We start from the raw sequence: 55,397 nt of genomic DNA, 5'->3' as shown, positions 1-55,397 counted from the left end.
CTTCTGATACTGGTACGTCTAATTCAAGGAATATTTGCTGGAGGTGAGTGGGGCAGTGGTGCTGTACTAACAATTGAAAGTATGCCAAAACAAAAGCGAGGTGTCATATCTGGATTTTTGCAAAGTGGATTCTCTTTTGGTTTTTTATTGGCTGCAATATCTTTTCAAATAATTACTATTTTATTTCCAGGGCAGTTGTTTGAGGAGATTGGATGGAGGATACTCTTTTTTACAGGAATAATTCCTGGATTTGTTGCACTTTTTGTGCGATTAAGTATGGACGAATCTCCGTTATGGATTAAAAAGAACAAAGAATCTGGTCTTGTTAAAACTCCATTGAAGAGTATTGTTTTTGGAAAAATTCACAGAAAGGAATTTTTGCTTTGTGCTGCAATAATGACTGGGCTTGTTTACATGTATCATGGTTCAATTAGTATTCTGCCTACCTATTTGGGAGAGTTTGGCGATTTTCAAAAAGAACAGATTGCACTAATTATGATTTATGCCACTGCATCCTCTTGGGGTGGGATGATCCTAACTGGTTGGCTATCCCAAAAAATTGGTAGAAAAAAATCAATGCTTATTTTTGTATCTGCATCAATTCTCGTTTCAATTCCACTTGCAAGTGCAATATTGAATAATTTGTATGGGTTGATATTGTATGTTATAGTTTATGCTGTTGTTATATCTACTGCATCCGGTCCAATACCTGCATATTTTTCAGAAAGATTTCCTACTCAAATACGAAACAGTGCAGCTGGTTTTTCATATAATGCCGGATTGATCTTTGGTTCATGGTCTCCATTGATTGCATTATACTTTATGTCAAGTGTTTCAAAAGAACTTGTTCCAGTTGCTCTGGGAATTAATATTATGATTGGTTCGATAATTTTGATAATTCCCACATTGCTTAGTAGAGAAACTAAAGATATTGAACTCTAAATATTTCTAAAACTGTTTGTTTTATTGAACACACATTTTGTTAAGTAAAAATTTTTCAATAAACTTTAATGAAATTAATTGGAAAAACAAAATTGTCTCATGGGATATTAATGCATTATTCTACAAATAATGGAAATGTGGAATCGCACTTTTATCCTGATGAGTAATTTTTAGTAATGTCTTTTTTTGTATGCTATATTACTTGAAATCAAAATTATTACAAAACCTACAATTCCTATTAAAATAGAACTAACAAGTATTCCAAATGCTAGAAAAAATAGCATTCTTCCAACCTTTTTTGGGTTTTTTATTAAAAATGTAATTATGATTGCAATGAAACTCAATATGCTAGAGATTATCCCAAGAGATATGAACGCAGATGCAAGTCCTGACAACTCTATTCCCGTTTCATAGTTGATTGCCTCAAGTAATGGCTCCATTCTTGCAACGATAAATAATACTGGAATCATTGCCATTAATCCTCCAATTATGGCAAGACTTTGATACGAATTTGGTCTTGATATAATTTTTAATGGATTGTATCTTTTTACAATCTTCTTTACGTCATAATTTTGAAATGTTCTTTCTTGTCTAGTTCCACATAGGGTGCAAAATTTTGCATCTTCAGCAATACTGGTACTGCAATTACGACAATTGATTAATTTTGGTGATTTAATTTCTTCTATTTGATGATCTTTAATGTATGTCTCTGCTAGATTTTTAACATATTTTTCATCACTTGTGTAAAGTGGTTTATTTTCTAATATCATTCTTTTCACGTGCTCTAATCTTGATAAATCGCCTACCTGTAAATTTAATAAAATGTCTATTGTATCTAAAAATGATTCTGTAATATTTATCACAACCTTGGGTTTTTCTGTAATTCTAATCAATATTAAAAAATTTCTTAGCTTTGTTGATTAACTAGTATAATTTGGAAGCTGACTAATGCGGATCAACCTTTGCGTAGCCATGCAAGTAAGCAAAGACCAGCAAACTGATGCCAAGCATTTGACCTTAGGATACTGCGTCAGCTTTCCACATCTATTACGCATTTATTGAATAAAAACCATCTGTGTTAATTTGGATGTTATTTTAAAAAAGATTCTAGTCTTTGTATGCTAGGACGAAAACATACAAACTGTGACCTGAATCTCATTACTCATTACGTGAATCTGACATTTAAGATTCTCTGTATTTCTTTTGTATTGCCACTGGTTAAAGAGTAGAAAAGGCGTAACCCTCAATTACAGAACATAGAGAGATTTCCTCTCGTGGTCAGTTCGTTAAACGACTGATTGCCTTTTTTTGTTCTGCAGGGTCACGCAGTTTATTCAGCCGAAAGTGATTTCGACATCATACATTATAAGAATTTTTAATATTTAAGGTTTAAATTGGAAATTTCTAAAATGATCTATTATTTATTGTAATTTTTTATTGTTATTTTTTTAAAACATGTAATTTTTAATATGGTATAAATTCATTTACATTCATTAAGTTTAATTAATATTATTCAAATGAATTTAATGATTTTTAGTAGAATCTCTTTAATATCATTTAGTTGTATAATGTATGGCGAGGAACTGTCGTAATTAATGACAGTAAAGGAATAAACGAAAAAGGGTGGAAGCACTCAAAATTCGTTTTAGTATTCCAATTCCTCGTTAGTGTTTTTTGAAATATTTAATTTGAATAGCTAATTTAGAAAATTAATGAATGACGACATTGGTCAATGTCCCAAATGTTTTGGAATGATATTTCTTGAACAAGGCGAATCCGTATCTTGGTATTGTCCAACATGTAATCTGAAATATAAAACTGAATAAAGTTATTTAGTATAATTTTATTTTGTAATTTCTATCAATCGAAATGAACATACACTAGTAAATTTGAGCATATTGTGAAATGATATCTTTTGAACATCGAGTTTTAAGTGAATACAAACTAAAAACTTCAAAAATTGACACATTATCAAATTCAATTATATCTCATCGAGATCCTCATGGTCAAGAAGCAAAAGAAGCATCTGATTTTCTTGATGTTTTGATTAATGAAACTGATAGTTTCTATGATAAACACAGTGATATTTTATCAAATAATGGAAAAAGACCTCATCCTAGATCTCATCTTTTAGAATCCAAACAATGGAATGAAAATATTGAAAAATTTTATGAAAAAAATCCTTACAGAAGACGTAAAAACTAGTTTTTCATTATACCCAATCACTTTAATCTAAGATCTCTCTAATTTTATTTCTATGATCTATCGTTGTCTTATTTGTAATGTGATTGTGAATTCTCCTAATAAGTTAGAGACACATCTGCAAATTGAACACAAATGGGGAACAAAGAGAGATCCTAGAGTTTGATACTTTGTCATAAACTATCCATAATCTATTTTCTTGATTCGAACGTTACTCCCTTTGGTTTCGAGATAATGTCCTATAAAATTAGTCATCTGCTCTCCAATTTTAAACCCTAAAGCCCCTTTCATCATGCCTGATTTTTCAATTTTTTCTGCCATTTTTTCACTAATTTGAATATTGAAAAATGTCCATCCAAACTTCTCAAATGGAACATCAATTGTATATCCGTTAGTTTCATCGCATTCTTTTTCCAAGTCATCCAATGCTTGTTTAACAAGAATGATCTCTTTTTGATATCTTCTTGTACTAAGTTGAAATAATGGATTCATGGTGATTCTAAGTACTTTAGTTGTATATTGTTTGGGGGTCTCGGCTGTGTTTTCTATCGCACAAACATTATCTTAAGTTTGTATAATACTATGTATGATCATTGAATTTCATAATTTTAGGAATTATTCTTATGATTCTACTTGGAGTTTTGGCAGTTTTTTTATATTATGAATCTGCTCAAAACACCGAAAAAGTCAAAGTACAAATTCCAATATCTGAGGTAACTGAGATTATTTCCGAAAAATTGCAAATAGATTCTAAAACAATTACGCCTCCATCCGTTGAATCATCTACTTCGAAATGTATTGGTAATTCTGATTGTTTTTCAGGTAAAATAACAAAAATTACTGATGGTGATACCATCAAGGTTGATGAAAGATCTGTAAGATTTGCATTGGTCAGTGCTCCTGAGATAAATACTTTGGAAGGTAAGGTTGCAAAAGATTTTGTTGCCAATATATGCCCTGTTGGTTCTTCTGTTTTAGTTGATGAAGATGATGGACAACCCGAAGGCAGTTATGGTAGAATGCTTGCAGTAGTATATTGCAACGATGTTAATATTAATGAGAAAATTTTAGAATCAGGCAATGCAAAAATATCCACTTTGTTTTGTTCTGAAAGTGAGTTCTCAGATGAACCTTGGGCAAAAAAATTTGGATGTACTGACTAATCTCTGATTATTGCTCTGTATGTTAAAATAGTAATTTGAGAAATATTGTTATGAAAATAACTGAAATCAATATTGATGATAGTCAGACTGGATATTACTGGCTGCAAATTTTTGTAAAGAATCAAAAAGATGCGTTTTCATTAAGAAAACAAATCTTTGAAGATCAAGAAATCAAAGAAAGAGTTCAAAAGGCAATAAAAGACAATCAAAACCTAGTGGCAAATTCATCAATTCCTATGGAGATAATAATACACAATATTGTCATAGAGAAACTTCAATCAATTCTTGATGGGCCTTGAAATTTGATTATGCTTCAAATTAATCTGGACCGTCATATCCTGTACTTTGTTTACAACTAGGACAAATTTTCTGGTTTTGCCATAATTCTTTTCCACAATTCCTACAAGAATGAGGCTTCATGAATTAACAACACAAAGATTAGATTTAACATTTTTAGACTCTCAATTATAGGTCTATTGGTGCCACTGTTTTAATATGCATTTAATGTATTGTTATGTATGGTACTTATTTGGATTGGAATTGCAGTTGGAATAATTTTAGTGGTGGCTTTGATCATCAAAACTTCAAAAATCAACCCCAAAGTAGTATTGGGTGTTTCCTTGCGTTGTAAACAATGCGGTAGTGAAACAAAAGGACTAAAATGTGTAAAGTGTGATAAAAAATTCAAGTCGTTTGGCGTTTAAATTCGGTTATTTACTCTAACTATTTTAAAAGGAAACTCACACTAATTTTATGGCAACTAGAACTCAGACTCTGATCCCAGTGACAATAGCTGCAGTGATAATTGGGGTTGTTGGATTGATGTCTATTCCAAGTGACAGTAAACTAGAATCTGTACAATTTCCAAGAGGTACAATCAAAATAGATGACATTGCATTGCAAGTCCAAGTTGCAGATACTGAACCGCGACGAGTAAGGGGATTAATGTTCCAAGATCAGCTCCCATATGATCAAGGAATGATCTTTGTATTTGATGAGGTTGGCGTTTATTCTCTTTGGATGTTAAACATGCAATTCTCACTTGATATGATTTGGTTTGATCAAAACGGAAACATTATTCATATTGAAAAAAATGTTCCCCCATGTAAAACTGCTCTTGAGACGATGACCTGTCAAAGTTTTGCCCCTGATGGCAAAGCCCTGTATATATTAGAGGTCACTTCTGGTTTTGTAGATAAATTTAACATTACTAAAGATTCCAAGTTAAGTATTATTTCAATTTAGAATTGCAAAACCTTATTTTATTAATGAAAAATTAAACGATAAAATGAAAAATACCGTTCTACTACCAATTGTTGTCGGCATTGGAATCATCCTTGTTTTTCTGGGTATTACTTCTAGTCAACTAACTGTTGAACCAATCTTACGTGAGCCTACGGTGTATCAAAAACTGAATTTCTCTTATGTGGATTCTAATTCTATTTTAAAATCATCACTTGCATCAGATGGAATTTTGATGTCCAGTCCATTAACATTCACAGGTAGTTCTATTGCCAAATATTGTACTTTTTATCAGGATGAAATAAAACAAAATTCAATCAATTACTGTACCTCGACTGAGCTTAAAGATCATGAGGGTAACTTTCTTGGAAACATTCACATGGTTGGAACTTTAGATTATCCTGATGCTGTACTTGGTGTAATCCAAACAGACCCATATCTTTCTAATCTTGATTCACTAAAGACAACTTATCAAATTATGATCAATTCTCTTGTGTGTGATTGTTGGCAAGATAAAAAACCTGGAAATTTTGAATCTATATCTCAATGGATTGATGCTGCAAAATCTCATCACTTGGAGGCAAAGCGAACTACTAGTTCCTCTGAGATAAGTGGATTGGCAGATAAACAACTCTTCTTAGAAATTACTACAAATTCTGATGGATATCTTTGGAAGCTTATCATATCAAACTAAATTTAAGTAATGTTTACAATTTGCATGGTTGAATATCTTGATTGATCAATTATGGTTCATTCCATTAGGATTTGTGGCTGGAATCCTTGGTTCGATGATAGGTCTTGGCGGTGGAATAATTGTAGTTCCTGTGTTGACTTTTTTTGGGTTTCCTCCCACTTTAGCTGCAAGCAATAGTTTGTTTGCGGCATTTAGTAATGCCGTAGCTTCTACATTTTCATATTCTAGACAAAAGCGAATTGAATATTCTCTTGGATTAAAGCTAGGACTTCTGTGTATTCCTGGTACAATACTTGGTGCTTATATTTCAAGTGATGTAACTCCTTCGATCTTTAAGGTTCTATTCGGATTAGTGTTAGTATCCTCTGCTGTCTATATATTTTTGAGAAAAAAGATAGAGACTAGAGAAAAGACTCTAACAAAACAAATGATCGTATTTGCAATAGGTGCAAGTTTTTTTGCAGGGATAATATCGTCCTTTTTTGGAATCGGTGGAGGTATCATCTTTGTTCCATTAATGGTAGTTGGAATGGGAATGACTATGAAAAAAGCAGCTCCTACATCACAATTTATTTTGCTTTTTGCATCTCTATCTGGAGTTATTGTTCACAGTATTTTGGGTCACCCTGACTTTATACACGCAGGATTATTGGCTGCCGGCGCATTTGCTGGTGGATTAGTCGGTGCAAGACTTTCATTAGATATCAAAGAAAGATATTTGCAAATTCTAGTTTCATCAATTATTATTTTGGCTGCGATCAAATTATTTTTTGATTCTGCGTCTGAAAATTTATTTTTGTTTGTTAAATTATTGTATATTTGATCAAAACATGTTCTGTGTGTGCAGCAGACTTTTACTCGGGATATTATTTTAAAAATTTCTTTAAAATCTATATTATTTTTATTTTTAACGTGAATTTAATACATTTTTTACATTTTCATAAAAATATGTTGTAAGAGTTTACTAAAAAGTGTCTTTTTTTAACTAATGTTTATTATTACTGTGTTTTGTATTTGCCATTTCATTGAGTCAGGGACATCTCGCGGTGTTAGCTGGAAGCCAAAAAGCTCACATAAACTAGTTAACGCATTTCATTTGCCTCCATTTTTGAGGGGGCATCAAAATTTTTAAAAAATTTATTTCATGAAGTTGGCTTCTTTATGTCCTTCGCATTCTTGGAGGAGTTCTCCGTAATCATTGACTGTGCAATTGCAATCTAAAGTCATGCTGTATATTTTTAATATTTACTTTAAACCATTACTATGCAATTGTATGATGTTGTTATTTGATACAATGGTGTTTAATCCTCTATGGTGTTCTACCTCTAGTTGATACTTGTATGGAATTCCATAAAATATCAAACAAATTTTAAGATTGATAATTTTAGGTTTATTTTTCTTTAATCTATAATTATATCAAATGAGAGAAGATTTTGCTGAATATACTAAGTGTAATGTATGTGATACTTCATTACTGACGTGCCTTTGTAATTGCCCTAAATGTGGAAAAAGAGAAGACTGTACGTGTGAGTTAAAACCAATTAGATATCATGATCTAGGTTATTGATTTTTTTATTCTATACCAGTTTTTCCTTGAAAGTACAACTATCTCTCCGTCTTGTTTTGTTCCTTCATAGTTAATTGCAATCTTTCCAAATTCATCATCGATGTCTTCTTTTGCAGATATTGTAAATTTTATCTTCAATACATCGTCAGTATATAGCGGTTTTAGAAATCTGCTACTTCTATTCTCCCATTCAGAATCCCCATCCGTTCCAACAAAAACTATGTGGTTGCCATAAATTTGACTCAGCCTAGTAAACTCTCCTTCCATTCTAGATAAAATTGCTCTTCCAGAAACAATTTTCTGTTTTGCATTTTGCATGTCTTCTAAAAATGCATTTTTCACCCTTGAGAATTTGAAATATTCTGTCAATTCTTTTTCGGAAATACTACACGTGGAAAAAAACTCATCTCCAACTTTAAGTTCAGAAAATTTTTTCATTCTAATCTTGATTCATCAACACAAAATGTGACTTCCGATGAATCAAGCGCACTATCAGTTACTAGGAAATTCAACGCTTGAACTATTTTCTCATTTTTTGGTTCTATTCCTGTTACAGAACCTGGGAAAATAGTAAATAATCTAATTTTTGAATTTAGAACATCACTAAGTTCTTGATTTACTGTAGTAGTAAATGGTCTTAGGGCCCCACGAAATACCTCTACTTGTGCTCTTTGCATTCCTGTAACTTTTGGACCAACAGGCAAATCTGGACCAATTATCATCAGTGCACCTTTTGCATCTTTGAATAGTCTTGGGTCATTGCCTCCTCCTGGAACAAATTGTTCTAGTGCACCTTGTCCTACTATTGCAGGCGTGGTGATGAATTTTTCAACTAGTTCTTCCCATTTTGCTCTTGATAGTTCGACTAATTTTGAAATGTTTGGTAGTTTACCTGTGATATGTATAACCGCTAAAATACTTCCAAGATTAGTATTTGCAGTGTTTAGCCATTTTTTAACTTCATCTGGATTCTTGATATTTACTATGTGTGAATGAAACTTTGAGCTGATGTATTCTTGTAATTCTTTGGGAGTTGATTCAGAGATAAAACATGCAACTTTGCCACCATTTTTTATAACGTGTTGAGCAAGATACTCTACTCTTTGTGCGTCTGATTTTTCAGTTGCATCAACTGTAAAAACAACTGATCTTCCTGTAAAGTCAGGTTGGTGAACTCCTGGTGTTGTTGTACCAATGAATGGTTTTACTGGATAAAATACTCTATCCCCCGGAATTACTTTGCCGTTTAATATTTTTGCAATATTGTCATCACACAGATTCAAAACTGATTCAGCAACTTGAACTTGTGATAAGAATTGCTGGTCTGCAATCATATGTGATGTATTTTTTTGAACTTTTTCAGCTATCGTTTGAATTTTGTTTAATAGGTTTGTAATTGTAACAGTTAATTTTGAAACATCTTTGTTCATCTCTTTTGCTAATTTTTGTGCAGCTTTTGTAATTCCTTCTTTTACCACATTTTCATCTTCTCCTAGTAATGGGAATAGTTCTTTATTTGTTGCATCAACTTGAACAGGTGTCAAGTCTTCAAATCCAGTGACACGTAAAAATTCCGCTGCTGCTTTTGGATATACTGTCTTGTATATTCTATCTGAGTGAACTGGACCTGGATTTGTTCCAATAGATATGATTTTTTTATCAGTTAATTCCCAAGACATAGCCTCAACTAACCTGTTCTTTGCACCTTGTGCTGCAGTGTACGGACTTCTAAATCTGTATGGTCTTTGTTCGTGTGGTCTTTCTTCAGTGAAAAATGTAGATATTGTTACAATCTTGCCATTTTCTTTCATTACTTTGAGAGCTTGTACTGAACCCCAAAATGTACCTGTCAAATGAATCTCTACAGCACTTTTGAATTCATCCAGTGATGCATGAGAAAAACATGTTACCGGGCCTGAAACACCCGCATTATTAATTACATAATCTACTGTAACATTTTCTTTTTTTAATGTATCAAACATTTCATTCATTCCAGATTCATCGCTTACATCCACTCCTGAGAAAATTCTTACTGATGCTCCGCTGTTTACTTTGGAAATAATTTCTTTAAGCATAATTGATGTTTCTTCTAAGGGTTCTTTTCGTCTGCCCAAAATTATCACACTGGCACCATTTTCAATAAATTTTTTAGCAATGGCTTGACCTATTCCTGTTCCACTGCCAGTTACTAGTGCAACTTTGCCTTGAAATTTCAGCATAGATATACTTACGAAACTTTTGTATTATTTAATTCGATTGATCTCTTAGAATAATTTCTTGATATCTTTATTTGTGGGTATGGTTTTTTGTATTTTATGCATGATTCTGAGTCAGATACATTTGTTTTAAAATCCTGGCCTGAGAAATTCTCTGATATGTTAAAGGCGATCGGAGTAGATTCTAAATCTAAAGAGATTGGAAGTGATGATGTTGAAAAAGGCGAGTATTATAGTAGATATTTTTCTCAAACACCTAGAATGGTATCAAACAAGGGTTGCCTTGATGTTGCTAATTCTAATATTGATGTAATTCAAATTATTCAAAAGGGATAGCGATGCAAGATACAAATCCAATGCCATGGGGCGCACTAGATAGATATCAGGCACACTTTATTGTTAGAAAGGAATCCGGACAAAATGATCAAGATTATGTTACTAAAACTAAACTAATCACAAAGGGGCATTTTTCATCAAAGACTATTCTTAAAGTAGAATGGAATGGTAGTGGCAGTCTTGCAAGAAGACTAAATGAAGATGCCGAGCTTAATGAGATGATTGCAAAACAATCAATTGATGATGCAACAATATTTGTCGAACCAACTGACGGTGCTATTCGAATTCGACCTAAATGGAAAAATCATCTTTCATTTGGAATTACAAAAGAGCTTTTTGAGATTTATGATAGAATAGCTGGACACATAAAAAAACTCTAAGCCTTCCACCAATCAAGAGCTAGAAAATCTACTTTATCTTTTCCTCTTGGAATTGCCAAAATGAATTGCTTTCTTACTGTAGTTGCTAATCTTCCTGCTAAAACAATTCCTGTGGATGTGATTGGGTCACTTCTATTGTATACTTGAATTAAAAACGGTGCATGATCAATACCTGGACCTTTCTCATAAACTGCAAAATCACATCCAAACTTTATTCCTGGATTAATTACATATCCTTTATCGCGAAAGTTTTTGTATACTAGATATTTTTTGTCAAAATCATGATACTCCTTTTTACACATCTCTATCATGTAATCTATTGTGATCTTTTGATTTGATTTGTAAATTGTAATTTTTTTATTTTCTAGTAGGTAAAGCCCTTCAATTAGGTCTAAAATTAATGGAACGTTAATCTCTTCCGGTTTTGGTTTTGATATCCCAATCGGTTTGCCATAATATCCATGACTAAATAATTTACGAGAATCTTCAATGTTCCATACAATTATTCTATTTTCGACAAGCTCTGTTTTCATTTAGTTTTTTTAATTTACTTGCGTATATGAATTCTCTATTTTACGCATGTATGTTGTAATGGTTTTTTTTAAAATTGGGTAATTTATCATTTGTTTTGTGAATCAAGATAAAAATTAAGTAAAAAGTTAGGTGTGGTGAATGTGTTATAGACTCAATGCTAATAATATGAAAGAATCAGAGACACGCTGACATTTGTCTGACATTTCTTCAATTCCTTCAATTACATCTTTTATCAGCAATAGCTCTTTGGTGTTAGTAACTTCTGATAAAAGCTTGATTGTAGCATGTCTATATTTGATGTCTATCTCACGTTCTATTTTTTGTGTTTCTTGTGCAAGTTCAATGGCATTAGCAGTATTGGTATTTAGACTACGTATGATTTCATTTAGTTTGTAAACCTCGTCTACAACCAGCTCAATCAACTTTGTAATATCTTCGTCTAACTTTGCGCTCTTTAATGTAGTAATCTTGATGTTTGAAAGTTTGAATGCAATTCCAGTAATGTAACCTGCAATCTCATCCATTGTATATGCTGTGTTTAGGAGATTTTCTCTATTCATGATTAAACCACCAACGTCAGCAACTTCTCTAGTTATTTTTCTTCTAAGATTTTCTACTTCTTCTTCGATAGTTGATATCTGCTCCAATGAATTTTTAATACCTGTTTTGTCTTTTTTCATCATCAAATCTGGTAGTGTTGCAAGTTCTCTGGCAGCATTTAAGATTCGGTTGATTTCGTCTTGTAAAACTGCTATAGCCTTTCTTTTTGCTTGAACTTCAAGCTCTCCGCTATACATTTCTGAATTCCAAAATATCGTGAGGTAATTTAAATCCTCTATGATTTTTTGGAATTATTGAGCACAAATCACATCAAATTTTTATCATGAGCTACTTTTTTCTGTCCTTTGAATAAGGTCAATACCTCTTCATTAGTCGATGCGTCCTCGGCATCTTTCTCTAATCTTATTTTTCCAGTAAATTTTGGAAATCTTAACGCCAATCCTGTATCTTTTCTGATCTCATTTCTTGCTGCTTTGTGGATTGGACTTAAAGTAATTTCTGATGCTACGACTTCAATTACTAATTCTGGCTCAAACCAAACATCAGCTTCCATATCACTATCTATTCTTGGATTTTTCTTTATTGTTACTTTATTTGATAATATTTGATAGAGCTGATCCAAGTCTTCATCTGTGAATCCTGTCCCCACTTTGCATATGCTTGTAAAAACATCCGTATCATAATCATATGAAGCTAAAAGTAACGTCCCATACTTTCCTGTTCTTCTACCTTTTCCAAAAAATGCTCCTATTACTACTAGATCAAGACTATCTCCGAGCTCATTTCTGTATTCTCTTTTTAGTTTTAACCAGTAACTACCTCTGGACCCAGCTTGGTATGGTTTATCTAACATCTTTAACATCACTCCTTCACATCCTGCGTTGATACTGTTTTCCAAAAATTCTTCTATGTCTTCTTGACTTTTTACCGTACTCATTGGTATGTGTTTTGCATAATCGTCTTCTTTTACAATTTTTTCTAACAGATTTCGTCTTTCTTTGTATGATAATCCAAGACAACTTTTTCCATCGTAATACAATACATCAAAAAAGTTTACAGTAATTGGATACTGTGATACTGCTTTTTCTACTTGATATTTTCTTCTTCTATGCATCAGTTCTTGGAACGGTAAAAATTCTCCAGTGTTTTCATTTATTGCTACTGCTTCTGCCTCTAAAATTACTTTTTGTGCTTGAATTGTTTTAGGAATTTTTTCTACAATGTCTGGATAATAACTCGTGATATTTTCTAAACTTCTTGAAAATAATATCACTTTCTCTCCTTCAATGTGTAACTGAACTCTTTCTCCATCAAGCTTGTATTCTACTGCAAAAATATTGCCTAGTTTTTCAATTGCCTCTTCTTCACTTTTCACTCTATCTGCAAGCATTGGTCGTATAGGATTAAACAAATTGATTTCAAATTCTTCTATGCCTTCGAGTCCTTTACTTGCAATTGTTTCTGCAACTTTACCCAAATCACTTGATACATTGTATGCATGCTCCAATGCTTTTCTGTTTTCTTTATTTCCTGTAAATGCAATTGCAAGAGCATCCATTACTGTGTTTTCTGCTACGCCTAGTCTTAATGTTCCAAGTAAAATCTTTAAGATGAATTTGGCTTCATTTGGATTTGCATCGTTTAGCAACCCTGAGATGTATTTCATTTTCCTATCTTGAGTCTTTGAACCTTCTAACTTTGCAATTGTAAACAAGTTCTCATAAACTCGCTCAACTGTAATGTCTTGCATCATGAATGTTGTCTGTTCTTTTTGTTCCAAAATTTTAGATGCAGCATGTCCTAAATCTCCACTCTTTCTATATTCTTCCTCTATTTTTTTCTCGGCACTATCAGAGCCTGCCGATTTTGCAATTGCTCTTATTGCTAATCTTTCTGCTACCCCCAATTCAACTCCTTCAAAATCTGGTCTGAGTTTTCCTTGTAAAAGATAAACGATTTTTGAAATTACGTTTTGTGGCGTTTTTTCAAATAACTCTACTAGATGTTGAGTCAGTTCTAGTCTTTTTGTAGTTGACTCCATTTTACTAAATGCATCAGCTAGAATGGCAAACTCCACTCTAGTTTTATTACATCATCCTGAATAAAAGTCTGAATCTTGTATGGTTTTTAGATATATCTGAAAATAGTTGGTTTGTCTGTTTTTGAAAGCTTTGATACCATTGCAAAATTGTATAACGGGTATTCTTTTTTGTACTGTTTCATAAAACTCCATGCTACATCATGCGTTTTGAATTCTGTACGAATATCTTGTATCTTGCTTATCTGCCCATACACGTCAAACACCACTATTGAATAGTTTTTTGGACGATTATGTGGTCTTGCTTTTAAAAACCATGTAAGTGCAAACAAAAAGACAGTTGCTAAAATTATTGTCTCTCCGGCATATTTGAAAAATGTCATAAATGTTGCAGGTATAGTTTGTCCAAATAATACTGCCATAAAGTTTGAAAATGAGATAACTGCAATTGCCGTGAAAATATATGTCTTCCAATCAAACACTTTCAAGATTTGCATGGGTGATTTTGATACGCTCTGATTTGTATTAACCCTTTCTGATTATTTAATCTGGGTCTTCGTAATTTTCTTTCTTTTCGGACTTTGATATTGTGTCATCAATTGGAACCATCTTGGTTTCTAGTATATCCATTCTTGCTCTATATCCTTCGGCATATTCTAATTCTGATGGAACAAGTGTTGCTGGATGAATGAATCCTTGACTTCTCATTGCAAGTGCTTTTTTTGTTGCGATCTCTCTGACATAATCCCAATCAGGAGTTGAAAATCCATCAAATGGGCCCGTAAACTTTCCATCATGCATGCTAAAGACTAGTGCCTCTACAATTGGAATGCAAAAATTGATCGATGCTGCAGAATTTAGTTTTACTGGCATCAATGGCATGTTGTGACTTCCTCTTGTATTGCCTGCAACATAATGTGGATTGTTAAATACACTTCCTACTTCTTCAGTCGCTGGAAAATTCTTTTGTGTTCTAATCAGTAATATTGGATCATCTTTTCCTACATAAGTTCCTGCAATGTTGTGTAGTCTGTCAGTTGATGCTGCAAGTATCGGTTCTCCTTGCTTTGTAGTTACTGTTGAAACAACATATCTTCCTGGATACATCAACGCTGCTTCGATAGTTGGTTTGTCTTCCCACAAAGATAATTTTGCAATCTTACCTTCTTCAACATCCATTACATTAATTATCACTCCACTTGCAAGTGACTTGTTTACGATCAAACCTGTGTTACTTAAACTATCTACAAACATTCTGTAAATTGGATAATTAAATGCGCCTGGTTCTGTTTTATCTGCAGCAAAAACTGTAAATGCTTCATTTGGTCTTTCTTCAAATTCCATTTCTGCAACACCTGGACCCATTCCTTTTACATTTCCTGAAAATGAATCCTTTAGAAGATCTTGTCCTGCTCCGTAAAGTCCTTCTTGCTTTGCAACTTGAGTACCTGCCATAAATGCATCCCATGCAAGTTTGTGAATTTTATCATTATCAATTCCATGTTTATGTGACATGACAATGTGGACATCGTCTCCACAATATCCAATATAGTGGTCAATTAGTAAATCTCCAGAATTTTTGACAGTTTTTCTAACTGCTTCTATTAGTGCATCACTTGGTCTAGTATGTCCGCCGATTCCTCCTACATCAGCTTTGATAACTGAAACTGTAATTTTCATAACTTCTCTGTTTTTCCCTTTGATTTATGTGTAATTTTTTATTTTTTTTTGATCTGAAAAATCTAGAAAAATTTCTATATTTTTTTCAAAAATTCATAACAGTAATAAATCCCCTCCAACACGGATGTCATATGGCAGTTAAACCACACTTGAACCTGATTGTTACAGGTCATATTGATAATGGAAAATCAACAACTATGGGTCATTTCTTAATGGATCTCGGTGTTGTAGATGATAGAACTATTGCAGCACACGCAGCCGAATCCGAGAAGACCGGAAAAGGTGATACTTTCAAGTACGCTTGGGTTATGGATAATATTAAAGATGAAAGAGAAAGAGGAATTACAATTGATCTTGCTTTCCAAAAATTTGAGACACCAAAATACTTCTTTACATTAATTGATGCACCTGGTCACAGGGACTTTATCAAAAACATGATTACTGGTGCTTCTGAAGCAGATGCTGCTATTCTAGTACTTTCTGCAAAAGAAGGTGAAACTGATACTGCAATTGCTGCAGGCGGTCAAGCAAGAGAACATGCATTTTTGCTTAAAACACTAGGTGTGGGCCAAATCATTGTTGCAATTAACAAAATGGATGCAGTCGAATACAAAGAGGTAGCATACAAAGCAGCAAAAGAAAAAGGCGAAAAACTAGTCAGATCTGTCGGTTATAAATTAGAAAATGTACCATTCATTCCAGTTTCTGGATGGAAGGGCGATAACTTGGTTAAAAAATCTGAAAACATGCCATGGTATACTGGAAAGACACTCATTCAAGCATTTGATGACTTTACAGTAGCTGAAAAACCAATTGGTAAACCACTACGTGTTCCAATTCAAGACGTCTACACAATTACTGGTGTAGGTACTGTACCTGTAGGTAGAGTTGAAACTGGTATCATGAAAGCAGGACAAAAAATTATTGTAATGCCTTCTGGTGCACTTGGTGAAATCAAATCAATTGAAACTCACCATACTGAAATGCCAACTGCAGAAGCAGGTGACAACATTGGATTCAACCTCAGAGGTATTGAAAAGAAAGATATCAAAAGAGGGGATGTACTTGGAACTCCTGATGCACCACCAAAGGTTGCAAAAGAATTCAAAGCACAAATTATTGTTATTCATCACCCAACTGCAATTGCACCTGGTTACACTCCAGTAATGCACTGTCACACTTCACAAGTAGCAGCAACTGTAACTGAATTCTTACAAAGAATTAATCCAGCTACAGGAGCAGTTGAAGAAGAAAATCCAAAGTTCCTTAAAGTTGGTGATGCAGCAATTGTAAAAATTAGACCTGTAAGACCAACTTGCATAGAAACTTTCCAAGAATTTCCTGAAATGGGTAGATTTGCACTACGAGACATGGGTGCAACTATTGCAGCAGGAATTGTTAAGGAAATTACTGAAGAGTACAAACCATAGGTTGAGTTGCTATGACTCAAACTGCTCGTGTCAAATTAACAAGCATAAGTCTTCCTAAACTTGATGGTGTTTGTAATGAGATCATGGGTATTGGTAAAAAGACCGGTGTTAAAGTTAAAGGTCCAACTCCGCTTCCTGTTAAAAAATTACATGTTGCAACAAGAAAATCCCCATGTGGCAGCGGAACTGAGACATATGAAAAATGGGAGATGAAAATGCATCGAAGAATAATTAACATTAATGCCGATGATAAAGCAATACGACAATTAATGAGACTGAAAATCCCTGATGATGTTTACATTGAATTATCTCTGACTTAATCTGGTATCCTTAAATTATAGAAATTTTGATGATAAATATGGCCGAAGAAAATTTTGAAACAGTTGAAGAAACTCCTATTGAAACATTTGATGTAATCTATTCATGTCTACGATGTGGAACTAACGTCTCAAATACAGAGCTATCTAGATTACCTGAAATAAAATGCATTTGTGGATTTAGAGTATTTACTAAGGTAAGACCGCCTGTAGTAAAAACAGTAAAGGCAATTTAATTATCTGTCTTTTTTGTAACTATGTTCTCTTTGTAAATGAGTTCTCATATCTTCCATATTTGAAAAATATTTTTTACATTCTTTACAATCGTATTGTAGATCTTTTCCATGTACAATCTGCTTATGATTCATCAATTCTTCTTGATGAGAAAATTTTCTATTACAAATATCGCATGCAAATTTCTTAAAAAACCCCATTTTATCCCAGTTCTGCTTTTTTATCGTCCCAACATTTTCTACAAAGTTGACCTTCAATCTTCCATTTACTTTTTGGATTATGTCTGATAAACCCCATAGTTGTCCCACATATTGCACAAAATTTCTTTTTTATATCAAATGATTTTTCTTTATTGTCAAAACATTCTTTGCACAACAATCCTTCCATATCCCACTGCCATCTTGGTTCCCATAACTCTGAGATTATCTTTGTAGTTCCGCACAAAACACATGCTTGTCTGACTTTTCCTTCATAGAATTCCTTTGATTTCTCAAAATGACAGTCTCCGCAAAGTCTTCCTTTGATGTTCCATTCTCTTTTTGGTTTATGTTTGTGTGTAAGCTCCTTATTGCAAATACTACAATATGTTGGCTTTCTACTTAGTAATCCCACACCACATGTTATAATTGAAATAATTTAAGTTAATACAGAATTCATCTGTCTAATTAAAGCCTAAAACCATGTCATTTTGGATTAAATAAAAACAAAAAATGACGAAAATAATTAACTGCTTAAGATCTTTTCAAGAGCTTGACTTGTATTTAGCATACCGTTTCTCTTGGCAAATTCTTCGATCATTTTGTATTGTTTTGCTGTAAAACAAACTGGCATTGAACGTTTTTCCATGACTGATTTGTATTTTATTATTTAATATCTTTTGCGTTAGGAAAGTATTAGATGGTGAATAATTGAATCATTTTATTGATAAAGAAAACCCAGATTTTGGTAATTGGTCATAATGATAATGGCTGTACTCCCGCACATGAAAAAATTGCATATGAAATTGGGTGTGAAGTAGCAAAATCTAATTGTGTTTTAATGACTGGTGGATTGGGCGGTGTGATGAAAGCAGCAGCTAAGGGTTCTCATGACTCCAATGGTCTAACTGTTGGAATAATTCCTCAAGATGATCCGTCCTATGCAAATGAATTTTGTGACATTGTGATTCCAAGTGGTATGGGGCTTACAAGAGATTTTCTAACTGCGTTATCTGCTGATGGAATAATAATAGTCGGTGGAGGCTCTGGAACATTATCTGAGATTTGCGCCGCATATATGCACAAAAAACCTATGGTTGCAATCAGAAATACAGGTGGGGCTGCAGATAAATTCATTGACGGATATGTTGATCATAGAAAAAACGTCAAAATTATTGGTGTTGACACTGCAAAAGATGCTGTAAAGAAAGTTCTTGAATTATTGCATAGCAATTAGCAACGGATCTGGCTCGTAAAATTTACCGTGTTTTGTTGCTAACTGTTTTAATTCATTTACAATGTTTTTAATTCCTATTTCTTTTGCTGTCTCAAAGAGTGGTTTTTTTAATCCTAATCCAAGAAATGCAGCTTTTTCAATTTCTTCAATATCACTTGCTTTGTTAGAAACAAGCCAAGCTGCATTGTTTAAAATATTTGCAACAAGTTGAATTGGATTGCATTTTTGTGCCATCTCTTCAGATAATGCAACACGTTCATATTTATCGTCCGAGTATTTGTAAAATCCTTCCCCTGATTTTTGACCAAGTTTTTTTGCATCAAACATTTTTTCAATTGTCGGATGTGGTAAAATCACTTTTTTATCTCTAAGATACATCTCTGTAGTTGCCTTGTGTATTACATCCATTCCAGTAAAGTCAGCTAGCTCAAAAATCCCCATTGGAAAACCAAGCTTAAATTTTACCGCCGAATCAATTTCAGTCATTGTTGCTCCGGTTCTGTCCATCATGTAACATGCTTCATGAACCATTGGAATGAATAATCTATTGATAATAAAACCTGGAACATCTCGTCTGCAAATTACCGATTCTTTTTTTACAGATTTTACATATTCTAAAGTTAAATCAACTATGTCATGTGATGTTTTTTCACCTGGAATCACTTCTACTAATTTCATTAATTGAGGTGGATTAAAAAAATGAATTCCGATGAATTTGTCTGGACGCGATGTCGTGTTTGCGATTTCTGTAATTGGTAAAGTGCTTGTATTTGATGCAAATATTACATCTTTGTCTGCAACTGAATCTAGTTCTGCATAGACTTTTTTCTTTAAATCCATAATTTCTGGAACTACCTCGATAACTAATTGTGCATTTTTTACAGCATCTGCAAGATTTACAACCGGTGTTATTCTTGAATAAATAGCATCTGCCTCTTGTTGTGTTATTTTTCCTTTAGTTGCTAATTTGTCTAAACTCCATTTGATCTTCTCCATTGCTTTATCTAAAAATCCCTGTTCGATATCTCTTAGAACTACGTTGTATCCTGCAGTAGCTGAAACTTGTGCAATACCATGACCCATAATTCCAGAACCTAATACTGTGATGTTTTTGAGATTCATCAGACTTTTTTAAAATCAATTATCCTTTATAATGTATTACTCTGGATTTCTACCGAATCATTCAATTAAAAAATAAGAAAAAACTACTGTACGTTTACAGCTTTTTTCTTTGGTGTGGGTGTTGGTTTACTTTTTGGCAATACTATGTCTAACACTCCATCTGTTAGTTTTGTTTTTACTTTGTTTGGAACTATCTTCTCCGAGAGAGGAATTGTTTGATAGTATGACATGCTGTGTCTTTCTTTTCTTAGATAGTTCTTTTTCTTTTCTTCTTCTTCTTTATGTTCTCCGGTAACCTCAATTGAGTTTTCAGTTACATTGAGCTTTATCTCATTTTTTTGAATTCCAGGAGTGTCCATTTTTACTCTGAATTGATTTCCTTCATCAATGATATCGCAAGAGGTATGGTTCATTTTTGGCATGGATATTGAGGGGAATGACAAAAACGCTTTTTCCATTTCCTGTCTTAGGTTATCAATTGACTTGTTAATGTCAAACCAATTTGATGTTAGAGTTGTTCTGGAACTTGTTTTGGCAGGTTTTTTTGATTTCGCCATGGTTGTATTTTGTATGCCTAATTTAACAAATTATTGCAAATTTTCAAGTTTGATAATGACTTTGATCTTTTTTAATTTACTCTTAATGCATATACGTCACATGGATCTATGTCTTATGATTGTCAATTTATTTTCCGAAAAATCTCGTGTCAAAATTTTTTACAAATACGGCTGGTTCATATGATAAAATTGTTAGATATGCAACATTTGGTAAAGATCTACTCTGGAAAAGACATATTCTTAATAAAATTCATGGGAACTCTATCTTAGATTTGGCATGTGGTACTGGAATATTGACTAGAATGATAGCACAAAAATTTCAAGATGCCACTATAGTAGGGGTTGACATTACTCCTAGTTATCTTGATGTTGCAAAATCCAATTCTAAATCATTTAAAAATATTCTATTTCTTCATCAAGATGCAGAAGTCCTCAAAATTGAACAAAAATTTGATTCAATTGTGTCGTCTTACATTCCAAAATATTGTGATGCACAAACATTAATCAAAAAATGCATTTTACACTTAAATCCAAACGGAGTAATAATCTTACATGATTTCACATATCCTAAAAATATTTTCATTCGTTATTTATGGAATAGTTATTTTGTTTTATTACATTTTATTGGATATTTCATCCCAACTTGGCATGATGCATTTGTTGAACTTCCAAAACTAATTCGTTCAAGTAATTGGCTTGGCGATTATGTTTCTGTTATGAAAAAGTATGGTTTAGATGTAGATATTGAATACATGACGCTCAATTCATGTGCAGTGATAATAGGACAAAAATTAAACTCGTAAAATAAAAAACAAAATAGTTCCTGATAACACAACTAATGTGATGATTTTTAAAACATTTTCTTTATTTTTGATTTTACTAATTTCAATTTCATCTTTTTTGAGTTCTTTGTATTTTCTAGATGTTGTTATTAGAACATAAGTTACCCCTGCAGAAATACAGCTTAAAATTATTGTCTCAATTGAAATTGAGTTTGATTGTATTGCAGACCCTGCAAACACTGGTAAAATTCCCCAAGATATTATGGTTGATATATTGTTGTGAAATTTTCCACCAAAAAGTTCTAGATTATATGCAAACAGAAAAAATCCTTCAATTATTCCTATGGGGAATAATAATGGGGAATCCAAAAATGCATAATATAGTCCAATAGTAAATACAATTACAAGTGATGATATTGCAATTGATGTTATTTTTCTTTTTGGTAGTGGCCCCCAAGGTTTAGTTTTTCCACATACCGCATCAAGAAAGTGAGCTGCTACCCCCACTGCAAGAAAATAGATTATCCCTATTGAAACTATTCTGTCAAGAGTAAAATCAGTTACAAGTGACCCCCATAATGCAAAACATGTAACAATGGCAGTATAAGGTAAAAACAACATTCCAATTCCAATTCTAAAGTTTTTTGGACCAATCTTTGGAACAAACCATTCTGAGGTTCTGTCTTGTTGCATGTATCTTGATATTCTTTGTTGTTTATATGATGACTTGTAATCAGACTTGTTTTATACTAAAAATTATATTTCTAAATTATGAAGAAATATAAAAAATACATTACAAAGGGAATTAATGAACCATTATCAAAAATTCCGTTCCATCAAAAAACATCTATTAAACGTATTTCTATGTTGAGTCAAAAAATTATCCCTGAATCCAAAATTCATACTGCAGTTCATTTTGTTAATGTATCTGATAAAAAAATATCAAAATACAGTTGTTTGCATAAGCATGATGTGGATGAAGTAAATTTGATCCTTTCACATGATGATAAACTAGTTTATGAAATTCAATTAGATGATGAAATCTATAAGGTTAGCTCCCCTACAACAATCTTTATCCCAAAAGGCGTGAATCATAGGGCTGATGCTATCTCTGGAAAAGGAATTTTCGTTTGTTTGATATTATCTAACAAATACAAAACATCATAAATTTCAAATTTCTATCATTTGAAATTATGTTTTAAATTCAAAATAAAGGCATGCCACAAACACGACACTATTGACAAATATCTTTTTGATTTAATAATTTTGAAAATGCAACAAATACAATATGTTGAAAATAGCCACTCCGAGGCTACAGAAAATCTGGTTGAAAGTCTCCCAGTAAAAGAGGAAGAAAAACTTCACTTGAATATTGTTTCAAGACAAAATATTTGTGCTCTTGACATGATGGGATTATCTTGGATTTTTGAGGATGATTACTCTTGATTCAAAAAATATTATTTTGTATCTCTAGTACTATGAGAAAAAATGGTCATATGAATTTTAATTCTGATATACTTGAGCAATTCAAATGACTTTAATTTTTGATGATATCAAATTGAGACCACTTAAATATTATCATAACTTAAAAATATCATGTTTGTAAAAAAATTTAATTTATTTTTAATATTTTTATTATTTTCTGTTTCAATGCTTATGATGGTGCCTAGTTTGCAAGATTCATTTGCAGATATTCTTTCTTTAAAAAAACAGATCAATCTGGGTATCTCTTCTGATGATCTAACATGTGACAGTGGAATGTTCAAAGTAATTCGTGAACGAACAAATTCTATTGCATGTGTAAAAACTGATAATGTTTTAAAGCTTGTATCAAAAGGCTGGGCAAAACCAGTTGATGAAACACTTTTGAACGCTCAATCTTCTCAAGACGACTTTGTTTTGGGAACGATAAATAAATTGTATGTAGAACCAATAAAGACTCAATTTGGAAAGGTATCTCCAAAATATGCTGTATCTGGGTATGATGTTGCATTTGAAATATGTTCGTCGTCTCAAAAGATCTACGTTCCTGATATTTTGATAAAATCTGATAGTGAGACACAACGCTATGAGATACCCGAAACAGTTGAGCCAAATACCTGCATTATCAGTGCTACTTTTATCAAAGCAACTGATCCAAATACTATAAAAATTACTTTACTAAACCAGGGCGATATTTCAAAGACCCTGTCTGATTTAGAAGCAAAGGTATTATCTTTGCAACAAGAACTTGATACTGCAAGAAAATTATTAGGTACCAAATCGGCTCCAGATGTTACTCAAACTGCAAAGATAACTGAACTTAGAAAGCAACTAAATGAAACCAAAGAAGATCTTTACAGGTTGTACTTTGCTGTATATGCAGTACCCCAAGAAAAATATGATGTTCAAAAATTATCCTTTACTGGTACTCCGATTGAAGACCAATCCGCAACTTTAGTAATGGCAAAAAAAGCACTTACTGGTGAGAATACATATGATGCGGTCTTTGAAGCATGTGCAGGTAAAACAACAGTAAAACTTCCTGTTATTTCAGTAACTTCTGATATGGAAACCATCAATGTCAAATTAGGTGATAAAATCGCTCCAAATACATGTCAGATGTCTTCTGTAAAGATATTGTCTGGAAATCTAACATCAATCAAGGCAGCTCCTGCTGGAAATGCAGAATCTAATTCTAAAATCACTGATATAGAAAATCAATTAACTAAACTTCAAAACGATATTGTAAGTGAAAGAAATATGTTGCGCTCTATTACTCATGACCCAAATAAACCATCAAATTATAATGAGCAGATAGAAATGCATACTGCCAATATTATTGATTTACGAGGTCAGATTGGAGCCTTGAAAGCACAATTAAATGAAATATTGTATAAAACATATGGATAGAAAATAATTAAATTTTTTCTATTTGTCATTTAACTACATTGTAGATTTGTTTCTCACTTAACATTGATAATATCTTCCTTAGTGTTATTGATTGGTTCATACTATTAAATTCAGGTTATGTGTAATGTTTATTATTGGATAAAAAAATTGCCCGAGTTTTGCATTCATTGGAAAAAAGATCAAAATATGAAGAAAAAAACTATAAAAAAATTTCACATGATCAAAGAATACTCGCAATTACTAAAGATACTGGAATTTTTTATAACATTCTTCTTAAAACCCACAAACCAAAAAAAATACTTGAAATAGGTACTTCTTTTGGTTACTCTACTTTGTGGTTTGCTAATGCAATCATTGGAAAAAACTCAAAAATAATTACTATAGAGCAAAATCCATACAAAATAAACATTGCACAAAAAAACTTTCGTAAAGCAGGTGTATCTAAAATGATTGAAATCAAAGAGGGTACAGCTAAAAACGTTTTATTAGAATTGAAAAAATCTGTAAAATCTAATTCTAAAAATTATTTTGATTTTGTATTTATTGATGCCGATAAAGAACTGTATTCAATTTATTTTGATATCTGCTTATCAATGTTAAAAAAAGATGGTATAATTGCTGCAGACAACATACTTTATCCAATACGATTTAAAAAATATATAAAAAAATATCTTAACCACATTCATGGAATTCCCTCTATTGAATCTATTACCGTTCCAATTGGAAATGGACAAGAAATATCTTTTAAGACAAAATAGCAAAAATTAATCCAATTTATGAAATATCTCAAATAGGTTTATGCCTATATTTTTTTAAAACTAAACCTCTAATACTTAGAAAGAAATAGTATCTTTGTTGAATTACGAAAATTTTTGCTCAGAAATTTTAGATTCAAATCCGAAAATTAGATTTGCAACTGTTTATGACCAATGGGCTGTTCGTGTTGGTGGCGGTTTACGTAAGGGTTTGACAAGTATTCTTTCTGAACACAAAGAAAATGAATTGGTTACCTTGGCTATTTTAGACTGGCAATCAAGAAAGGAAGTGTCAAAATGGCTTGGTAAAACAAAATACACGTTGGCTGAATATGATGAGGTTAAACGTTTTTCGCTTTATTTGGGTGATGATCATTTACTTTTAGTAAGTGCAGAAAAAGAAGTGGATACTGATAAAGTAGTAGACACAATTATCAAACTTTACTACAAAAATCTAAACTAAAATTTAATTATTCATTTTATAATGTTTCAAACTCACTGTTGCCAAAAAATTTTTAATGATAACTGTTTTCTAAAGTTAAAATTATAAAAAGACCGTATCGTTTTTAATGTATTTCAAATATTGAATAATTATGGGTCTATTCAAACGAAATAAAGACAATGGAAATGAAACCAAATGCAATGTATGTGGTTTAGAGTTACATGATCCAGAACGACTAAAGAGACACACAAAAAAGGCACATGGTAATATTCCTGAAAAGAAGCTTGATCCAAATTCTGGCGCAGGCGGTACTTGGTAGTTGGAATTTACATATAGCCAAAAAATGGGTTTTATTTTTGGTGGAGCCTTTGTTGTTGCCGCTTTAGTTTTATCTACAATTGTTTTTCCATTTTGGAATTTAATACGAGAAGACGTTTTTGAAGAAGTAATTATTTTGAATAATGACCAAGGTACGTGTTATGTTGAAACAAAAGATATGATTCCTAAAAAAATTCAAAAATGTGAATTACAGGCAGGAGATAAAACAACGATAAAGTTTGGAAGAGGACTCGCTTGGGCTACTATTGTTCAACCATAGAAGTTAATATTTTGTTTATTTGTTAATAGGATATGGATTGTATATTTTGTAAAATAATTTCTAGAGTAATTCCTGCAAAAATTATTCAAGAGACTAGTCATTCTATTGCATTTTTGGACGCTTTTCCACTTGCAAAAGGACATACTTTGATAATCCCAAAAAATCATCACATGAAAATCCAAGACATGAGTCATGAGGAAAATTCTGATTTATTTTCACTTGTACACAAAGTGCTCTCAAAAGTTGATAAATTAACTGGTTCAACACTTGTAGCAGTTCATAATGGTAAAGATGCCGGACAAGAGATTCCGCATGTTCATGTGCATCTAGTTCCTCGTACTCACGGTGATTCTGCAGGACCAATTCATTGTATGTTTAAAACTGTAAAATTTTCTGATTATGAAATTGAAGAAATTTATGATAAATTAAAATAATTCTAATAAGGAAATAATCTTTCTTTTGTATCTACATTTTCTACAATTATTGCTTTAGTTGGACATGTTTCTGCCGCATTCATTATTTTATTAATTCCTGCACCTTTTGGATTAATAACTGACGATTTTGGATTTGATCTTGAATTTCTATTAATTGAAAACACATCAGGAGCAATCATTTCGCAACTACAACATCCTATGCACAAACTTTTATCAACATTCACAAAGAGATTTGGTTGTTTTTCAGGCTCTTTAGCTTTTTCATACTCTCCTTGTTTTCCATCTGAGCGTACACGTGCATTGTATTCTTCCCAGAATTTTTTTTCATACTCTCTCCAAAAAGTGGGATCTCCTTCTTCAAACTCCCTAGTGTATCTACTCCAGTCTTCCTCTGGTATTTTTCCACCCGGCGGTGCTCCCCATTGCGATTTTCTTTCAAAATTAGTTTTGTTATTTGAATCTGTGAATTTTTCTTTAGAATTATTGTTATCTTCTGTAGTGTTTTTCTTCAAATAATTATATGCCTCTGTAATTTTTTTAAATTCAATTCCTTCTTTTTCGCTAATATTTTTGTCTGGATGATATTCTAGAGCTAATTTTCTATATGCTAATTTCACGTCCTCCATTGATGAATCTGATTTTATATTTAGTGTTCTGAGGGCTTGAAATCTATTCAATAATTCTAAGGATATCTTTTATCTTAAAAACAATTTCATACGATTTATCGTTTTTATGTTTATTCTAAGACGGTTTCATCTTCTGGTTTCCATGCTGGTTCTACTATGCATAAAAATCGTAGATTTACGGTTCCTGTATTTTCTATGTATTGCTTTGATGATGGCGGTACATAAACAGAATCATCTTTTTTTACTTGATGTCTTTCATCATCGATCATCAGTGTAGCTTCTCCTTCTAAAATAAAGTAAATTTCTGAGGATTTTATCTTGTGTAAGATGGTTTTTTTCCCAGGTTCTAATGTGAAATGAGCTAAGCTATACCCAATACCATTTAGTGTATTGTGTGGATGAAAGTATTGTTTTATCTTTGATCCTTCACTGCCTGGAATTTCTTCAATTTCAGAACTTTTTCTAACTGACATTTTGGATGTTCATATTTTTTTTGTGACTTTTGTCTTAAAGTCTGATTCATACCATGCCGTTTTATACTCTGAATTTTTAGCTGGTAGGATATTGATTGCAATGTGCGAAAACATCTTTTTACTAGTTGCTCCATGCGTGTGAAGTGTATTTGATGGAATGTATACAACATCGCCTTCATTGAGGCTAATTTTTTCAATCTTTTTGATTTTAAATTCTGTTTTCTTTGTCCCGTATTTTCTAAACATCTCAAGGCTGCCTGCTCCTTTGGTAACTATTAGTATTTGATTTCCATTATGAGAGTGAATCTTTGTTTTTGCTCCATTTTCAAAATAGACATGGTAGATATCTTGTTCTTTAGATTTGATTTTTGAAGAAATATCTTTCATGTGAACTTTATTTGTAAACCAATTTGGATTGATTTTTCTTTTATCTCCTTTAGAGTTTATGTTTGATTTTTTCATATTATATTCTCGATAAAATTTTCTTTTTCTTTTCTTGAAATTCTTTTTCTGTTAATACTCCTGCTTTTCGTAGTTCTCCTAATTTTTCTAATGTTGCTAACTCTTCATTGGTTTTAATCGTGGCCTGTTTAACTGCAGCAATGCTTTCATTAATTTTTTTAATTCCTTTTGTTGTGATTTCTGCTTTTTCTTTAATTGCTCTATTTCTGAGTTCATTACTTGTCTTTTTTGCTTGATTTGCAGCCATTCCTCCAAATTCTACGGCGTCATCTAAAGCCTCATCGGCTCTCTTGATTCCTTCATCTATTGCTCTGTCAGCTTTTTTTAGAAATCTTTCAATGCGTCCCACTTTCTTTTCTGTGACCATACAATGTATGGTCTTTTCAAATGTAATATATTTTTCCTAAGCGTTGAATTTTACAATTGATTTAATAGCGACAACGCTCTAAATTTTATGGAATTTTGACTGAAAACAAATATGATATTAAAACAATAGTTCTAAAAAAAATTATTGATGAAAAAGAAGCATCAGTAATAATTGAAGATAAAAAAACTTCACTATTTAAAAAATTGTTAAAAAAACCTAGCCCAGAAGAAGTTCATGTTCAGTCTCTTACTCTTTGTTACGAAAGCATATTGAAAATTTCTGGGAGATATGTTGCTGATTATTTTAGAAAGTCAACTCATATTATTTCTGTGGATTCTAATGTCAAGGAAGTTGTTCTTGGAGGTGGTATTTTTCCAATTGAATCAAAATCTACTCTTAGAAAGGCATTTGTTGGAAATCGTGGAAAAAACAAGATTGAACTTCCATTGGAAGAACATGTGTTTATCGAAGAAGAAGGTGAAGTTACTTTTGATCATCATGGTAGAGAGATAAAATTTCAATTTACGATTAATTCTAAAACTGTCGAGAATTATCCTCAGCAAATATTGAAATCTAATTCTTCTACTACTAAAAAACCCGAAATAACATATGATGTTGCTGTTGAACAACTAAAAATCATTCTAAAAAAACCATTAGAGCAAGATATACGTAATCTAAATGATAAATTTACTCTAAATACTATCTCAGAAATTTACATTCCGATATTTGAAGCTCGGTTAGTAGGTCCAAACAAAAAAATTGAAATATTTCGAATCGACGCGGTTAGAAACAAAATTTTGTAAATAATTTTTTTATAATTTCACAAGTGCTCTAAACTTGTCATTTGTGTGCAATTGGGTAAATGCTTTTTCTTCTTTAGCCCATGCCCTAATTGTTTTGGGGTTTTTTGAGATTGCTTGTTTTAGCAATTCTAATGATTCCGGAAACATTCCTAGAGATGCCTTGCTTCTTGATTTTGCATATATAATATTTACATTATCTTTGTGCTTTGATAGGATTTGATCAAATATCTCAATTGCTTTCACATGTTTTCCTATTTCTGCTAATTCTATTCCTTTATGAAACAATGCATCCATATGAGTTGGGTTTTTTCTGTATACGTTTTCAAAACAATTCAAGGCTTCCTCATGCCTCTTTAATTTACCCAAAATGATTCCTTTGTAAAACTGGGCATTTGGTTTACTTGGTGATACTTGTATTGCCTTTTCAAAACAATTCAAGGCTTCCTCATGTTCTTGTAATTTGTCAAGCAAAACTCCTTTGTTAAAATATGATGGCCCGTATTTTGGGTCTACTTCAATTGCTTTATCATAACACTCTGATGCTCCTTGTATATTTCCTAATTCGGCCATTGCTATTCCTTTATTGTTAATTGCTGCTGCATCTTTGGGGTTAATTTCTAATAGTAAATCAAAGCAAGTTACTGCATCGCTGTATTTTTTGATTTGATTTAATGCAAGTCCTTTATTGTATAATGCAGATATATTTTTTGGATCTTGTTTTAATATTTTAGTAAATATTTGAATTGCTCCTTTTGGCTGATTTTTTTCAAGTAAAGACATCGCATTGTACATCATGTCTTCAGTATCTTCTTTTGAACCAAACAAGCCCATGATTAATTATGAGATATCGTAGTAATGAAAGTTTAGATTGCTTTTTTATTCCTGAAAGTTCTCAGTTGCATTGATCATTTTCTTTATATCTTCTTTGGTGTGTGCATTGGATATGGCACCAAGTTTTCCTGGTAAAAAGAATATTCCGTCATGAGCAATCATTTTAAAGTGATATTTGTTTAGTAATGTTGTATTGCACTTTGCAGCATGAGACGAATTGATGACCTCTGTAACTCCATCTTTTACAAAATGAGTCATAAATAACGACCCTTTACCTGTAACAATTACCTTTCCGTCAAATACCTTCGTTAGTTCTTTTCTTACCATATCTCCTAACAAATTTATTTTTGAATAAATTGTTTTTCCAGATTTTAGTTCTGTTAATGTGGCAAATCCAGAAGTCATTGACATTGGGTTTGCAGAAAATGTTCCTCCTCCAATATAGCTTCGTTCTGTTTTTTTCTTCCCCTTTGTGTTAGAGTGTTCCATTATCTCTTTTTTACCACACATAACTCCAATTGGCATTCCACCACCTACAATTTTTCCTAATGTTACAATATCCGGATCAAGATTCATTGTAGGATACAAACATCCAAATCTAAATCTGAATCCTGTAACGATCTCATCTAAAATAAATAACGAATTATTCTTTTTACAAAACTCTTGTACTCCTTTAAGATAATCTGCATTTGCTGGAATGCATCCTCCGCCTCCTAATACTGGTTCTATGATTACCCCTGCCAAATCATTTGAAACTTTTTTTAAAATTTCAAGTGATTTTTCTAAATTATTAAATGGTATTGATACTATTTTTTCTTCGTTTACTACACCGGTACTTTCTGATTCTGTAAATGGCCAATTCACACTTTTTAGTAAATCAGATGTATATCCATGCCACCCCCCATCTATTTTTACAATGATCTTTTTTCCAGTTACAGAGCGCGCTAGTCTTACTGCATACATTGTAGCTTCAGTACCAGATGTGACGTAACGAATTTTTTCAGCTACTGGAACTGCTTTTGAAATTAACTCTGATAACTTGACGGTTTGCTCATTTACAGTGCCATACATCCAACTTTTTTCAATCTGTTTTTTCACTGCATCTTTTACAGGTTTTGGTCCATGGCCTAAAATCAAACTCCAGTGACCCATCCAATAATCTGTATACTTGTTATTATCAACATCCTCTAGATTTTTTCCAGCCGATGACTTTACAACAAATGGATATGGTTCAAAAAATCTAATATTGTGACTTACTCCATTTACATGAAATTTTAAAGACTTGTCAAAGAGTTTTGATGATCCTTTTGTTTTTTTCTTGTATTCTGAAATGTAATCTGTCAAAAGTTAATCTTTGATGCCATTTCATCAATTTTAACTATCAATATTTGTACTAAATTAACCGTTTTTTGTGAATGTTTTGTCCTTGAGAGGGATATGAAATTTAATTTATTATCCTTTTTACAAAAATAAACTGAGATCAGAAATTATTTTAGGCATGGTTTATATGGATTTGTAATTCTTCTGTTTCTGCATACGTAAAGCAATAGGCGGCGCTTGTGATGAAAGCATGGTATTATACCATTTTGTGATTCATGGGCCTCCATTTACGCATACAAAATGAGGATCTGATCAACTGATCAAATCTGAAATGTGAAGATTATGTGCATCCGTCAATTCCAATTATAGTACAATGTGTACTTCAATAATCAAGTAAAAGAAAGAATCCGGTTGATCCTGCCGGACCTGACTGCTATCGGATTGATACTAAGCCATGCGAGTCATTGTAGCAATACAAGGCAGACGGCTCAGTAACGCGTAGTCAATCTACCCTATGGACGGGAATAACCTCGGGAAACTGAGAATAATGCCCGACAGAACATTATACCTGGAACGGTTTATGTTTCAAATGATTTATCGCCGTAGGATGGGACTGCGGCCTATCAGTTTGTTGGTGAGGTAATGGCCCACCAAGACTATTACAGGTACGGGCTCTGAGAGGAGTAGCCCGGAGATGGGTACTGAGACACGGACCCAGGCCCTATGGGGCGCAGCAGGCGAGAAAACTTTGCAATGTGCGAAAGCACGACAAGGTTAATCCGAGTGGTTTCTGCTAAAGAAACCTTTTGCTAGTCCTAGAAACACTAGTGAATAAGGGGTGGGCAAGTTCTGGTGTCAGCCGCCGCGGTAAAACCAGCACCTCAAGTGGTCAGGATGATTATTGGGCCTAAAGCATCCGTAGCTCGTTTTGTAAGTTTTCGGTTAAATCCATACGCTTAACGTATGGGCTGCCGGGAATACTGCATAACTAGGAAGTGGGAGAGGTAGACGGTACTCGGTAGGAAGGGGTAAAATCCTTTGATCTATTGATGACCACCTGTGGCGAAGGCGGTCTACCAGAACACGTTCGACGGTGAGGGATGAAAGCTGGGGGAGCAAACCGGATTAGATACCCGGGTAGTCCCAGCTGTAAACTATGCAAACTCAGTGATGCATTGGCTTGTGGCCAATGCAGTGCTGCAGGGAAGCCGTTAAGTTTGCCGCCTGGGAAGTACGTACGCAAGTATGAAACTTAAAGGAATTGGCGGGGGAGCACCACAAGGGGTGAAGCCTGCGGTTCAATTGGAGTCAACGCCAGAAATCTTACCCGGAGAGACAGCAGAATGAAGGTCAAGCTGAAGACTTTACCAGACAAGCTGAGAGGTGGTGCATGGCCGTCGCCAGCTCGTGCCGTGAGATGTCCTGTTAAGTCAGGTAACGAGCGAGATCCCTGCCTCTAGTTGCCACCATTACTCTCAGGAGTAGTGGGGCGAATTAGCGGGACCGCCGCAGTTAATGCGGAGGAAGGAAGGGGCCACGGCAGGTCAGTATGCCCCGAAACTCTGGGGCCACACGCGGGCTGCAATGGTAGTGACAATTGGTTCCGAATCCGAAAGGAGGAGGTAATCCCTAAACGCTACCACAGTTATGACTGAGGGCTGCAACTCGCCCTCACGAATATGGAATCCCTAGTAACTGCGTGTCATTATCGCGCGGTGAATACGTCCCTGCTCCTTGCACACACCGCCCGTCGTTTCATTGAAGTTTGCTTTTAGCGAGGTGACGTCTGATTGGCGTTATCGAACTTGAGGTAAGTGACAAGGGAAAAGTCGTAACAAGGTGACCGTAGGGGAACCTGCGGTCGGATCACCTCCTTAGACAAGTGAATGTGCCGGGTGCACATAATCTTCGCAAAATCATCGATGCAATGCATCACGAAAGTGATGTATGAAGGATGTAGCAGGTTCCTCTTACCGGAGGACTTGCAATGATCGTCGTGCATAGTCGTGTAATATGTGGCTGAATTTGCCGGTGTAAAGACGCCAATAGGTGGATTGCTAGGCTTGAGGAGAGAAGAAGGACGTGGCAAGCTGCGATAAGCTCGGGGTAGGCGCACGCATCCTATGATCCCGAGATGTCCGAATGAGAATCTTACACATAGTGTATTCCGTTACAATGGTGATGGAAGTCGAACCGTGGGAATTGAAGCATCTTAGTACCACGAGGAAAAGAAATCAATTGAGATTTCCCAAGTAGAGGCGATCGAAAAGGAAAGAGCCCAAACTGAATCCTTCGGGAGATGTGGTGTTTTGGTATGATAATATGGAATCCTGGAACACAGCTGAAATGATCTGAAAAGTTCTGGCACAGAGGGTGATACCCCCTTAAGCGAAATGGAAAAGGTCCTATTCATACCCGAGTAATTGTCCTTGGTAGTGGGCAATGAATATGGGTGAAAGTAGCATCCGAGGCTAAATATCTCTCAAGACCGATAGTGTACTAGTACCGTGAGGGAAAGCTGAAAAGTACCCCGGAAGGGGGATGAAAAGTGCATGAAACCTATTGGTTACAGACGTGCGTGGCATGAAAGGTGATTTTTTCATACTGGAGGTTCTAGCAATAGAGCTGAAGGTTTGATGTTTTAATCATCAGTGTCACGCGTTCCGTCTCGAATCACGGGCCAGGGAGCTAACTGTCATGGCAAGCTTAAACCTTCAATGGTGTAGGCGAAGGGAAACCGAGTTCTCGCAACTTCGCAAGAAGTGAGGAGAAGCGTGTGAAAGTGCGTTGAGTCATGGCAGCTAGGCTAGAAGCCAGACGATCTATTCCTGAGCTAGACGAAGGCGGGCGAAAGCCCGCTGGAGGTCTTAAGACGTTCTGACGTGCAAATCGTTGTTGTGACTTGGGAATAGGGGTCAAAAACCAATCTAGTCTGGCGCTCGCTAGTTCCAACCGAAGCGTCTCGCAGGGCGTGCTTTGTGGAGATAGTGTTTCCGGTAGAGCACTGATAGGGGGGCGCGGGGAAGAAATTCCTCACCCTCCATTCAAACTCCGAACGGATACACATCGTAGAAGCAAGGACACGGGTTCGTGTGGCGTAAGGCTCACGACCGAAAGGGGTTTAACCCAAACTGAAGTTAAGGTCCCTAAATTTTTGCTAAGTGTCAAGCCAAAGAGCGTGTTCCCGCCAAGACAGCAGGGAGGTATGCTCAGAAGCAGCAATCCTTTAAAAAGTGTGTAACAACTTACCTGCCGAGGGGGGATGCCTCAAAAATGTACGGGGCTAAAGCAAAATACCGATACTTTAGATAATTATCAGTAGATGATTCATGGTAGGTTGGCGTAGTGATTGGGTCGAAGCAGGGCGGTGACGTCCTGTGGACCGATTTCTATTGCAGATCCTGGTGGCAGTAACAGCATAGTATAGTGAGAATCTATACCACCGCAAGCGCAAGGGTTTCCAGGCAATGCGTTATCAGCCTGGAGGTAGTCGATCCTAAGGTTTACCTCAACAGAGTAAATCGAATGGGAAACTGGTTAATATTCCAGTACCTTGCACAGAGCGTTTGAGCTATAAGGTTAGCTTTCGGATAGGGGTTGTACAACTATCGTTGTATCTAACTGTTCTAGGAATAGGGAGTGTCGTAATGACGAGAACTGTTCCGAGGCAGGAGTGGCTTCGCGTTAGCGGAGTTTTCTTGATTCCAAGAGACCATGAAAGACCATGTAGTTAGCAATGTGCAAGCTCGTACCGAGAACCGACACAGGTGCGCTAGCTTAGAAAGCTAAGGTGCTACGAGTATACCGTATGGCGAGGGAATTCGGCAAATTAGTCCTGTAGCTTAGGTATAAGGGATGCCTGCAATCTTCATGAGGAATGGGGATCGCAGGTTACAATGACAAGGGGGTTCCGACTGTTTAATAAAAACACAGGCGACTGCTAGTCCGAAAGGATTTGTATAGTCGCTGAATCCTGGCCGGTGCCGGTACCTAAAACTTGGGTTCAACCGAGCTAAGGGCCGGTTAACGCCGGGAGTAACTCTGACTCTCTTAAGGTAGCCAAATGCCTTGTCGGGTAAGTTCCGACGCGCATGAATGGAACAACGAGAGCCCCACTGTCCCCGCCTACAACTCGGTGAAGCCACATAAGGAGGACGAACAGTCCTTCATCTTCCATCGGGGAGAGAAGACCCCGTGGAGTTTTACTGCAGCTTGTGCTTGTGGTATAGTAAAAATTGCACAGGGTATCTGGGAGCCATGCTTAACATTCTCCGGGATGTTGAGAAGCAACGATGTAACACCAGACTCTTTTTGCAGTACCACTTATCCAGAGAAGACTGGAGACACGTGCAGGTGGGCAGTTCGGCTGGGGCGGCACCCCTTTGAAAAGATATCAAAGGGGCCCAAAGTTTAGTTCAAACGGGGCAGAAATCCGTTGAAGAGGGCAAAGCCAAAAACTAGACTGAATGGATTTCCAAACGCACGGAATTCATAGACGAAAGTCTGGCTTAGCGATCCTTCGTGTGCCCACTATTGGGGCCCGGAGGTGACAGAAAAATTACCCCAGGGATAACAGGCTCGTCGCGGGCGAGAGCTCCTATCGACCCCGCGGTTTGGTACCTCGATGTCGGCTTTTCCTATCCTGGTCCTGCAGCAGGGGCCAAGGGTGTGGCTGCTCGCCAATTAAAAGGGAACATGAGCTGGGTTTAGACCGTCGTGAGACAGGTCGGTCTCTGCCTGATGGAAGCGTGGATGTCTGAGGGGAAGTTACTCCGAGTACGAGAGGAACAGAGTAGCGTGGCCACTGGTTTACCGGTTGTCTGATAAGGCAGGCCGGGCAGCTAAGCCATTTGGGCTAAGTGCTGAAAGCATCTAAGCACGAATCCCATCCCGAGACAAGACATCCTTTCGTAAGATGAAGGTCGGCAGCAGAAGACTGCGTTGATAGGAAGGTGGTGTAGATCACAAGCTTCGGCGAGTGGTGAGCCAGCCTTTACTAACAGACCAACACATCGGTTCAGCCACTTACATAGAGACTATGCACGATGAATTCATTTTAGAATTCACAAAAATAATACACGACATGTACGATGATTTTATTTTAAATCACTCTAGCAAATGCTATGCAGTTTGATTTTTTATATTTCCTTAGCGAATGCTTTACACGATTTTAAGAAAGTAATCTAAAAGTATTAGATTCATAATTATCATAAATCTTAAATTATACTCTCATTACGTACCTTTGTGAATAATTCTTTTACTTTGTTTGTGTTATTATCGGTACTTATTACTGGAATTATGGTTTTTCCTTCTTCATTTGCAGATGATCATGTAAATGGAACTGCAAATAATGGTACTTCTACTAACTCTACATCTACAGAAGAAAATGTTGTTGTAGATGATGAGATGGAATTTGAAATGACCGGTGATGAAGAAATGACAGACGATGAAGAACTTTTGGATAATGAGCAAGTCATGGAAGATGAAGAAGAAACAATGGAAGATGTAGTTCCATCTATTCTTTCACCATTAAAACAAATCAAAGAAGGTATTGCACCCGAAAACATAGTCTGCAAAGAAGGTTTAGAACTTATTTTCAAAATTAGTGGACAGCCGGCATGCATTCAAGCAACAAGTGTTGAAAAATTGATTGCTTGGGGTTGGGCCCAATAATCATTTAATCTATTGATTTCGTTATAATTACACTTGTTAATGTGTCCATATTTTTGAATTTTGATGGTGTTTTATTCTTCAAATTCTATGTCTTTTTCTAATTCTTTAGGAAGCCCAACCCACCATTTTAGATTCTCAGACATTCAAAATACACAGATCTAAAGTTGGTAATAGATCTAATGGTTAATTCTAGAAAACAATTGTATAATAAAAAATGACTAAATTCCATCTTTTTTGTATTTGATATTTACATCATCATTTTTTTCATTATTTTTTATTTTTATTACTATTGTATCGCCAATTTTATTGAAGATTCTTTGACGTTTTTCATTTGTAAATATTAATCCTAAAACCACATCTATTGGAATGAGAAACGTTTTTCCAAAACTACTGATTACAACACTTTTCAAATCTGCTTGCTTTCCATACAAATTTGTTACTTTAACATTTAAGATCTTTTTTCCAATTGATTGTCCCGTTTTATATTCTAAAATTGTCCAATATGCAAAAAATATTATGCTAGTCTGAACATATTGTGTTGTTTCTGCCCACATCCATTTCTCATTTATTTCAAAATCAATTTTTCCAAACAATGTAAACATGATGAGTGTAGAAATCATAGTAATTATCAAAAAATCAATTAACCATGCAAAAAACCTATCACTCCACTTTGCAATCATAATTTCTGAAATATTTCCTGAATTTGATTTACTCATTTACTAACTATCTTATCCAAATTAATAAAAGATGACCCTCTCGATCTACTTGTAATTATCTTGATTAGTGCATTAGAGATTAATAGTCACTAATTTCAACTATATGTGAAAATCTTTTTGAACGTGATTAATCCTGTTGATATGTTTTTTTGGACAATTCGAAAAAATGAAAAAGATGTCATTAATCTTTACAATTCACTTTCACCGATAATGCAGCTAGCAACTGGAGGTTCTATGTTGAATTTTGGTTATTGGGAAGAAAATACAATCGAACCAATCGCTGCTCAAGAAAACCTCTGTTCTTACTTTGGTAGTATGGCTGAATTAGAAAATGCCAAAACTGTAGTTGATGTTGGAAGTGGCCTTTCTGCCCCTGCAATTTTTTGGAGAAAAAATTATGGCTATCTCAAACTATTTTGTGTAAATATCAACTATAAGCAATTGCATTTTTCTGGTCCTCAGAAAAACATTGAATTCATTAACTCTACTTCTACTAAATTGCCTTTTTCTAATGCTTCCGTAGATCGTGTATTGGCATTAGAATCATCACAACATTTCAAACCTTTAAAAGATTTTATTTCTGAATCAAAACGGGTTTTAAAATCTGAAGGAGTATTTACTTTGGCATTACCTGTAACTTTACAGCATACATCCATGTTCAAATTAGGGATCTTGAAATTTACCTGGTCATCAGAACATTATAGATTAGATCATGTCAAAAAACTTGTGAAATTAGGAGGTTTTAAAATTCATGATGAACAATTAATTGGAAATCAAGTATATACTCCATTGGCAAATTATTACATTGAAAATCGTAAAAAATTGAAAAAATCCATATTGCAAAAATATCCAAATTATGTTGAAAAAATACTTTACAAGTCAATTTTAAAAATGAAAAAGGCATCTGATCAAAAAATTATCGATTATGTTGTTTTAAAATGCAAGTTTTAAACTAGTTTGCAATGTAATTGGCTAGGTTTTTATTTTTGATATCTCCACAATGTATATTGTCCGTTTCAAATAATGCTGCCCTTCAACTATACAATGAAAAATGTTTGCAGATTCAAAAGGAACCAGAAATCAGATTTGCTGGAATTGTTGATAAAGATGGCAAACTAATAGCAGGTGGATTTAAAGAAGGACTTGTTCCATATGAGGACGACGAAACTAGACTTCATTCATTTTTTGAGTTTGTATCTAAAGCATCAATTAGGAAAGACTATGATGATAGCTTAGGACCAATTAATTATATTGCTGCAAGACGAGATAAAGCGGTTTTAGTAAGTTTTCCATTTCCTATCACTCAAGTTCTTCTTTTGATTTCTGCAGAACCTTCTGCCAATATTGAAAATTTGGCTAAAAAGGTTGTTGAAATTTTTACTAATGTTAGCTAAAGCTTTCTTTTAATTCTAATTGTTAATCACATGGTTTTAATTTGATAAAATTATAATTAAAATATGAAAGCTACATTTGGTGCTGGATGTTTTTGGCATGTTGAAGACTTGCTCCGAAAAACTAAAGGTGTCAAGTCAACACAAGTAGGTTATATTGGAGGCAAATTACCAAACCCTACTTATGAAGAGGTATGTACCGATAGAACTGGACATGCTGAAGCAGTTCAAGTGGAATATGATCCAAATGAAATCACTTATGATGAACTACTAAAAGTTTTTTGGAGTAATCATGATCCGACAACACTTAATCGACAAGGACCTGATATTGGACATCAATATCGTTCTGCAATATTTTTTCATAATGAAGAACAAGCACAAATTGCACAAAAATCAAAAAAAGAACTTGAAAAATCAGGAAAATTTCATAAACCTATTGTAACTGAAATTGTTCCAGCTCCAGAATTTTATAAAGCTGAAGACTATCATCAAAAATATTTTCAAAAGCACGGTTTATCCTAAACTTATTTCACAATAAGTACTGGAATTTTTGATGTATGGATGACATAGTTTGAAACACTTCCTAAGAATAATTCTTTTACTGCACTTCTTCCTCTGGATCCCATTACGACTAGACTGAAATTTTCTTTTTTATCATGCGCCAATTTTATGAGATTGTATCCTATGTTTCCTGTCATCATTTTTTCTTTAAAATCTACATTATTTTGTAATGCTATTTTTTTAGCATTATCTAGAATTTTTTTTGCCTCGTTTTTCCACTCCTTACTAACTGTGGGTGTTGTTCGAAACTCAGAACGTGATTGAACATTCATTGAATATGCTCCTATAATTGTAGCCTCAAACTGTTTTGCTATGGATATTGCCATTTCAAGTGCTCGTATAGAATTTTTTGAACCGTCTAATGGAACAAGAATTTTCTTGATTTTTTCATCTATCATAGTATGTTTTCTACTTGGATCTTAAAAAACCTAATCTATGTTTTCTGAGGTGATAATTTAGTAAAATACCAAAAACAATTGATCGTTAATAGTAACTAAACTTATCTAGCTAAATAATTGAAGCTAAAACCATGAAAGAAAATTTCATACAGGTTGATGGTAACAAAATTAGGTATCTAGAATCTGGAGATTCTAAACATGTTTTGGTATTGATCCATGGATTAGGTGCGTCAGCTGAACGATGGAATAAAGTAATTCCAATTTTTGCAAAACAATATCGTGTGATTGTTCCTGATCTGATCGGCTATGGTTATAGTGATAAACCTGTTGCAGATTATACCCCTGATTTTTTTTCCTCTTTTCTTGAAAAATTTTTTATCGCTTTGAAAATTACACGTCCAATTATAATTGGCTCTTCATTAGGTGGCCAAATTGCAGCTAATTATGCATCTATACATCCAAATGAAGTTGAAAAATTAATTCTTGTATCTCCTGCTGGTTCAATGAAACAATCTACCCCCGCATTAGATGCTTACATAATGGCCGCATTATACCCAAACGATGAAAGTGCAAAAAATGTATTTGAGTTAATGGAATCATCTGGTCATGAAGCCGACACCCAAATTATTCAAGGTTTTATTGAAAGAATGAAACTACCAAATGCAAAACTAGCTTTCATGTCTACTGTTTTAGGATTGAAAAATTCTGAAGTTATAACCACTAAATTAAATTCCATTTCATGTCCTACTCTTATTATCTGGGGGTCAAAAGATCCAGTGATCCCGATTCAATATGCTGATAATTTTCTCTCAAATATCAAAGATTGTAGGTTTTTTAGAATGGATAACTGCGGCCATACTCCATATGTTCAAGATCCTGAAACTTTTTCCTCATCTGTTCTGGAGTTTCTTTCTTAGATTAGTTTATATACCTTCTAGTTCCAATATTTACCAATGAGTGGTAATTATAACCAATTCAATCCTTCTGAAATGTTCAAAGATTGGATTCAAAAAAATGGTCGTGCACAAGCTGAATTTATGAAGCATTTTGGCATGTTGATGACAAATCAAAATACACAAACATTCAATCCTTTAGAAACTCTTAGAGAAGTTTCTGATAATACGAGACAAGTTCAATCTGATATGATGAAAAATATGTCCTCTATGCAAAACAAAAGTATGGAGACTATGTTTCAAATCGGTCAAATGCTTCCATCTTTTATGAATTGGGGAGCATACAAAACAACTGTAAGTAGTAATGGAAGAATTTCAATTCCAGAGGCAGAACGTAATGCACTTGGATTAGGTGAGGGCGACTTGGTACAAGTCATAGTCCTTCCAATAGCCAAAAAATCAAAAAATAAGGAGGTGAAACAATGAGTAAAAACGAACAAACACCAGGATCTAAAGATATATTTTCTGTATATCAGGAAAACATAGACAAAATATTTACCGGTATTAGACAATCAGTACCACAGTATCATCAATCAATTACAAATGTTCAGCAAGAATATTTACAAGCATATGAAAATGTTGTTGATTCTACAATCACATTACAAAAAGAGTATGCAAAGAAATTTGGTGTTGCAACAAACATTCCACAAGCAACACTAAAAGTAATGAATGATACTGCTGAAGAAATTGTTAAAGTAGCATCAATACACAATCAGATAACACTAGCAACAATTGATTCAACCCAACAAAACATCAAAACATTCAACGATAATGCAAAATCCTTTGCTGACTTGAATAGAAACATTCTTCAATCCTGGATATCTGCATTCACCACAAAGAACAACTAGTGGTAAATTTTATTTTTTTATTTTTTATTTTATGATCTTTCAGCAAGCCAATTTCCTAGCTCTGGTAATACCTTATTTTGAGATAATGAACTAGCAATCATTCCTACATGCCCAGTTGGGTATATTTTCAATGTTTTATCCTCACTTCCTACCGCATAATGGAGTGGCATACTACACTCAGGTGATACTAGGTGATCCCCTACTGCAACTTGTGTAAATATTGGCATGTTTATCTTCTTCAAATCTATGTGACTTCCACCAACAAACATCTTGTTTTGAATTAGTAGATTATCTTGATAAATATCCTTAATCCATTGTCTGAAAAGAGCACCTGGAATAGGCGGTGTGTCCCCAAGCCATTTTTCTACTCTTAGAAAATTATCAACAAATTTTTTATTCTCTATATTTTTGAAAAAATTGACATATTTTTCAATTCCCTGTTCAAACGGTTTTAGAACGGAAAAACAGTAATACATGAATTCAGGAGGCATATTTCCTATAGTTTCTACCATTTTGTCTACGTCCATATGCTTTGCAAGATTACTAATTACTGTGGTATCTCTCCATCCATCAATGACTGGTGCTGTCGCGATATAGTTTTTCACACTTTCTGGATGTAATGCTGTATATGCAGTTGCAATTGTAGCTCCTGTACAATATCCCTGTAGGGATATTTTTTCTACTGATGATTCGTCTTTGATTAACTCTACACTACTATCTAAATATCCATTAACATAATCATCAAAATCCAAATATTTGTCCATACTAGTTGGAGATCCCCAATCTAGCATATACACATCAAATCCCTGCATTAGCAAATTTCTAACCCAGCTTTTTTCTGGTTGTATATCTAAAATATGATATCTGTTAATTAACGCATATGAAATTAGTAACGGTGTTTTATGTTGTTTATCTGTTAGTGGTTTGTAATGTAATAGTCTTGTTTTATCAATTTCTTGAACTACATCATGAGGTGTAATTTCTAGACTGATTTCATCAGGAGCTGAAACTAACTTGGGTGCATCTATAACATGCTTACTAAATTTTATCATCTCTTCGATGATTTTAGGATCAAATTTTGACTCACTTTTCATTTTTTGTTATCTCCACGTTACTTGGTTTTTTCTTTTTTAATTCAATCTCTAGCTTTGTAACTCTTTTTTTCAGCGCATGTATTTCTTTGTATACCTCATCAATCTCCTCTTTGCTTGGAAGATTTGCAGCCTGTAATATCACATTTGAAATGTTGTGCCAATTTTTTGTCAGTTCAAGCTCTTTTGAAACTAATTTTCCATAATTTACTCCAAATTTTTCAGAATCAAATAATTCTGTAAAATCATTATCAAAAATATCTATCCATATTCTTTTAAATGATTCAATTTGCTCAATGTCATGTGGTACATCCGGAGCTTTTAGATTTACTTTCTTTTGTGCCTCATTCCATGTTTCTGCTAATTGCTTATAGTATTCTGTGACATATTTGTTAAATTCCATCAAGTTTTCATTAATCTGTATTAGCTCAGTTGATATTTTCTTTGAATTTGAAGCAAAAGCTCTCATTGGACCTAATGAAGTCAAGGCTTGAGGCTTACTGGACATTAAATGAAGAATATCTGTCCAGAATAAGGATAGGTGTTTATAATAATCTGTAACGTCTTTTTGAGATTCTGATTCCACGGATTATTATTGTGATAGCTCTCAATAAATAGATCGCTTGTTTAATTAGACAAGTGGCTAGTGTTGAAGAACTAGAACAAACATGTCAAAAAATTATTCAATTGGACCCCCTTCTTAGGTCTGCTAGAATAATCAATAGTCGAGGTCATCTTGTTACAGGGGGAATGAAAAAGGGAATGCACTCATTAGAATCTCAAAAACAAGATGAAATGATGTTCATGGAACTTGCACTTAGAGTTCGCATGAGGCATGAGTTTGATAAAGAATTTGGTGAAGTTCATTTTTCAATGTCTTATCGAGATAAGGTAATTGTGATGAGTTTTCCATTAGCAAACGATGATGTTTTGTTAGTATCTTCTGAAAAGGAAGCAAATTTCAGTAAATACGCATTTAATATCCTTGAGATTATTGAGCCTCTAAAAAAACCGGTAATGGGTACTTTTTAAATCATTTTATCATAACAACTTAATCTAGGTACAAGCACCAAACATACATGAATACTCTTTCACAAAATGTTACTTGGACTGATATTGAGCGATTGACAGAATTGCTTTCTAAAAAAATTTTAGAATCTTCACATTTTTTTTCAAGTATTTCTACAGTTAGTCGTGGTGGTTTAATTCCTGCAAGGTTATTAGCTGATCACTTGGGAATTGATACAATACTTGTGGATAAAAATAAAATTTCTTCGGACTCTCTTTTTGTTGATGATATTTACGATTCTGGAAAAACATTTAAGAAAATAATTCAAAAAGTAACCAATCCTTCTGATTTTGTATATGCTACTTTATTTGCTAGAACCGGCAAAAAATATCCTAAACAATTAGTATATGCTCAAAAAACAAAAGGGACTGAATACATTGTGTTTCCTTGGGATGCACTTGAATATGAAAGATTCAAAAATCATGCATTATAGTTTTTGAAATTCGGAAAATATTTTGGAATTGTTTGGGGTTAACCCATACATAGTGGAATCTTTCCTTCATGTCTATCTTGATAATCTTTGATTAAATCTTCTGAAACTTGTTCATAAGAACTAGTTTGCATGTATCTTACTCTGGTGGCTTTTGACATGCATGGCTCTTTTTCTTTTTCCTGTATACTTTTTTTAATATTTTCAGCACCTCCAATGAATAAAATTTTCATTGATGCATGCATCATATACACTCCTGCTGATTGAGGTATTTTTGAAATTGTATCTTCATTAAAGTCAAGCCAATCTGACCATGTATTTTCACTGTTCAGCATATTTTCCACTAGTTTTGAAGCATTTTTCTTAAACCTGCGCATCTATTTCTGATTGTTACTTCAGTAACTCCTGATGCAATTGAAATATCTTTTTGAGATTTTACCTCCCCTGTGCTAATACATGCTAAATACAGTGCAGCAGCAGCTATTCCCATTGGGTCTTTTCCCGCCACCATGCCTATTTTTTTTGCTTGTTCTAAAATTTCTACTGCTTTTCGTTTACTTTTTTCACTTAATTCTGCAATACTTGCAATTCTTGATACTCCTTTAACTGGATCAACCACTGGCATTTTTAGCTCCAATTCTCTAAAAATTAACCTATAGCATCTTGCAACATCCTTTCTTCTAATGTTGATGCCATTTGCAACGTCGTCTAATGTTCTAGGGGTCTCTGTATTTCTACATGCTGCATAAAGACAAGCTGCAACTAATCCTTGAATTGAACGGCCTCTTACCAATTTTTTTTCCATGGCCTTTCGGTAAATGTATGCAGCTTTTTCAACTACTGCGTCAGTTAATGCAAGTTTGTCTTTTAATTTTCCCATCTCATTTAATGCCTGTCTTAGATTTCTATCTGCAGAAGAATGAGCTTGTGATCTACTGTCCCAAGTTCGTAATCTTTCGATTGAACTTTTCATCGATGATGTTAAAGGTTTTCCGGTAGAATCTTTGTTTGCAGCTCCGATAACTGTTGATAATCCCATGTCATGCATTGTCAATGATGTTCCAGCTCCGGTTCTAGCTCTATTTGTGTCGTCATTTGTAAATGAACGCCACTCTGCACCAGTATCTGAAATTTTATCCGTAACTACAAAACCACATCTGCCACAAAATAATTCTCCCGTGGTTTCATCAGTAACCATTTTTCTATCTCCACACGAAGGACATTTAGGCCCAGACACCGTTGTACTCTTAAGCATAATAATTACAATATCTCATTTACCTTATTATCGTTTTACATTGCTTCAACAGGTTAATTGTATGTAGGCTAAGCTAATTCTTATTCTAATTCTATGAAACTAGAATAAATAAAATGTAATATTTTAACAATGTTTGCATAATAAATTTTGAAAACTATTTTTAATATATTTGAATTTTGATCGAATATTCTGATTTTGTTAAATGTTTTAGTATTTTGTTTTTGTTCTACCTTTTATTTATTTTATTAAATGATGTGATTGATAACTATCTCAATCTGATAATCTAATTCAAAATTTTATTTATTTGAGGCTACAAATGAGTTTAGATCTAATTATTTACTTGTAACATAAGTGGTATACAATATCACTGAAATAATAACTGAAGATCCAATTATAATTAATAATTCTTTTTTTGAAAAAATACTTGCTCTAAAACTCACAAATTTTCTGTGTAAATTATCAACTTAAGGATTTAGAAACATTTAGCTTTAATTCTAAAATCATCCTAATAGACAATATGCATAATTTGGTTTTAATGATGGATACATGATATTGTTTGGATCAGAAACATGTGTCAATCCTATCGAATGACCCAACTCATGTGTCATAATAGTTTCAACTGTTTTAACATCATACAGTTGAAATCTTCCATCACAATTATAATCGCCTAATGTTACTTCTACAACTCCTTTTCCTAGATGTGCATGGCCTAATACTCCTTCTCCAATATTGCGTACTACCCATGTAACCCAAACATTTGCTTCATGTTTCTGAGTAGTAATTTCAAAAATTATTTTAACTTTATTTCCTTCAGAACTTAATTCCTGTTTTTCCCAAAATCCGAAAGAATTTTTTAATGTACTTACATGATTTAATGGTAATCCTGATGGTTGTTCATTAATGAAGACTTTGTAATTTACAATATATGTTCCGTCGACTATCTCATATGTTGGATCTGGAAAATTACTGGCAGCGGTCTTTGCTTCTTCTTCAAAATTCCATTTTGTATAATCTCTGAGGAATTTTTTTATTACATCTCCGCTTGGATTTGGATATTCAATGTATCTTTTTTCATCTGAAATATTTTTTGAAATATTACGAATATATTTTTCAAACAAACTATATTTGTATTCTTTATCTTTTTGAATTTCTTCTTGTGATTTTTTAATGTCTACAACTAAGATGCCTTTTTCTATCATGTATTGAATTCCTGAAACAAAATCATGATCATTTATTATATTTTGAGCCCACCATGAAGCGTTGTTTCTTATCCAGTCTGGTATTTTATTCTCTGTTACTGATTTTGTTTCAATGATTGGAATTTGTATTATTTTGTTTTCAATCATAAATAATAATGCTGATGTGAATTCTGAATCTTCAATTTGCTTTTCTGACCACCATTTTGCAATTAATTTGACCCATTCTGGAATTTGAACTGTTCCTTCTTTTCGAAGATCCATAGGCTTTTCTGTTGGTATGTATGGGTATTTTGCAATTACCTGGTCTGTGAATTCTTTATAATTATTAATTACAATGCTGTCCGGTTTTTCATTTAATGCTTTTTTAAAATAATATTTTGATTCTTGATATTCCCCTAAATTTCCAAAACCAACACCCATGCCAATGAGTGAAGTTACATCATTTGGTTTTTCCTGAAGAATCTTGAAGAATTCTTTAAGTGATCTGTCATGATATCCTGAATTGCTTAGTGCAATGGCCTTCATCTTCATTGTGGATATGTTATTTGGAATCTCTTCTAAAATTTCATCATAAATTACAATTGCTTGGTTATATTCTCCTTTTGAAAAGTGTTCATTAGCTTGTTTGAACATTGATTGTGCATCAAATGTAGTTTGAGCAAATGATGGAACTGAAAAACTGATAAATAATAACATTCCACATAGTATGCGTATTGACAATGTCTCTGATGTACTTTGGTTATAATTTATTTCTATTTTGAGATGATTTGTATTTTGATATATTTTTGTCATTTTTGCTACACATTTTATTTATTTTCAGTAAATCTTTAATCTTCTAACAATTACAAAATCTTAGATTGAGTAAATTAGGCACAGGTGAAATTATTTATGAACTACGTAAGAAAATTCAAGATATTCAATCAGAATTAGATAAACTCGGAGGGCCAATACCTGATATGCCTGAACTAATTACATCTACTAATCTTTTACGCTCAAATGAGTATTTTTCAAAAGTTACTAAAAAACAGTTAGAATTACTGTCTGCATACAGTCAATATTCTAAAGCATTAGAGGACCTGGTTGACACTATTTTTGATATTCAAAATGATCTAAAAAATCTACTTAAAGAACAGTCAAAGTTAATCCATGACCAGAAACCTAATGTTTCAAAAAACAAGAAAAAAACTATACATAAAAAAATCATTAAAAAATAATTTAGTGTCTTATTTTATAATATGAATTATATCTCCTGATGTGATTCTTTTATTTTTTTTATTAGATGATATGACTAATGCTCCATCATTATCTATTTTGAGTGCTTTGCCTTTGATTTTCTCATCTTCTGTAATTAGCTCTATATTTTGACCTATGGTAGATGATTTCTTTGTCCAATCTCTAATTATTTTTTTAACATCTCCTTTGTTTAATTGATTAAAAATTTCTTCTAATTCTAATAAAAACGATTGAACCAGTAAAACTGGTTTTATTGTATTGTTGTATTCACTTAATGATGCAACTCCGTAAAAATTCGGAGTATCTTTTAGTATTTTTTCAATTTGTTTAACTTCAACATTATAATTTATTCCTACTCCAAGAATCATATTTTCAATTTTGTTTGATTCTATAGATGCATCAACTAACATTCCTGCAACTTTTTTACCATTAATTGTAATGTCGTTTGGCCATTTTAATTCAGATTTTATGTTTAATGTTTTCTCAATTGCGTTTGATAATGCAAGTGCTGATGCTATTGGAAATAATGTGATTAACGACATGTCGAATTTTGGATGCAGAATTATGGAAAGCCATATTCCTCCTTTAGGCGAAATCCACTTTCTTCCTATCCTTCCCTTTCCATTAGTTTGTTTCTCTGCAATGATCATTGTACCATGAATTGCTTCTGATGCTATTTTCATTGCATGGTTTTGGGTTGAATCAACCGAATCAAAATAATACATATGTTTTCCAAACGTTTTGGTCTTTAATCCTGATGTTATCTCCCATGGAAGTAATTTATCAGTACTTGATTCTAATCTATATCCTAGTTTTTGTTTTGACTCGATTTTATATCCCAACGCTCTGATTTTTTTAATATGTTTCCAAACAGCAACTCTACTTATTCGTAATACGTCACTCAAATCTTGCCCTGAAAGATATTCTGTATTGTGAGATTTTAGAAATGATAATACTTTGACTACTCCTTGATTATCATACGAACTATATGTCATTTGATTTTATTTTTTGTTTGTGGTATAAAACATCAACTTAGAATCCGACATCAAAGTCAAATCCGCCACCATCTGAATCCATTCCTCCATCTGATGCAGCTTCTCCGCCCATGTCATTTGGAATGCTTTCTGCTGGTACGTAATCTGTCATCATCATACCCATCATACTAAACATCATTGAAAACATCATAATGTCCATTATTCCAAAAAACATCATAGTAGGAAGAAATGATTTGTTATCGTCCATGTATTGCTTTAGTTTTTCTTTATCCCCGCTTTTATACAATAAAGACATTTGATTCCATTTATCTTGTAATTCGTGAATTCTTTCTTCTAGTTCTTTTGTTCCTTTATCTGTAATTTTAAGCTCAATTTTTTTTCCAAATAATCCTTTTTTTTCTTCTACCTGTATCAATTCTCTTTTTTCTAATTTCTCAAGAATTTCGTTTAATTCCTCACCGTCAATCTGAGCGGCTTTCTGTATTTTGTCGAATTTTTTTATTCCTCTTGCAATTGCTCCTAATACCACTACATCTTTTGGCTCTTCTGGCATAGATTCCATGTCGTTTAATTTTCTCAGTTGTTAAAATACCATGCTATTTCCTTTAAAAATTATATCCTACACTGCTTTACTTTTTTCATGGAGTGTGATTCTTACACCGATGATGAAATAAGAGATATTCTTTCATTGAAGCGTGTTGCAGTAATTGGTATATCTAAAAATGAACATAAGGCTGCACATTATGTTCCAAAATATCTGTCTGAAAATGGATTTAATATAATTCCAATAAACCCTACGGCTGATGAGATTTTAGGTAAAAAATGTTTTAGTACAATTTCTGAAGTTGTTGATGATGTTGATATCATTGATGTGTTTAGACCATCTGATCAAGTACTTCCAGTAGTCAAAGAAGCTATAAAGAAAAAACCTAAGGTGATTTGGCTTCAAGAAGGAATTCATAATGTTGAAGCAGAAAAATTGGCTAGAGATAATGGCATAAAAATTGTATTTAATAGGTGTATGTTAGCAGAACATCAGAGATTGTCTTAATTATGACTTTTGATACTTTTTACAATGAATTACATGAATTAATAAATAAACATGAAAAAAATAACACTCCGTTAAAAGTACAAAAAGATCTAGATGTGAATATTGTAAAAATTTTTGGTGAAAATATTACAGCCTTGGCACGTGCAAAAAATGGGTTACTCGATGTAACAGAACTTGCATATGCAACCGCAGAGCATCATCCTTATTGGAATCTACTTTACAACTGTTCAGAAATAACAAATATTGTTTTAGAAAAATGGAACAGTGAATTATCCAAAAAAGATACTAGTGACATCGAATGGTCAATAAAGGAATTAAAACAATCCCTAGAAAAGATAACCAAAAAAATCAATGATATCTAGGCAGAGATAAATATTCTTAGATTGCAAATAAACCATGCCAATTAAACTTGGACTAATAGGTAAAACAAACACTGGCAAAACAACTTTTTACAATGCTGCCACTTTGTCGTCTGAAGAAATATCGTCTTATCCATTTACAACAAAAAAACCTGTTTCTGGTGTTGCACATGCAATTACTTTATGTGTTCATCCAGAGTTTAAAATACAAGATAATCCAAATAATTCAAAATGTGTTGAAGGATGGAGATACATCCCAGTCGAATTAATTGATTTGCCTGGTCTTATCAAAGATGCATGGAAAGGAAAAGGATTAGGGAATCAATTTCTTTCAATTGCCGCTCAATCAGATGCATTACTTCATGTTGTTGATGCATCTGGCGGTATAGACTCATCTGGAAAAATCACAGAAGTTGGTAGTGGTGATCCGATATCTGATTTTGCAGATATCGAAGAGGAATTAATTTTATGGTATCATAAAATTTTAGAAGGAAATCGAGATAAAGTATCAAAGTCAATTCGAACAGGTTCAAGTATTGTAGATGCAATCACTGATCTTTATCGTGGAATTGGTGTTAATCCTATTCATGTAAAAGATTCATTATTGACACTTGGATTGAGTGATAAGGAATTTGATAATTTTGATATGGTTGATACAAAAAAACTTGCGTCATATATTAGAAAAATTTCAAAACCTACACTCATTGTTGCAAATAAAATTGATGTGGAAGGTGCAGACAAAAATTTTGCTAGATTGCGAGAACGATTCAATGATTCTATTGTAATTCCTGTTAGCGGAGATAGTGAATTTAGTTTAAGAAGAGCTGAACAAAAGGGATTGATCAAATATTCTCCCGGTTCTGAACAATTTGAAATAATAAAATCAGAAGATCTTAATGAAAAACAGGTAAATGCTTTGGATTTTATTAAAAAAGGGATAATGGGTGAGTATATGCGAACTGGCGTTCAATTTGCAATTAATGTTGCCGTATTCAAACTACTGAAGATGAATTCTATTTATCCCGTGGCTGATGAGAAACTTTTAGCTGATAAAAAAGGGCGTGTTTTACCTGACTTGATATTGCTCAAGGCTGGTGCAACAATTGCTGATCTAGCAAAAGAAATTCACACAGATCTGACAAAAGGACTCCTATATGGAAAAGACTTGAGATACAACTTACGACTGCCTGTGGACTATCAACTCCGAGATAGGGATGTGGTCTCTTTGGTTAGTGCATCAAAAAAATGATTGATTAAATTTTAACTATTTTTGATATTGATCTATTATGTTGTTTTTATCATCAGCATAATTGCAACAAGTTTCACAAAGCCATTTTGTTTTATTTTCCACTTTATCCCATTGTGGTAATCTTCGATTATTACATTTTTCACAAAATAATGACATAGTTCACTGTACTTCTTCCTCTATTTGTACCGAGTTAATTCACTCTTTTTTAATGGTCTTTATGGTTTTGGTTGCTCTTCTTTTTTTAATCAAACTGAACATAATCATTCCTACATTTACGATTGAAATTATTTCGATTAAATCAACTCCATATAGTAACCAATCAATTAATGGATGAACTCTTGAAACATATCCTGCTTCTAACATCAAATCTGCATTCCAAATCATATGTGGAATTTGAATAAACTGTATTATTGCAATTATGATTACACTACCTAAAATTTTATTTTCATACCAATTCCAAAATTTAGTCCATGCATTCATAATTTAGTTTATTTTTATTAATTATTAAACAATGTTAAAATTAGACGGGACTAATTAGACTAGACTAATTTTTACTAGATATGTGTTTTCTGCAGATAAATTATGTTTCTGCAGTGATCTTTTCTTTTCTAATCCAAATTGTTTTTCCTTTATGATCAATTAATTCGATATTCATTTCATTGAGTTTATCTCTAATATTATCTGCTTCTTGAAATTTTTTTTCTTTTCTTAATTGTTCTCTTGATGTGATCATATTGTCAATTTCTTTTTTTTCGTCTGGTGTAATTTTTGGAATTACAAGTCCTAAAATATCAAGCATTCTTTCAAATTCCTGGATGATTCTTTTTGCATCTGATGAATTCAATTTTTCTTCTGCGGCCATATGGTTTACCTCTTTCACAAGTTTAAAAAACGCTGAAAGAGCAAGATGTGTATTGATGTCCGACTCTAGGGAATTATCAAACTCTTTACCTATGTTATTAATTAATAATTTAATTTCACCTGAATCTGATGAATTACTTGCGTGAATTAATTCATAATAGCAAGATTCTACTTGGCGCCATTTTATCAGGTTCTCTTTTAATAATTCCTCAGAATAGTCTATTGGTTTTGAATAATGTCCTGACAAGCAAAATAATCTAATTATGTTAGACCCCCAATTATCTAATACATGTTTTATTGATTTTATGTTGCCAAGTGATTTTGACATTTTTTCTCCGTTAATAGTGACCATTCCTACATGCATCCAAATTTTTGCAAATTGTTTTGTCGTGTATGATTCTGATTGTGCAATTTCATTTTCATGATGTGGAAATATCAGATCTCTTCCGCCTCCATGTATGTCAAAATTTTCTCCGAGATACTTTATGCTCATTGCAGAACATTCAATGTGCCACCCCGGTCTACCTTTTCCCCATGGACTATCCCAAAGTGGATTTTCATCAGAAAATTTCCATAAAGCAAAATCTAGAGGGTCTTTTTTTGCCTCGTCAATTTCTATTCTTGCCCCTGATTGCAATTCATCTATTTTCTTTTTTGATAGTTTTCCATATTCTGGAAACTTTGAAACTGAAAAATAAACCCCGTTTTTTGATACATATGCTATATTTTTTTCAATTAATTTCCTTATGAAATTCTTAATGTCTTCTATATGTTCAGTTGCTTTAGGGTAATTTGTTGCACGTTTTACATTCAATCCATCAAAATCGTTAAAGTATCTTTGAATGTATCTTGAACTAATTTGTTCTACAGTTGTGTTTTCTGTTTTAGCCCGATTAATTATTTTATCATCAACATCGGTAAAATTTTGGATAAATTCTACTTCTATTTTTTTACTTTCCAAATATTTTCTTAATACATCAAAAACAATTATTGTTCTGGCATGTCCTATATGAGATTCATCATAAACTGTGACTCCGCACAAGTAAATTCTTATTTTTTTTGAAACTTCTAGTGTTTGCTCTGAATTACTAAGTGTATCTTGTAGCTTCATTATTTTTCCTCAGATAGTTTTTGTGCAGTTTCTCTTTTGTGAGCACTGTTAATGTACATCTGATGTACTTTTTCAACCGTTTGTTTATCTATTTCTAATATATCACTAGTTTTATCAATTGATAGTTTTTTATCTATGATGCAATAAAGTATAGAATCTATCTCTTCATATGATGCTCCTAATTCTTTTTCAGCTTCATGTTCTTTCCATAGATGAGGGCTACTCTTTTTTTCAATAATGTTTTGAGGAACTCCTAAAAATTTTGCAATTTCTCTGACTTGTAATTTGTATAATGAAATTATTGGTACTAAATCTGATGCTCCATCCCCATATTTTGTAAAATATCCAATTAGATATTCACTCTTATCACTTGATCCTAACACGAGATATTTTTTTGCATTTGCATAATAATACAAAATATTGGTTCTTATTCTAGCTCTTAGATTTCCTTTAGCCCAATTATTTGGTTCTACATAATGCATGTATTCGTTAACAATTGGTTTGATGTCGATTAATTTGTATTCTAATCCTGTTAATGTAATCATCTTCATTGCGTCTTCTGTTTCTACACTTGGTGTAATCTGTGTATCTGGCATTATTACTGCAAGTGTTTTTTCTTTTAGTTTTCTTTTGCAAATGTAAGCTAAAACCGCCGAATCTACACCTCCGCTTAATCCTAAAATTAATCCGTTTACTTGTTTTTTTTCTATTTGCTCTATTAAGAAATTTTCAATAGACTCTGTAATTGCAGCATAATTTTGATTCTTAATTTCATTTATGATGTCTTGATTCAATAATTAATTTACATAATATGTGAGAATAAAAATTGTACCAAATATTCAAACACATTTGAACTACTTTTACACTTGTTTTGAATGAATACCTACTTTAATTATGAATAATTTGTTTTTTGGAAATTTGTTAATTTATTATTTTTATAACTATTTTTTTTCTAAAACTTCAAAAGTAGTTGATGCTAATTCTGACCCTTCGTAGTATAACGATACTTGATGAACACCTACTTGTGATTCTCCATTAACTTGAATTATCATATAGATTTCTCCATCTTTTGTTGCATATGTGTTTAATTCTTCTATCACTCCATCTGGATGAGTAAGTATTATGCCTACTTCAAGTCCTCGTGTGTAATTATCCACATATCCGTACAAAGCAATTTGCTCAGAATTGTATCTTGATCTAGGTTGTTCAATTTGTTCAGTATCTGCCATAATAAACGAGAAAGTTTCTAATTCTTCAGCAAATGTAAATTGTGTAATGCTAATAGATATAATTCCTAATAGAACTGGAAGAATTATTTTACTATTCATGCAATGATTTCATTCTGATTACATAAAAGGTAAATGCAAATATTCCATATTTGGAATTTTCTCCTTTTTGTATTTACAAAAAATTACAAAATTAACGACTAAAATTGTATTGTATTTTTTTAATTTTACAAAATTTTTTAATAATGATTTTAGTTACACATCAACGTAAATTCCATCATTTCTGGCTTCCAC

72 protein-coding genes and 2 rRNA genes (2 of these 74 running past the window's edge) are annotated in these 55,397 nt (G+C 33.2%); 39 read left to right on the top strand and 35 right to left on the bottom strand.

Annotated elements, in window-relative coordinates; genetic code table 11:
• Positions 1-942, top strand: the 3' portion of a protein-coding gene (locus K5782_RS02120; RefSeq protein WP_297463616.1) for an MFS transporter. It extends 336 nt beyond the left edge of the window; only the last 942 of its 1,278 coding nucleotides appear in the window; the start codon falls outside the window, past its left edge; its stop codon occupies positions 940-942.
• Between the two features lie 170 nt (positions 943-1,112).
• On the opposite strand, the gene K5782_RS02115 is transcribed toward K5782_RS02120, so the two are convergent.
• Positions 1,113-1,835, bottom strand: coding sequence for a zinc ribbon domain-containing protein (locus K5782_RS02115; RefSeq protein WP_297463614.1), 723 nt, complete (start codon positions 1,833-1,835; stop codon positions 1,113-1,115).
• Between the two features lie 1,012 nt (positions 1,836-2,847).
• Between K5782_RS02115 and K5782_RS02110 the strand changes: the two genes are divergently transcribed.
• A complete protein-coding gene (locus K5782_RS02110; protein WP_297463612.1) occupies positions 2,848-3,147 on the top strand; it encodes a hypothetical protein in 300 nt (99 codons plus the stop codon).
• A 177-nt stretch (positions 3,148-3,324) separates the two neighbouring features.
• Here K5782_RS02110 and K5782_RS02105 read toward each other — a convergent pair whose 3' ends face one another.
• On the bottom strand, positions 3,325-3,636 hold the full coding sequence (locus tag K5782_RS02105) for a hypothetical protein (protein WP_297463610.1): 312 nt from the start codon (positions 3,634-3,636) through the stop codon (positions 3,325-3,327).
• Between the two features lie 101 nt (positions 3,637-3,737).
• On the opposite strand from K5782_RS02105, the gene K5782_RS02100 reads away from it, so the two are divergent.
• The 6 genes from K5782_RS02100 (at position 3,738) to K5782_RS02075 (ending at position 7,066) form a co-directional block, all read left to right on the top strand.
• Entirely contained in the window at positions 3,738-4,307 is a 570-nt protein-coding gene (locus tag K5782_RS02100) for a thermonuclease family protein (RefSeq protein WP_297463608.1), read from the top strand.
• A 50-nt stretch (positions 4,308-4,357) separates the two neighbouring features.
• Entirely contained in the window at positions 4,358-4,606 is a 249-nt protein-coding gene (locus K5782_RS02095) for a hypothetical protein (protein ID WP_007550854.1), read from the top strand.
• A 219-nt stretch (positions 4,607-4,825) separates the two neighbouring features.
• Positions 4,826-5,011 carry a hypothetical protein gene (locus K5782_RS02090; protein ID WP_297463606.1) on the top strand — a complete coding sequence of 62 codons (186 nt, stop codon included), beginning with the start codon at positions 4,826-4,828 and terminating at the stop codon, positions 5,009-5,011.
• A gap of 49 nt (positions 5,012-5,060) precedes the next feature.
• Positions 5,061-5,552, top strand: a complete 492-nt coding sequence (locus tag K5782_RS02085; protein ID WP_297463604.1) for a DUF192 domain-containing protein — start codon at positions 5,061-5,063, stop codon at positions 5,550-5,552.
• A gap of 43 nt (positions 5,553-5,595) precedes the next feature.
• Entirely contained in the window at positions 5,596-6,243 is a 648-nt protein-coding gene (locus tag K5782_RS02080) for a hypothetical protein (protein ID WP_297463602.1), read from the top strand.
• A gap of 37 nt (positions 6,244-6,280) precedes the next feature.
• A complete protein-coding gene (locus K5782_RS02075) occupies positions 6,281-7,066 on the top strand; it encodes a sulfite exporter TauE/SafE family protein (RefSeq protein WP_297463601.1) in 786 nt (261 codons plus the stop codon).
• Between the two features lie 732 nt (positions 7,067-7,798).
• Here the strand turns inward: K5782_RS02075 and K5782_RS02070 are convergent.
• Together K5782_RS02070 and K5782_RS02065 are read right to left on the bottom strand one after the other, a co-directional pair.
• Complete coding sequence (locus K5782_RS02070; protein ID WP_297463599.1) at positions 7,799-8,248, bottom strand: hypothetical protein; 450 nt, start codon at positions 8,246-8,248, stop codon at positions 7,799-7,801.
• Positions 8,245-10,029 (bottom strand): SDR family oxidoreductase, encoded by a 1,785-nt coding sequence (locus K5782_RS02065; RefSeq protein ID WP_297463597.1) that lies wholly within the window; start codon positions 10,027-10,029, stop codon positions 8,245-8,247. The genes K5782_RS02070 and K5782_RS02065 overlap by 4 nt, the downstream gene beginning before the upstream one ends.
• 96 nt (positions 10,030-10,125) lie before the next feature.
• Here K5782_RS02065 and K5782_RS02060 point away from each other — a divergent pair, with 96 nt between their 5' ends.
• A complete protein-coding gene (locus K5782_RS02060) occupies positions 10,126-10,362 on the top strand; it encodes a hypothetical protein (protein WP_297463595.1) in 237 nt (78 codons plus the stop codon).
• 2 nt (positions 10,363-10,364) lie between these two features.
• Positions 10,365-10,742, top strand: a complete 378-nt coding sequence (locus K5782_RS02055; protein WP_297463593.1) for a hypothetical protein — start codon at positions 10,365-10,367, stop codon at positions 10,740-10,742.
• Here K5782_RS02055 and endA read toward each other — a convergent pair.
• From endA to fbp, 5 genes are all read right to left on the bottom strand, one after another.
• The gene (gene endA / locus K5782_RS02050; protein ID WP_297463591.1) at positions 10,739-11,275 is read right to left on the bottom strand and encodes a tRNA-intron lyase; all 537 of its coding nucleotides are present in this window, start codon (positions 11,273-11,275) and stop codon (positions 10,739-10,741) included. The two genes, K5782_RS02055 and endA, sit on opposite strands and share 4 nt — an antisense overlap.
• Before the next feature lie 144 nt (positions 11,276-11,419).
• Positions 11,420-12,073 (bottom strand): DUF47 family protein, encoded by a 654-nt coding sequence (locus K5782_RS02045; RefSeq protein ID WP_007550841.1) that lies wholly within the window; start codon positions 12,071-12,073, stop codon positions 11,420-11,422.
• Positions 12,074-12,141: 68 nt separating this feature from the next.
• The gene (locus K5782_RS02040; protein WP_297463589.1) at positions 12,142-13,914 is read right to left on the bottom strand and encodes an ATP-dependent DNA ligase; all 1,773 of its coding nucleotides are present in this window, start codon (positions 13,912-13,914) and stop codon (positions 12,142-12,144) included.
• Between the two features lie 50 nt (positions 13,915-13,964).
• A complete protein-coding gene (locus K5782_RS02035) occupies positions 13,965-14,372 on the bottom strand; it encodes a hypothetical protein (RefSeq protein WP_297463587.1) in 408 nt (135 codons plus the stop codon).
• A gap of 46 nt (positions 14,373-14,418) precedes the next feature.
• Positions 14,419-15,555 carry a fructose-1,6-bisphosphate aldolase/phosphatase gene (gene fbp / locus K5782_RS02030; protein WP_297463583.1) on the bottom strand — a complete coding sequence of 379 codons (1,137 nt, stop codon included), beginning with the start codon at positions 15,553-15,555 and terminating at the stop codon, positions 14,419-14,421.
• Between the two features lie 131 nt (positions 15,556-15,686).
• On the opposite strand from fbp, the gene tuf reads away from it, so the two are divergent.
• The 3 genes from tuf to K5782_RS02015 are packed head-to-tail and all read left to right on the top strand — an operon-like array spanning position 15,687 to position 17,538.
• Complete coding sequence (gene tuf, locus K5782_RS02025; RefSeq protein ID WP_297463581.1) at positions 15,687-16,985, top strand: translation elongation factor EF-1 subunit alpha; 1,299 nt, start codon at positions 15,687-15,689, stop codon at positions 16,983-16,985.
• An 11-nt stretch (positions 16,986-16,996) separates the two neighbouring features.
• Entirely contained in the window at positions 16,997-17,305 is a 309-nt protein-coding gene (gene rpsJ, locus K5782_RS02020; RefSeq protein WP_007550834.1) for a 30S ribosomal protein S10, read from the top strand.
• A gap of 29 nt (positions 17,306-17,334) precedes the next feature.
• Positions 17,335-17,538 carry an RNA polymerase Rbp10 gene (locus tag K5782_RS02015; RefSeq protein ID WP_366069260.1) on the top strand — a complete coding sequence of 68 codons (204 nt, stop codon included), beginning with the start codon at positions 17,335-17,337 and terminating at the stop codon, positions 17,536-17,538.
• On the opposite strand, the gene K5782_RS02010 is transcribed toward K5782_RS02015, so the two are convergent.
• The 3 genes from K5782_RS02010 to K5782_RS02000 all read right to left on the bottom strand — a co-directional run bounded on the left by K5782_RS02010 (position 17,539) and on the right by K5782_RS02000 (position 18,382).
• Complete coding sequence (locus K5782_RS02010; protein WP_297463578.1) at positions 17,539-17,736, bottom strand: C2H2-type zinc finger protein; 198 nt, start codon at positions 17,734-17,736, stop codon at positions 17,539-17,541. It abuts the gene before it with no gap.
• Position 17,737: 1 nt separating this feature from the next.
• Positions 17,738-18,148, bottom strand: a complete 411-nt coding sequence (locus K5782_RS02005; RefSeq protein ID WP_297463577.1) for a hypothetical protein — start codon at positions 18,146-18,148, stop codon at positions 17,738-17,740.
• 111 nt (positions 18,149-18,259) lie between these two features.
• Positions 18,260-18,382, bottom strand: coding sequence for a hypothetical protein (locus K5782_RS02000; protein WP_007550830.1), 123 nt, complete (start codon positions 18,380-18,382; stop codon positions 18,260-18,262).
• A 75-nt stretch (positions 18,383-18,457) separates the two neighbouring features.
• On the opposite strand from K5782_RS02000, the gene K5782_RS01995 reads away from it, so the two are divergent.
• On the top strand, positions 18,458-18,970 hold the full coding sequence (locus tag K5782_RS01995; protein ID WP_297463576.1) for a TIGR00725 family protein: 513 nt from the start codon (positions 18,458-18,460) through the stop codon (positions 18,968-18,970).
• On the opposite strand, the gene K5782_RS01990 is transcribed toward K5782_RS01995, so the two are convergent.
• Together K5782_RS01990 and K5782_RS01985 are read right to left on the bottom strand one after the other, a co-directional pair.
• Positions 18,953-20,092: a 3-hydroxyacyl-CoA dehydrogenase family protein gene (locus K5782_RS01990; RefSeq protein WP_297463575.1), complete on the bottom strand. Its 1,140-nt coding sequence runs from the start codon at positions 20,090-20,092 to the stop codon at positions 18,953-18,955. The genes K5782_RS01995 and K5782_RS01990 overlap by 18 nt on opposite strands.
• Positions 20,093-20,175: 83 nt before the next feature.
• Entirely contained in the window at positions 20,176-20,649 is a 474-nt protein-coding gene (locus tag K5782_RS01985) for an Hsp20/alpha crystallin family protein (protein WP_297463574.1), read from the bottom strand.
• A gap of 146 nt (positions 20,650-20,795) precedes the next feature.
• Here K5782_RS01985 and K5782_RS01980 point away from each other — a divergent pair, with 146 nt between their 5' ends.
• Positions 20,796-21,452 (top strand): class I SAM-dependent methyltransferase, encoded by a 657-nt coding sequence (locus K5782_RS01980; protein WP_297463573.1) that lies wholly within the window; start codon positions 20,796-20,798, stop codon positions 21,450-21,452.
• Here the strand turns inward: K5782_RS01980 and K5782_RS01975 are convergent.
• Positions 21,441-22,124, bottom strand: a complete 684-nt coding sequence (locus K5782_RS01975) for a hypothetical protein (RefSeq protein ID WP_297463572.1) — start codon at positions 22,122-22,124, stop codon at positions 21,441-21,443. The genes K5782_RS01980 and K5782_RS01975 overlap by 12 nt on opposite strands.
• Before the next feature lie 78 nt (positions 22,125-22,202).
• On the opposite strand from K5782_RS01975, the gene K5782_RS01970 reads away from it, so the two are divergent.
• From K5782_RS01970 to K5782_RS01935, 8 genes are all read left to right on the top strand, one after another.
• The gene (locus K5782_RS01970; protein WP_297463571.1) at positions 22,203-22,598 is read left to right on the top strand and encodes a 2-isopropylmalate synthase; all 396 of its coding nucleotides are present in this window, start codon (positions 22,203-22,205) and stop codon (positions 22,596-22,598) included.
• A gap of 105 nt (positions 22,599-22,703) precedes the next feature.
• Positions 22,704-22,877 (top strand): hypothetical protein, encoded by a 174-nt coding sequence (locus tag K5782_RS01965; protein WP_297463569.1) that lies wholly within the window; start codon positions 22,704-22,706, stop codon positions 22,875-22,877.
• Between the two features lie 216 nt (positions 22,878-23,093).
• Positions 23,094-24,323 carry a hypothetical protein gene (locus tag K5782_RS01960; RefSeq protein WP_297463688.1) on the top strand — a complete coding sequence of 410 codons (1,230 nt, stop codon included), beginning with the start codon at positions 23,094-23,096 and terminating at the stop codon, positions 24,321-24,323.
• Between the two features lie 134 nt (positions 24,324-24,457).
• Positions 24,458-25,081 carry an O-methyltransferase gene (locus K5782_RS01955; protein ID WP_297463568.1) on the top strand — a complete coding sequence of 208 codons (624 nt, stop codon included), beginning with the start codon at positions 24,458-24,460 and terminating at the stop codon, positions 25,079-25,081.
• A gap of 97 nt (positions 25,082-25,178) precedes the next feature.
• Positions 25,179-25,541 carry a DUF6659 family protein gene (locus K5782_RS01950; protein ID WP_297463567.1) on the top strand — a complete coding sequence of 121 codons (363 nt, stop codon included), beginning with the start codon at positions 25,179-25,181 and terminating at the stop codon, positions 25,539-25,541.
• Between the two features lie 130 nt (positions 25,542-25,671).
• Positions 25,672-25,839, top strand: a complete 168-nt coding sequence (locus tag K5782_RS01945; RefSeq protein ID WP_297463566.1) for a hypothetical protein — start codon at positions 25,672-25,674, stop codon at positions 25,837-25,839.
• Positions 25,840-26,118, top strand: coding sequence for a hypothetical protein (locus K5782_RS01940; protein ID WP_297463565.1), 279 nt, complete (start codon positions 25,840-25,842; stop codon positions 26,116-26,118). It abuts the gene before it with no gap.
• 32 nt (positions 26,119-26,150) lie between these two features.
• Positions 26,151-26,552, top strand: coding sequence for an HIT family protein (locus K5782_RS01935; protein WP_297463564.1), 402 nt, complete (start codon positions 26,151-26,153; stop codon positions 26,550-26,552).
• Between the two features lie 2 nt (positions 26,553-26,554).
• On the opposite strand, the gene K5782_RS01930 is transcribed toward K5782_RS01935, so the two are convergent.
• The 4 genes from K5782_RS01930 to K5782_RS01915 are packed head-to-tail and all read right to left on the bottom strand — an operon-like array spanning position 26,555 to position 28,480.
• Entirely contained in the window at positions 26,555-27,229 is a 675-nt protein-coding gene (locus K5782_RS01930) for a DnaJ domain-containing protein (RefSeq protein WP_297463562.1), read from the bottom strand.
• Between the two features lie 59 nt (positions 27,230-27,288).
• On the bottom strand, positions 27,289-27,651 hold the full coding sequence (locus K5782_RS01925) for a cupin domain-containing protein (RefSeq protein ID WP_297463561.1): 363 nt from the start codon (positions 27,649-27,651) through the stop codon (positions 27,289-27,291).
• A gap of 9 nt (positions 27,652-27,660) precedes the next feature.
• Positions 27,661-28,113: a cupin domain-containing protein gene (locus tag K5782_RS01920; protein WP_297463560.1), complete on the bottom strand. Its 453-nt coding sequence runs from the start codon at positions 28,111-28,113 to the stop codon at positions 27,661-27,663.
• 1 nt (position 28,114) lies between these two features.
• The gene (locus K5782_RS01915; RefSeq protein WP_297463559.1) at positions 28,115-28,480 is read right to left on the bottom strand and encodes an SHOCT domain-containing protein; all 366 of its coding nucleotides are present in this window, start codon (positions 28,478-28,480) and stop codon (positions 28,115-28,117) included.
• Positions 28,481-28,575: 95 nt separating this feature from the next.
• Here K5782_RS01915 and K5782_RS01910 point away from each other — a divergent pair, with 95 nt between their 5' ends.
• Positions 28,576-29,283 (top strand): hypothetical protein, encoded by a 708-nt coding sequence (locus K5782_RS01910; protein WP_297463557.1) that lies wholly within the window; start codon positions 28,576-28,578, stop codon positions 29,281-29,283.
• Positions 29,284-29,292: 9 nt separating this feature from the next.
• Here the strand turns inward: K5782_RS01910 and K5782_RS01905 are convergent, their stop codons facing one another.
• Both K5782_RS01905 and K5782_RS01900 read right to left on the bottom strand, forming a co-directional pair.
• Entirely contained in the window at positions 29,293-30,114 is an 822-nt protein-coding gene (locus K5782_RS01905) for a tetratricopeptide repeat protein (RefSeq protein ID WP_297463556.1), read from the bottom strand.
• A gap of 45 nt (positions 30,115-30,159) precedes the next feature.
• Positions 30,160-31,458 carry an aminotransferase class III-fold pyridoxal phosphate-dependent enzyme gene (locus K5782_RS01900; protein ID WP_297463555.1) on the bottom strand — a complete coding sequence of 433 codons (1,299 nt, stop codon included), beginning with the start codon at positions 31,456-31,458 and terminating at the stop codon, positions 30,160-30,162.
• 380 nt (positions 31,459-31,838) lie between these two features.
• Here K5782_RS01900 and K5782_RS01895 point away from each other — a divergent pair.
• The 3 genes from K5782_RS01895 (at position 31,839) to K5782_RS01885 (ending at position 37,107) form a co-directional block, all read left to right on the top strand.
• Positions 31,839-33,309, top strand: a 16S ribosomal RNA gene (locus K5782_RS01895).
• Between the two features lie 149 nt (positions 33,310-33,458).
• Positions 33,459-36,454, top strand: a 23S ribosomal RNA gene (locus K5782_RS01890).
• The 16S and 23S rRNA genes sit together here, the layout of an rRNA operon.
• Positions 36,455-36,678: 224 nt before the next feature.
• Positions 36,679-37,107, top strand: a complete 429-nt coding sequence (locus tag K5782_RS01885) for a hypothetical protein (RefSeq protein WP_297463554.1) — start codon at positions 36,679-36,681, stop codon at positions 37,105-37,107.
• A gap of 218 nt (positions 37,108-37,325) precedes the next feature.
• Here the strand turns inward: K5782_RS01885 and K5782_RS01880 are convergent, their stop codons facing one another.
• Entirely contained in the window at positions 37,326-37,823 is a 498-nt protein-coding gene (locus K5782_RS01880) for an RDD family protein (RefSeq protein ID WP_297463553.1), read from the bottom strand.
• A 117-nt stretch (positions 37,824-37,940) separates the two neighbouring features.
• Between K5782_RS01880 and K5782_RS01875 the strand changes: the two genes are divergently transcribed.
• The 3 genes from K5782_RS01875 to msrA all read left to right on the top strand — a co-directional run bounded on the left by K5782_RS01875 (position 37,941) and on the right by msrA (position 39,736).
• Entirely contained in the window at positions 37,941-38,774 is an 834-nt protein-coding gene (locus K5782_RS01875; protein WP_297463551.1) for a class I SAM-dependent methyltransferase, read from the top strand.
• Between the two features lie 56 nt (positions 38,775-38,830).
• On the top strand, positions 38,831-39,217 hold the full coding sequence (locus K5782_RS01870; protein WP_297463548.1) for a DUF6659 family protein: 387 nt from the start codon (positions 38,831-38,833) through the stop codon (positions 39,215-39,217).
• Between the two features lie 63 nt (positions 39,218-39,280).
• Positions 39,281-39,736, top strand: coding sequence for a peptide-methionine (S)-S-oxide reductase MsrA (gene msrA / locus K5782_RS01865; RefSeq protein WP_297463546.1), 456 nt, complete (start codon positions 39,281-39,283; stop codon positions 39,734-39,736).
• 2 nt (positions 39,737-39,738) lie between these two features.
• Here the strand turns inward: msrA and K5782_RS01860 are convergent, their stop codons facing one another.
• Entirely contained in the window at positions 39,739-40,173 is a 435-nt protein-coding gene (locus K5782_RS01860; RefSeq protein WP_297463544.1) for a universal stress protein, read from the bottom strand.
• Between the two features lie 131 nt (positions 40,174-40,304).
• On the opposite strand from K5782_RS01860, the gene K5782_RS01855 reads away from it, so the two are divergent.
• From K5782_RS01855 to K5782_RS01845, 3 genes are read left to right on the top strand one after another with little or no spacing between them, the layout of a single operon-like run.
• A complete protein-coding gene (locus tag K5782_RS01855) occupies positions 40,305-41,090 on the top strand; it encodes an alpha/beta hydrolase (RefSeq protein WP_297463542.1) in 786 nt (261 codons plus the stop codon).
• 36 nt (positions 41,091-41,126) lie between these two features.
• A complete protein-coding gene (locus tag K5782_RS01850) occupies positions 41,127-41,552 on the top strand; it encodes an AbrB/MazE/SpoVT family DNA-binding domain-containing protein (protein ID WP_297463540.1) in 426 nt (141 codons plus the stop codon).
• Positions 41,549-41,974, top strand: coding sequence for a hypothetical protein (locus tag K5782_RS01845; RefSeq protein WP_297463538.1), 426 nt, complete (start codon positions 41,549-41,551; stop codon positions 41,972-41,974). The genes K5782_RS01850 and K5782_RS01845 overlap by 4 nt, the downstream gene beginning before the upstream one ends.
• Before the next feature lie 29 nt (positions 41,975-42,003).
• Here K5782_RS01845 and phaC read toward each other — a convergent pair whose 3' ends face one another.
• Positions 42,004-43,068, bottom strand: coding sequence for a class III poly(R)-hydroxyalkanoic acid synthase subunit PhaC (gene phaC, locus K5782_RS01840; RefSeq protein WP_297463536.1), 1,065 nt, complete (start codon positions 43,066-43,068; stop codon positions 42,004-42,006).
• Positions 43,058-43,651, bottom strand: a complete 594-nt coding sequence (locus tag K5782_RS01835; RefSeq protein WP_297463534.1) for a poly(R)-hydroxyalkanoic acid synthase subunit PhaE — start codon at positions 43,649-43,651, stop codon at positions 43,058-43,060. Before K5782_RS01835 ends, phaC begins: the two co-directional genes overlap by 11 nt.
• A gap of 53 nt (positions 43,652-43,704) precedes the next feature.
• On the opposite strand from K5782_RS01835, the gene K5782_RS01830 reads away from it, so the two are divergent.
• Together K5782_RS01830 and K5782_RS01825 are read left to right on the top strand one after the other, a co-directional pair.
• Entirely contained in the window at positions 43,705-44,097 is a 393-nt protein-coding gene (locus K5782_RS01830) for a DUF6659 family protein (protein WP_297463532.1), read from the top strand.
• Positions 44,098-44,144: 47 nt separating this feature from the next.
• Positions 44,145-44,567 carry a phosphoribosyltransferase gene (locus K5782_RS01825; RefSeq protein ID WP_297463530.1) on the top strand — a complete coding sequence of 141 codons (423 nt, stop codon included), beginning with the start codon at positions 44,145-44,147 and terminating at the stop codon, positions 44,565-44,567.
• A gap of 38 nt (positions 44,568-44,605) precedes the next feature.
• On the opposite strand, the gene K5782_RS01820 is transcribed toward K5782_RS01825, so the two are convergent.
• The 3 genes from K5782_RS01820 to K5782_RS01810 all read right to left on the bottom strand — a co-directional run bounded on the left by K5782_RS01820 (position 44,606) and on the right by K5782_RS01810 (position 47,810).
• Positions 44,606-44,899 (bottom strand): hypothetical protein, encoded by a 294-nt coding sequence (locus K5782_RS01820; protein WP_297463528.1) that lies wholly within the window; start codon positions 44,897-44,899, stop codon positions 44,606-44,608.
• 8 nt (positions 44,900-44,907) lie between these two features.
• On the bottom strand, positions 44,908-45,819 hold the full coding sequence (locus tag K5782_RS01815; RefSeq protein ID WP_297463526.1) for a TFIIB-type zinc ribbon-containing protein: 912 nt from the start codon (positions 45,817-45,819) through the stop codon (positions 44,908-44,910).
• Between the two features lie 500 nt (positions 45,820-46,319).
• Positions 46,320-47,810 (bottom strand): matrixin family metalloprotease, encoded by a 1,491-nt coding sequence (locus K5782_RS01810; protein ID WP_366069255.1) that lies wholly within the window; start codon positions 47,808-47,810, stop codon positions 46,320-46,322.
• Positions 47,811-47,875: 65 nt separating this feature from the next.
• Between K5782_RS01810 and K5782_RS01805 the strand changes: the two genes are divergently transcribed.
• Positions 47,876-48,232 (top strand): hypothetical protein, encoded by a 357-nt coding sequence (locus tag K5782_RS01805; RefSeq protein ID WP_297463523.1) that lies wholly within the window; start codon positions 47,876-47,878, stop codon positions 48,230-48,232.
• 9 nt (positions 48,233-48,241) lie between these two features.
• Here the strand turns inward: K5782_RS01805 and K5782_RS01800 are convergent, their stop codons facing one another.
• Entirely contained in the window at positions 48,242-49,246 is a 1,005-nt protein-coding gene (locus tag K5782_RS01800) for a biotin--[acetyl-CoA-carboxylase] ligase (RefSeq protein ID WP_297463522.1), read from the bottom strand.
• Positions 49,247-49,283: 37 nt separating this feature from the next.
• On the bottom strand, positions 49,284-49,808 hold the full coding sequence (locus K5782_RS01795; protein ID WP_297463520.1) for a hypothetical protein: 525 nt from the start codon (positions 49,806-49,808) through the stop codon (positions 49,284-49,286).
• Between the two features lie 78 nt (positions 49,809-49,886).
• Between K5782_RS01795 and K5782_RS01790 the strand changes: the two genes are divergently transcribed.
• Genes K5782_RS01790 through K5782_RS01780 form a run of 3 tightly spaced genes read left to right on the top strand, consistent with a single transcriptional unit; the run spans position 49,887 to position 51,905 of the window.
• Positions 49,887-50,297 carry a CoA-binding protein gene (locus K5782_RS01790; RefSeq protein ID WP_297463518.1) on the top strand — a complete coding sequence of 137 codons (411 nt, stop codon included), beginning with the start codon at positions 49,887-49,889 and terminating at the stop codon, positions 50,295-50,297.
• A complete protein-coding gene (locus K5782_RS01785) occupies positions 50,297-50,659 on the top strand; it encodes a hypothetical protein (RefSeq protein WP_297463684.1) in 363 nt (120 codons plus the stop codon). Before K5782_RS01790 ends, K5782_RS01785 begins: the two co-directional genes overlap by 1 nt.
• A 34-nt stretch (positions 50,660-50,693) precedes the next feature.
• Positions 50,694-51,905 carry a redox-regulated ATPase YchF gene (locus K5782_RS01780; protein ID WP_297463516.1) on the top strand — a complete coding sequence of 404 codons (1,212 nt, stop codon included), beginning with the start codon at positions 50,694-50,696 and terminating at the stop codon, positions 51,903-51,905.
• 195 nt (positions 51,906-52,100) lie between these two features.
• Here K5782_RS01780 and K5782_RS01775 read toward each other — a convergent pair whose 3' ends face one another.
• From K5782_RS01775 to K5782_RS01755, 5 genes are all read right to left on the bottom strand, one after another.
• Positions 52,101-52,385 (bottom strand): hypothetical protein, encoded by a 285-nt coding sequence (locus K5782_RS01775; RefSeq protein ID WP_297463515.1) that lies wholly within the window; start codon positions 52,383-52,385, stop codon positions 52,101-52,103.
• A gap of 100 nt (positions 52,386-52,485) precedes the next feature.
• Entirely contained in the window at positions 52,486-53,877 is a 1,392-nt protein-coding gene (gene cysS, locus K5782_RS01770) for a cysteine--tRNA ligase (RefSeq protein WP_297463513.1), read from the bottom strand.
• Entirely contained in the window at positions 53,877-54,671 is a 795-nt protein-coding gene (locus K5782_RS01765; RefSeq protein WP_297463511.1) for an NAD+ synthase, read from the bottom strand. Before K5782_RS01765 ends, cysS begins: the two co-directional genes overlap by 1 nt.
• A 147-nt stretch (positions 54,672-54,818) precedes the next feature.
• The gene (locus tag K5782_RS01760) at positions 54,819-55,205 is read right to left on the bottom strand and encodes a hypothetical protein (RefSeq protein WP_297463509.1); all 387 of its coding nucleotides are present in this window, start codon (positions 55,203-55,205) and stop codon (positions 54,819-54,821) included.
• Positions 55,206-55,358: 153 nt separating this feature from the next.
• A protein-coding gene (locus tag K5782_RS01755) for a Rieske 2Fe-2S domain-containing protein (RefSeq protein WP_366069274.1) crosses the window boundary here: on the bottom strand, positions 55,359-55,397 show its end. Its footprint extends 264 nt past the window's final position; 39 of the gene's 303 nt are visible here — the last part of the coding sequence; its start codon lies beyond the right edge, outside the window; the stop codon is at positions 55,359-55,361.

The sequence above is a fragment of the Nitrosarchaeum sp. genome (assembly GCF_025699065.1).
Taxonomy (GTDB): domain Archaea; phylum Thermoproteota; class Nitrososphaeria; order Nitrososphaerales; family Nitrosopumilaceae; genus Nitrosarchaeum.
This window is presented reverse-complemented; position numbering and strand designations above follow the sequence as displayed.

What these genes read in the sequence shown, in the direction of transcription:
- K5782_RS02110 (WP_297463612.1), top strand. Translation starts at nt 2,848, where the DNA reads ATGATATCTTTTGAACATCGAGTTTTAAGTGAATACAAACTAAAAACT.
- K5782_RS02105 (WP_297463610.1), bottom strand. Translation starts at nt 3,636, where the DNA reads ATGAATCCATTATTTCAACTTAGTACAAGAAGATATCAAAAAGAGATC.
- K5782_RS02095 (WP_007550854.1), top strand. Translation starts at nt 4,358, where the DNA reads ATGAAAATAACTGAAATCAATATTGATGATAGTCAGACTGGATATTAC.
- K5782_RS02090 (WP_297463606.1), top strand. Translation starts at nt 4,826, where the DNA reads ATGGTACTTATTTGGATTGGAATTGCAGTTGGAATAATTTTAGTGGTG.
- K5782_RS02085 (WP_297463604.1), top strand. Translation starts at nt 5,061, where the DNA reads ATGGCAACTAGAACTCAGACTCTGATCCCAGTGACAATAGCTGCAGTG.
- K5782_RS02080 (WP_297463602.1), top strand. Translation starts at nt 5,596, where the DNA reads ATGAAAAATACCGTTCTACTACCAATTGTTGTCGGCATTGGAATCATC.
- K5782_RS02070 (WP_297463599.1), bottom strand. Translation starts at nt 8,248, where the DNA reads ATGAAAAAATTTTCTGAACTTAAAGTTGGAGATGAGTTTTTTTCCACG.
- K5782_RS02065 (WP_297463597.1), bottom strand. Translation starts at nt 10,029, where the DNA reads ATGCTGAAATTTCAAGGCAAAGTTGCACTAGTAACTGGCAGTGGAACA.
- K5782_RS02060 (WP_297463595.1), top strand. Translation starts at nt 10,126, where the DNA reads ATGCATGATTCTGAGTCAGATACATTTGTTTTAAAATCCTGGCCTGAG.
- K5782_RS02055 (WP_297463593.1), top strand. Translation starts at nt 10,365, where the DNA reads ATGCAAGATACAAATCCAATGCCATGGGGCGCACTAGATAGATATCAG.
- endA (WP_297463591.1), bottom strand. Translation starts at nt 11,275, where the DNA reads ATGAAAACAGAGCTTGTCGAAAATAGAATAATTGTATGGAACATTGAA.
- K5782_RS02045 (WP_007550841.1), bottom strand. Translation starts at nt 12,073, where the DNA reads ATGTATAGCGGAGAGCTTGAAGTTCAAGCAAAAAGAAAGGCTATAGCA.
- K5782_RS02035 (WP_297463587.1), bottom strand. Translation starts at nt 14,372, where the DNA reads ATGCAAATCTTGAAAGTGTTTGATTGGAAGACATATATTTTCACGGCA.
- fbp (WP_297463583.1), bottom strand. Translation starts at nt 15,555, where the DNA reads ATGAAAATTACAGTTTCAGTTATCAAAGCTGATGTAGGAGGAATCGGC.
- tuf (WP_297463581.1), top strand. Translation starts at nt 15,687, where the DNA reads ATGGCAGTTAAACCACACTTGAACCTGATTGTTACAGGTCATATTGAT.
- rpsJ (WP_007550834.1), top strand. Translation starts at nt 16,997, where the DNA reads ATGACTCAAACTGCTCGTGTCAAATTAACAAGCATAAGTCTTCCTAAA.
- K5782_RS02015 (WP_366069260.1), top strand. Translation starts at nt 17,335, where the DNA reads ATGATAAATATGGCCGAAGAAAATTTTGAAACAGTTGAAGAAACTCCT.
- K5782_RS02010 (WP_297463578.1), bottom strand. Translation starts at nt 17,736, where the DNA reads ATGGGGTTTTTTAAGAAATTTGCATGCGATATTTGTAATAGAAAATTT.
- K5782_RS02000 (WP_007550830.1), bottom strand. Translation starts at nt 18,382, where the DNA reads ATGGAAAAACGTTCAATGCCAGTTTGTTTTACAGCAAAACAATACAAA.
- K5782_RS01990 (WP_297463575.1), bottom strand. Translation starts at nt 20,092, where the DNA reads ATGAATCTCAAAAACATCACAGTATTAGGTTCTGGAATTATGGGTCAT.
- K5782_RS01985 (WP_297463574.1), bottom strand. Translation starts at nt 20,649, where the DNA reads ATGGCGAAATCAAAAAAACCTGCCAAAACAAGTTCCAGAACAACTCTA.
- K5782_RS01975 (WP_297463572.1), bottom strand. Translation starts at nt 22,124, where the DNA reads ATGCAACAAGACAGAACCTCAGAATGGTTTGTTCCAAAGATTGGTCCA.
- K5782_RS01970 (WP_297463571.1), top strand. Translation starts at nt 22,203, where the DNA reads ATGAAGAAATATAAAAAATACATTACAAAGGGAATTAATGAACCATTA.
- K5782_RS01965 (WP_297463569.1), top strand. Translation starts at nt 22,704, where the DNA reads ATGCAACAAATACAATATGTTGAAAATAGCCACTCCGAGGCTACAGAA.
- K5782_RS01945 (WP_297463566.1), top strand. Translation starts at nt 25,672, where the DNA reads ATGGGTCTATTCAAACGAAATAAAGACAATGGAAATGAAACCAAATGC.
- K5782_RS01935 (WP_297463564.1), top strand. Translation starts at nt 26,151, where the DNA reads ATGGATTGTATATTTTGTAAAATAATTTCTAGAGTAATTCCTGCAAAA.
- K5782_RS01925 (WP_297463561.1), bottom strand. Translation starts at nt 27,651, where the DNA reads ATGTCAGTTAGAAAAAGTTCTGAAATTGAAGAAATTCCAGGCAGTGAA.
- K5782_RS01920 (WP_297463560.1), bottom strand. Translation starts at nt 28,113, where the DNA reads ATGAAAAAATCAAACATAAACTCTAAAGGAGATAAAAGAAAAATCAAT.
- K5782_RS01915 (WP_297463559.1), bottom strand. Translation starts at nt 28,480, where the DNA reads ATGGTCACAGAAAAGAAAGTGGGACGCATTGAAAGATTTCTAAAAAAA.
- K5782_RS01905 (WP_297463556.1), bottom strand. Translation starts at nt 30,114, where the DNA reads ATGGGCTTGTTTGGTTCAAAAGAAGATACTGAAGACATGATGTACAAT.
- K5782_RS01880 (WP_297463553.1), bottom strand. Translation starts at nt 37,823, where the DNA reads ATGAGTAAATCAAATTCAGGAAATATTTCAGAAATTATGATTGCAAAG.
- msrA (WP_297463546.1), top strand. Translation starts at nt 39,281, where the DNA reads ATGAAAGCTACATTTGGTGCTGGATGTTTTTGGCATGTTGAAGACTTG.
- K5782_RS01860 (WP_297463544.1), bottom strand. Translation starts at nt 40,173, where the DNA reads ATGATAGATGAAAAAATCAAGAAAATTCTTGTTCCATTAGACGGTTCA.
- K5782_RS01855 (WP_297463542.1), top strand. Translation starts at nt 40,305, where the DNA reads ATGAAAGAAAATTTCATACAGGTTGATGGTAACAAAATTAGGTATCTA.
- K5782_RS01850 (WP_297463540.1), top strand. Translation starts at nt 41,127, where the DNA reads ATGAGTGGTAATTATAACCAATTCAATCCTTCTGAAATGTTCAAAGAT.
- K5782_RS01845 (WP_297463538.1), top strand. Translation starts at nt 41,549, where the DNA reads ATGAGTAAAAACGAACAAACACCAGGATCTAAAGATATATTTTCTGTA.
- phaC (WP_297463536.1), bottom strand. Translation starts at nt 43,068, where the DNA reads ATGAAAAGTGAGTCAAAATTTGATCCTAAAATCATCGAAGAGATGATA.
- K5782_RS01825 (WP_297463530.1), top strand. Translation starts at nt 44,145, where the DNA reads ATGAATACTCTTTCACAAAATGTTACTTGGACTGATATTGAGCGATTG.
- K5782_RS01820 (WP_297463528.1), bottom strand. Translation starts at nt 44,899, where the DNA reads ATGCTGAACAGTGAAAATACATGGTCAGATTGGCTTGACTTTAATGAA.
- K5782_RS01815 (WP_297463526.1), bottom strand. Translation starts at nt 45,819, where the DNA reads ATGCTTAAGAGTACAACGGTGTCTGGGCCTAAATGTCCTTCGTGTGGA.
- K5782_RS01810 (WP_366069255.1), bottom strand. Translation starts at nt 47,810, where the DNA reads ATGACAAAAATATATCAAAATACAAATCATCTCAAAATAGAAATAAAT.
- K5782_RS01800 (WP_297463522.1), bottom strand. Translation starts at nt 49,246, where the DNA reads ATGACATATAGTTCGTATGATAATCAAGGAGTAGTCAAAGTATTATCA.
- K5782_RS01795 (WP_297463520.1), bottom strand. Translation starts at nt 49,808, where the DNA reads ATGGAATCTATGCCAGAAGAGCCAAAAGATGTAGTGGTATTAGGAGCA.
- K5782_RS01790 (WP_297463518.1), top strand. Translation starts at nt 49,887, where the DNA reads ATGGAGTGTGATTCTTACACCGATGATGAAATAAGAGATATTCTTTCA.
- K5782_RS01780 (WP_297463516.1), top strand. Translation starts at nt 50,694, where the DNA reads ATGCCAATTAAACTTGGACTAATAGGTAAAACAAACACTGGCAAAACA.
- K5782_RS01775 (WP_297463515.1), bottom strand. Translation starts at nt 52,385, where the DNA reads ATGAATGCATGGACTAAATTTTGGAATTGGTATGAAAATAAAATTTTA.
- cysS (WP_297463513.1), bottom strand. Translation starts at nt 53,877, where the DNA reads ATGAAGCTACAAGATACACTTAGTAATTCAGAGCAAACACTAGAAGTT.
- K5782_RS01760 (WP_297463509.1), bottom strand. Translation starts at nt 55,205, where the DNA reads ATGAATAGTAAAATAATTCTTCCAGTTCTATTAGGAATTATATCTATT.